Origin of the sequence: Gordonia aichiensis, from assembly GCF_039946255.1 — a bacterium.
In the GTDB taxonomy this organism is placed as follows: Bacteria; Actinomycetota; Actinomycetes; order Mycobacteriales; family Mycobacteriaceae; genus Gordonia; species Gordonia aichiensis_A.
Window position 1 is genome coordinate 1 of the sequence record NZ_JBCDWL010000022.1, and the last position, 57,671, is coordinate 57,671.

The window sequence follows — 57,671 nt, forward strand, 5'->3', positions numbered from 1 at the left end:
CCACTCCCGAGTCGCGTACTCGGAGATCCTCGACGACGAGAGGAAGGAGACCGCGGCCGCCTTCTGGATCCGGGCCAACGCGTTCTTCGCCAGCAAGGGCGTCACCGTGACCGCGGTGATGACCGACAACGGATCGTGCTACCGGTCGAAGGTCTTCGCCGAAGCACTCGGCCCGAACATCAAACACCGCCGCACTAAACCGTATCGGCCCCAGACCAACGGCAAAGTCGAGCGCTTCAACAGGACACTCGCCGAGGAATGGGCCTACGCCCGGCCCTACGTCAGCGAACACGAGAGGGAACAGGCCTACCAAACCTGGCTACACCACTACAATCATCACCGACCCCATACCGCGCTCGACGGCCTCACCCCGTCAACCCGCGTTCACAACGTATCGGGGAAGTACAGCTAGCCGAGGACGTATCGAGACCCCCGCACAAGGCCTCGATACGCACCCTCCGCTTCGCTCCGGCCGCTACTCGACCACCCTGCAGAGCAGCCCCCACAGGCTGGTCGAGTAGGCCGAGGCGCCAGCCGGGCCCACAGGCTGGTCGAGTAGACCGAGGCGCCAGCCGGGCCCATAGGCTGGTCGAGTAGACCGAGGCGCTAGCCGAGGACCTATCGAGACCCCGGGCGTCTCAGTCGATCTGCAGTTCGCCCATCGCGTCCCAGGCGTCGCCGTCGACCTGGCGCGAGATGATCTTGGGCGTGGCCGTCAAATGGGGACGCATTGCTGCCAGGCCCTTGGCGAAGTGCTCGCTCGAGACGTGCGGGCCGGCGCCCTCATCGGTGAACGCCTCGACGAGCACGTACTCATTGGGGTCGTCGACGCTGCGCGACCAGTCGAACCACAGGTTCCCCTCCTCGGCCCGGGTGGCCGCGGTGAACTCGGCGACGACCTCCGGGAACTGCTCGGCGCTGGCGGGCTCGACCTGGAACTTGACGACGATGAAGTACATTCGGTGACCTTTCGGAGACGACGATGAGCCGTCCCATTGTCGCCCACCGACAGGCCTTCGCGCCGATCAACCCACCGTCGATCAGCGGGCGTCGATCAGCCCGCGCCGGTCACCCCACGGCGGTACCGACGAGGGTGCCGATGCCGTACGTCACCGCCATCGCGATGCCGCCGCCGATCACCATCCGAACGGTCGGCCGCCAGGGCGACGACTTGCCCAGGTAGGCGCCGAGCCAACCGGTCAGGGCGAGCGCCACCAGAACGGCGACCACGGCGACCGGGATCCGCAGATCCGGCGGCGGCAGCAGGATGGCCAGCAGCGGCAGGATGGCGCCCGCGGTGAAGGCGACGGCCGACGAGAACGCGGCCTGCCACGGACTGCTCAGATCGTCCGGGTCGATGCCGAGCTCGGCCTCGGCGTGCGCCGCGAAGGCGTCTCGCTCGGTCATCTCCTGCGCGGCGCGCTCGGCGGTCTGCGGCGACATGCCCTTGGCCTCGTAGATCCCCGCCAACTCGGCCAGCTCGTCGTCGGGCTGATTCGCCAGCTCCCACTTCTCGCGGGCGAGCAGCGCGGCCTCGGTGTCGCGCTGGGTGCTGACCGACACGTACTCCCCGAGCGCCATCGACACCGCGCCCGCAGCAAGGCCCGCGATGCCCGCGGTGAAGATCGGTCCGCGGTCGACGGTCGCGGCGGCCACACCGACGACGATGCCCGCCGTCGAGACGATCCCGTCGTTGGCGCCGAGGACACCGGCCCGAAGCCAGTTGAGGCGTCCGGTGAGCCCGCTCGCGTGGGGTTCGTCTGGGTGCTGGCTGTCCGGCGCCGGCGCGCTGTCAGTCGTCATAGTTCTATCATCACTGCAGGTCGAGACCTCGGCAAGCGAGGATTGGCGACCCTGACGAAGGCCAGCGCAACCTTCCCGAAGCAGGACACAGCGGACGCGGGCGAGTTTCGGGAGTTCCTTGGAATCGGCTTAAGTCATGGTGCCCGGCAGCCGCGTCACCCGTAATCTCGGCGCTTATGAACACCATCAACGGGCTGCCCGCGCACCCGCTTCTCGTGCACCTGGTCGTCGTCGCGGTCCCGGTGACGGCCGTCGTCGCGATCGTGATCGCGCTCTGGCCGCGGGCGCGTACCGCGTTGAACGCCTTCCCCGCCGTCCTCGGTCTCCTCACCCTGATCGCGGTCCCGATCACCACCTCGGCAGGCGAGTCGCTCGAGAAGTCGCAGCCACCGACTCCGGATCTGACCCGGCACGCCCAGCTCGGCGACCAGCTGATCCTGGCCGTCGGACCGCTGTTCGGCCTGCTGGCGCTGCTCTATCTCCTGCAACTGCCCGCGGTCACCGGTCGTCTCCCGCTGTCGGATGCGGTGATCGCCCGGATCGACGTCGCGGCACGCGCGTTGACGGTGGTCGCAGCCATCGCCTCGATCGTCATGGTGGTCCTGGTCGGCGACAGCGGCGCCCGCTCCGTCTGGGGCGGCTGACCCCGAGACAGCGATATCGCACCCCTTTCGTTTTGCGCACTCGGTCGCGACCGGGTGCGCAAAACGGAAGGGGTGCGATATCGGTTTGCGAGAGCCTAGATCGGCATCAGGTAATGCTTACGCGGGTTGCGCAGCACCTGCTTGTCGCGCAGCTGCGCGAGTGCCTTTCGCAGCTGCAGGCGGGTCTGCGACGGCTCGATGACCGCGTCGACGTACCCCTTCTCCGCGGCCAGGTACGGCGTCGCCATCATCGCGTTGTAGAAGGAGATGAAGTCCTGGCGCACCTTGTCCGCGTCGTTGGCCGAGAGTCCCTCGGTCTGCCTGCGGGTCAGGATCGCAGCCGCCGACTCCGCGCCCATCACCGCGATCTTGGCGGTCGGCCACGCGAAGTTGATGTCGGCACCCAACTGCTTGGAACCCATGACCGCGTACGCGCCGCCGTAAGCCTTGCGCAGCACGACCGTGACCTTGGGCACGTCGGCCTCGACGTACGCGAACAGGAACTTGCCCGACCGCCGGATGGTGCCCTTCTGCTCCTCGGCCAGCCCCGGCAGGATGCCGGGCGTGTCGACGAGGAAGACCAGCGGGATGTTGTAGGCGTTGCAGATCCGGACGAAGCGGGTGGCCTTCTCCGCCGAATCGGTATCGATGGTTCCGGCCATCACGCTCGGCTGATTGGCGACGACGCCGACGCTGCGGCCGTCCACCCGCGCGAAACCGGTCAGGATGTTGGGCGCGAACAGTTCGCCGACCTCGTGGAAGGCACCGTCGTCGAACAGGCGGATGATGATGTCGCGCATGTCGTAGCCGGCGTTGTCGTTGTCCGGCATGAAGGTGTTCAGGCTCAGATCCGACTCGGTGATCTCCGGCTCCAGACCCGGATTGACGATCGGCGGCAGCTCGTGCGTGCTCGACGGCATGTACTGCAGATACTCGCGCACCCACTCGAAGGCCGCGGCCTCGTCGGGGGCGACGTGGTGGATGTTGCCCCACCGCGCCTGATTGTGCGCGCTGCCGAGCTCTTCGGCGGTGATCTCCTCGCCGGTGGTCTGCTTGATGACGTCCGGGCCGGTGACGAACATGTAGCTCTTGTCCTCGACCGCCACCAGGATGTCGGTGTTGGCCGGGGTGTAGACGGCGCCGCCGGCGCACTTGCCGAGGATCACCGACACCTGCGGCGACAGTCCCGACAGCAGGTCGTTGCGACGCCCCATCTCGGCGTACCAGGCCAGGGAGGTGACCGCGTCCTGGATGCGGGCGCCGGCCGAGTCGTTGATGCCGACCATCGGGCAGCCGAGCTTGCCCGCCCACTCCATCAGCGCCGACACCTTGCGACCGAACATCTCGCCGACGGTGCCGCCCATGACCGTCTGGTCGTGGCTGAACGCGGCCACCGGGCGCCCGTGCACCAGTCCGTGACCGGTGACGACGCCGTCGCCGTAGCCGGTGTGCCCGGCTCCGGGCATGCGCGCCAAGGCGCCGACCTCGACGAAGGTCCCCGGGTCGAACAGCAGCTCCAGCCGCGCCCGCGGCGAGAGAATGCCCTTCTTGGCCCGCTTGGCGATCGCGTTCTCGCCACCCGGCTCCTTCGCCAGTTCGAGCTTCTCGCGCAGGTCGGCGAGCTTGGCGGCAGTCGTGTCAGTCACTCCAGTGCAGCCTTTCCGTCACTTATCGGTTCTGATGTCGGCCATCCGACGCGTCAGGTCGGCCCCGACCTTCGCGACGTACGGCTCGTCGACGATGGCCAGGTGGTCGCCGCCGATGTGGATGATCTCCAGGTCATCGACCACCTCGCCCCATCGGCCGTCGGGGTCGATGTGCGCCCACTGCGGCTCGAGTTCGATCGCACCGTCGTGCATCTTGTCGGCGCGGTAGAGGATCACCTTGCCCTCGTAGCGTGTCGGGTTGATCTCGGTGAGCGCCCGGTTGTCCAGGAACGAGGTCCGCTGATGCTCGATGATGCCGCCGGGGATCTTGGTGCCCGACATCGACATCATCTCGGTGATGATCGCGAACTGCTCGTTGTCGTCGGCCGCGACCAGGCGGTCCATCGGGATCGGCACGTCCTCGTCCAGACCGTAGGTCTTGATCGCGAACGCCTTCCACCGCTCCAGCCGGGCCCGCTTGTTCTCCGGCGTGTCCGGCACGTCCTCGGTGGGTCGGACGACGTCGATGAGGCCGACGAAGGCGATCTCCTCGCCCTCCTCGCGCAGCACCTGCGCCGCGCCGTAGGCGAGCGCACCGCCGAGCGACCAGCCCACCAGCACGTACGGCCCGTGCGGCTGCACTTCGCGCAGTCGCGGCAGGTAGGCGCGGACCCGCTCCTCGATGGTGCCTTCGACGCGGTCGAAGCCGATCACCGGCTGATCGTCGGGCAGTCGCTTGAGCAGCGCCTCGTACGCCGAGGTGTTGCCGCCCGCCGGGTGGAACACCAGCATCGGCACAGGGTCGCCCGCGGTGGTGTCGAAGGTGTGCTGCGGCTTGCCGTCGGTGCCCTTCGGCACCTGCAGGAATCGCAGGAAGCCGTCGATGTCGGCCGAGGCCTCCATGTGCTGGCGGACGTAGTTCGACAGTTCCTCGATCGTCTCCGAATCGAGGACGTCCTCCATGTCGATGTCGCCGCCGGTGCGCTCGTTCAGCCGCTCGGTCAGCTTCTCGGCCGTGTCCTCGTCGAGGACCGGCAGCTTGTTGAAGACGCCGCCCGCCGACTTCCCGGTCACCACCGCGTACACGCCGTAGGTGAGACGCTCGGCGGCATCGCGCGGCGGGACGTCGGTGCCCGCGGCTTCGGCGACGGAGGCCTGGTCGGTGATGGTGGGTGCGGGGGCGGCCGGCGGCTGGGGGGATCTCGATGCGCTCGGTCGCTCCGCTCCCTCGCTTACTCGATCAGCCTGGTTAGCGGTCGCATCAGCGGGGTTGGCGGCCTGGTCAGCCGGGTTGGCGGCCTGGTCAGCGGGGTTGGCGGCCTGGTCAGCCGGGTTGGCGGTCGCGTCAGCGGGGTTGGCGGCCTGATCAGCCGGGTTGGCGGTCGCGTCGGCCGGGTTAGCCGCCGCGTCGGCCGGGTTGGCGGCCTGGTCAGCCGGGTTGACGGTCGCGTCAGCCTGGTTGGCAGCCACCTCAGTCCGAGAGGCGGCGTCTGCCTGGGCGGCGGATTCGACGGCCAGGGACTCGGCGTCCTTCGCCAGCTGCTCGTCGATGTAGGCGTTGAGCGCGGCGGTGTCGAGCTCGCCGCCGTCGGCGGCCTGCGCGTTCAGCGTCTCGAGCTGATCGCGATGGGTGACCGCGAAGTCGACGAACTTCTCCACGTCGGCCAGGTTGGCCTGCCGCATCGCCTGCAACTGCAACTGCGGGATGTCGAACTCGTACTCCACGCGGTTCTTGATGCGGACGGCCATGAGCGAGTCCAGGCCAAGTTCGATCAGCGGGATCTCGCGCGGGAGGTCCTCGGGGTCGTAGCCCATCGACTCGCCGACGATCACCGCCAGGCGGTCGCCGACGGCCTCGCCGGAGGACGCGCTCCACTTGCTGCCGAGGTCGTCGACGATCTCGTCTTCGACCACCATCTTCTCGTCGACGAAGCCGGAGGCCTTGGCCGCCTCGGCCGGCGTGCTCGGCGCGGCGACGGCCGACGGCGCGACCGCCGCGCCGGTGACGGCGGCCTGATAGAGCAGGGCGAAGCCCCCGGTCGCGTCGGCGTGCACGGTGATCGCAGCGCCGCCGGGATGGCGGGTCAGTGTGGTGGTCACCGTTCCCGACGTCGGGAAGGCGGCCGTCTGCTCCACCGCGGCGACGGCGGCGTCGGCGCCGAGGACCTGCTTGGCCGCGGCCAGGACCAGCTCCCGCGGCTCGGTGACGGCGGCGACGTTCACCTCCCAGGCGTGCCTGCCGTCGGGCAGCCCGACGTGGGCGCCGGGGACGGTGCCCGCACCGGACCCGCCGGCGACGACGGCGTCGATCCAGTACGGCTTGCGCTCGAAACGGGTGCGCGGGATGTTGGCGAACCGCTGGTCGGGGCCGGTGCCGAAGAGCGCCGCGACGTTCACCGGGTGCCCGTGCACGTACAGCTTCATCAGCGCATTGACCAGGCCGTAGCTCTCGTCCTCCTTGCGGCGGAGGGTCTCGATCAGCTCGGCGTCGTGCACGCCGGCGCCGAAGGTCGTCGCCGCGACCGAGATCAGCACCGCCGGGTTCGGCGCGAGCTCGATGAAGGTCCGGTGACCGGCCTCGACCGACTTGGCGATCGCCTGAGCGAACCACACGCTGTGGCGAAGGCCCTTGAGGTAGTAGTCGATGGTGAAGACGTCGGGGGTGCCGGGTCGGTAGAAGGTCTCCCGGTCGACCGAGCTGTACACGCCGTACTTCAGTCGCTGCGGCTCGATGCCGGTGATCTCGTACGACAGTTCGCCGAGCAGCGGGTCCATCTGGGAGGTGTGGCTGGCGCCCTTGGTCTGCAGCCTGCGTCCCAGCTTGCCCTCGGCCTCGGCTCGGGAGACGATCGCGTCGACCTGGTCGACGGGACCGCCGATCACCGTGTGCGTCGGTGCGGCGTAGACGCAGATCTCCAGGTCGGGGAAGTCGGCGAGGACGTCGTGGATGTCTTCGGCGCTGTACTCCACCAGCGCCATGTAACGGACGTCGTCGCCGGTCAACATGGACTCGCCCTCGCCCATCAGACGCGAACGCTGGCAGATGACCCGCGTGGCGTCGGCCAGCGACAGTCCCCCGCTGATGTAGGCCGCCGACGCCTCACCCATCGAGTGCGGCACCAGCACGCCGGGCTCGGCGCCGTAGTGAACGAGGGTGTCGGCCAAGGCCACCTGGATCGTGTAGATGCCGATCTGGGCGGTCTCGATCTCGTAGGTCTTCGAATCGTCGAGGAAGATCTCGACCATCGAGTAGCCGAGCTCGCGCTGGATGTACTCGTCGACCCGGTCGGCGTACTTCGCGAACACCGGGTTCTCGGTGTACAGCTGCTTGGCCATCTTGCGGTGCTGCGAGCCGAAGCCCGACAGCAGCCACACGGCCGACGCGGCGTCGGGCGAGTCGCACGTGTAGACGAAGGGCAGCGACTTGCCTTCGGCGACGGCGCGCACGCCCTTGACGGCGTCCTCCATGCTCCGGGCCATGACGACCGAGCGGGTGCGACCGTGGTTGCGGTGGGCCAGCGCCCGACCGATCTCGACCAGCGGCGTCCGCTGTCCCTCTTCGGATTCGAGCCATTCGAGCAGATCGGCGGCGGCCTTGCGGCGCCGGGACGCCAGGAATCCGGTGATGGCCAGGGGCACCACCGCACCCGGCACGGCGGCCGGCGCGAAGCCCTCGGTCGGGTCGGCTTCGGCAGCGGCTTCGACGGCCGGGGCCGCCTTCGCCTCGGCGGCGAGCACGGCTCGTTCGGCCTCGGTGAGGAAGTCCTCGTCCTCGTCGTAGAAGTCGTCGACCGCGGGTGTCGCCGGAGCCGCGGCGACCGGCGCCGTTTCGGCGGCGTCGTAGTCGGACGGCAGGACCTCGCGCAGCACGATGTGCGCGTTGGTGCCGCCGAACCCGAAGCCGGACACACCGGTGATCGCGTGACCGGAGTACCGCGGCCATTCGGTCGGTTCGGTGATGACCCGCAGGTTGGTGGCCTCGAACTGAATGTACGGGTTGGGTCCGACATAGTTGAGCGAGGCGGGCAGGCGATCGTTCTGCAACGACAGCACCACCTTGGCGAGCGCGCCCGCGCCGGCCGCCGACTCCATGTGACCGAAGTTGGTCTTGGCCGAGCCGAGCAGCATGGGGGCGTCGGGGGTGCGTCCGCGACCGACCACGCGGCCGAGCGCATCGGCTTCGATCGGATCGCCGAGAACGGTGCCGGTGCCGTGCGCCTCGACGTAGTCGACGGTCCGCGGATCGATCGCGGCATCGGCGTACGCCGCCCGCAGCACCTGGACCTGAGCCTCCGGGTTGGGCGCGAAGATGCCGTTGGAGCGGCCGTCGGAGTTGACGGCGCTGCCCGCGACCACGGCGAGCACGGTGTCACCGTCGCGGCGCGCATCGGCCATCCGCTTGAGCACGAAGACGCCGCCGCCCTCAGCACGGATCATGCCGTTGGCGTCGGAGGAGAAGGCCTTGATCCGGCCGTCCGCCGCCTGCGCGCCGATCTGGTCGAAGCCGAGCGTCGCGGCGGGCGTGATGATCATGTTGACGCCGCCGGCGATGACGACGTCGGAGTCCCCGTTGCGCAGGCTGCGCACACCCTCGTGGACGGCGACCAGCGACGACGAGCACGCCGTGTCGATGGCCAGCGACGGTCCGTGGAAGTCGAAGAAGTACGAGACGCGGTTGGCGATGATGGAGGTCGCCGTGCCGGTCAGGGCGTAGGCGGCGGTCTCCGAGGCGCCCTCGCCCAAGCCGAGTGTCGCAAGCAACTGGTAGTCATTCGTGGAGGTGCCCATGAACACGCCCACCTGTCCGCCGCGCAGATCGCTCGGCGGGATGTGTGCGTGCTCGAGCGCCTCCCAGGTCAGCTCCAGCGCCAGTCGCTGCTGCGGGTCGACGTTCTCGACCTCGCGCGGGCTCATCTGGAAGAAGTCGGCGTCGAAGCCCTCGACGTCGTCGAGGTAGCCGCCGTGGACGTTGCCGTTCTCGATGGCCGCGGCGAGCCGCGGGTCGGCCCGGAACTCGCGCCACCGGTCGGCGGGCAGATCGGTGATGCCGTCGACGCCGTCGATCAGCGCCTCCCACGTCGACTCGGGCGTGTGCCCGGCCTTCGGGAACCGAGTCGCCAGGCCGACGATCGCGATGTCGTCGTCGGACGACCGCTCCCGCTCCCAGAACCGGTCGGTGTCGGTGTCGAGCCCCTCGTCGGGGTCGCCCTCGATGATGCGCTTGGCGAGCGAGGCGATCGTCGGATGGTTGTACGCGGCGGTGGCCGTGAGGATCACGCCGCTGAAGTCCTCGACGTCGGCGGCCAGGGCCACGGCGTCGCGGGACGAGAGCCCGAACTCCTCCATGGGTCGGTCGTCGGAGATCTGGTCGGCGGGCACCCCGGTGGCCTTCGAAACCCAGTTTCGGAGCCAATCTCGCAGGTCGTCCACGGTCAGATCGCCGACGGTTTCACCGTTCGACACAGTGTTCTCAGTTTCAGACATCGCTGCCCAGCCTACCGATCGCGTTAATCGTTATACAGGTGTGTCCCGAATACCCTTGCGGGAACGGGCCGGACCGTGGTCCACTCTCTGGCCCCAGCAAACGGGCCCGGCACATCACCTCGTGACATGCCGGGCCCGTCGCGGTCTCAGGCGTCGGCGTCCGGGAACGCCGTCTGCTGGTATCCCCCGCGGAGGGTGCCGTCGATGTACGCCGCCTTGGTGGCGCGGCGGGCGATCTTGCCGCTGGAGGTGCGGGGAATCGACCCCGCGGGCACCAGGAGCAGGTCTCGCACCATCACACCGTGGCGGCCGGCCACCGCCGCGCGCACGGTGTCGGCGACCTCCTGCGGATCGGACTTGCGCCCGGTCCCGCGCTCGGCGACGATCACCAGCTGCTCGGAGGCGTCGTCGGCGTCGTAGGCCAGGCCGCTGTGCCCCGCGGTGAAGACCTCGCGCGGCAACTGGTTCGCGGGCACCGCGAAGGCGGCGACGAATCCCGGGCGCAGGGCCGAGGAGGCCTCCTGTGCGCTGAACTCGAGGTCCTGCGGGTAGTGGTTGCGGCCGTCGACGATCACCAGGTCCTTGACCCGCCCGGTGATGTACAGCTCACCGTTGTGCCAGACGCCGAAGTCGCCGGTCCGCATCCAGCGGTGGTCTTCGGGCGCACCGTCGGCGTGGCTGCCGGACTCCAGTCGCTTGGCGATGGTGTTGTGGAACGTCGCGACGGTCTCCTCGTCCTTGTTCCAGTAGCCCTGGCCGATATTGAGGCCGTTGAGCCAGATCTCGCCGACGCGCCCGTCCGGGAGCTCCTCGGCGGTCTCCGGATCGACGATCGCCGCCCACTCGCTCAGCGCGACCTGACCGCACGAGACCTGCGCCAGCGAACCCTCGGCGTCGGCCTCGACGGGGAAGAACTCGCCGGCGTTCAGCTTGTCGCGGTCGACGTAGGTGACCAGCGCCTCGTTGTCGCGCTGGGTGGCCGACACGAAGAGGGTGGCCTCGGCCATGCCGTAGCACGGCTTGATGGCCTTCGGCGACAGTCCGTACGGCGCGAAGGCCTCGTTGAACTTGCGCATCGAGCTGACCGTGACCGGCTCGGAGCCGTTGATCAGGCCGATCACGTTCGACAGGTCGAGCTTCTCGCCCTCGGCGGGCAGTCCGCGCAGCGCGGCGTGCTCGTAGGCGAAGTTGGGTGCGGCCGCGTAGGTGGGGGCGCGATCGTCGTCGGCGGCCAGTTCCCGGATCCAGCGTCCCGGGCGACGCACGAACGCGGCCGGACTCATGATCGTGACGTAGCGGCCGCCGAGCGCCGGCAGGATCACCGTCAGCAGGCCCATGTCGTGGAACATCGGGAGCCAGGTGACGCCGCGCGCATTGCGGTCGATCTCGATGCAGTCGTAGATCTGCAGGCAGTTCGCGGCGACGGCTTCGTACGTGATCTCCACGCCGGCGGGCACTCGCGTCGAACCCGAGGTGTACTGCAGGTACGCCACCGACTTCAGGCCGTTGTGCTCGGGTGAGGGCGGTGTCCAGCTGGAGCCGACCGAGTCGGGCACGGCGTCCACCGCGATCACCCGCGGGCGCTCCTTGGCCGGACGGTCGGAGAAGAAGTCGCGGACGGCCTCGGCCGACTTGGTCGAGGTCAGGATGGCCGACGGCCGGCAGTCGGCCAGGACCGCGATCAGCCGGTCGGTGTGACCGGGCTCGTCGGGGCTGAACAGCGGCACCGCGATGTTGCCCGCGTACAGCGAGGCGAAGAAACCGATGACGTACTCCAGCGACTGGGGCGCGAGGATCGCGACCCGGTCACCGGGCTCGGTGACCTGCTGCAGGCGCGCCGCCACGGCACGCAGTCGCTTGCCGAACTGGGCCCAGGTCAGGTCGATGCGCTCGCCGTCGCGCTCCCTGCTGAAGTCGAGGAACCGGTAGGCCAGGGTGTCGGCCTGTTCCCGCACGTTCTGCTCGACGTGGTCGACCAGCGTCAGGTCCTCCTGGAAACGGAGGTTGCCGGTCTCGTCGAGGAACTGCTCGAATTCGGTGTTCAGCATCCAATAACTCCTGTATCCGCACTGTGTTGCACGGTCTTGCGTCGCTTACCCGTACGCCGTCCACCCCCGGCACCAGGTGCCGCGCCCCCCAAACGTACGAAAATCTCGGTTAGTTTACTCTCCCCGCAGAAGCGGGATGACAGGCGCGAAGGCATCCATCTGTGTCGGGAAGATTCCGACGTAGCTCATCGTGGTCTGACGACGGACTTCGCGGATCTGTTCGGCGATCTCCTCGAAGGTGCCGAACGCCAGGTACGGCGAGGCCAGAATGTCGTCGACGCTCAGTTCCACATCGCGGGCGATGTTGGGCGGGTATCCGCTGTCGAGCGCCTTGAGCGCCATCTCGGCGGTCGCGACACGGTCGTCGGTGACGACGATCGTCGCGATGGTCCAGTTGAGTTCGATCTGGTCGAAGCGCTCACCCGCCGCCTGCCGGATCCGGTCGACCCGCTCGATCGTCTTCTCCATCGTCATGTCCGACAGCCGGAGCCGACCGTCGACGGTGGTGCCGGTCGCGACGGAGATGATGTCGGCGTGCTTGGCGGCCAGCGCCAGCATCTTCGGTCCGCCGCCGCCCACGGCGATCGGCGGACGCGGCCCCTGCCGCGGCCTCGGCGATCCCTCGAGGCCCTTGATCTGGTAGAACTCGCCGTCGAAGTCGACGGTCTCGCCGCGCATCAGCTTGTCGAGAATGGTCAGCGCCTCGTCGAGCTTGCGGATCCGCTCACCCGGGGTGCCGAACTCGATGCCCGCCTTGTCGAACTCGTCCTTCATCCAGCCCGAGCCGATGCCCAGCTCCAGGCGGCCCTTCGACAGGACGTCGATGGTGGTCGCCTCTTTGGCCAGCAGCGCCGGGTGGCGGAAGCCGTTCGCCAGCACCGAGGTCGCCAATCGAATCGTGCTCGTCGCCTGCGACAGCGCCCCGAGCGCCGCCAGCGGCCCCACCTGATTGCCGAGGTGGTCCGGGATCGCGAAGGTGTCGTAGCCGTACTCTTCGGCGGTCTGGGCGAGCTTGACGAACTTGCGGGCGCCGCCCTCGTCCTTGTTGCCCTCGCCGCCCGCACCGAAGCGGAACTTCCGAAGTCCGCCGGCGCCCGGCGCCGACGAGTCCAGGGCAGTCGTCACGATCGTCTCCTAGTCGGTCTGCGGTCCGCCGCACGGACCCCAACCCGAGAAGGCTATCGCAGGGCGACAGGTTACCCAAGCTGACCGGCGGCGATACGGCGCAAAACCTGTGGTGTCGATCTCGACCGCACCGCTTCGCGTCTCATCTCACCGGTGAGCGGGGTGCGGCGCGTCGTTGATGAGCTGCGTGGCCCATCCGAGCATCCACTGCGTGGCGCTCCTCCCGTTCTGCGACTTCCAGTAGCGCGTGGTCGCGTACATGGCGTGCACCGGGTTGCCCGCGGCGTTCGCCAGCTGTCCGATCGCCTTCAGCGGTTCGACGACGGTCGGCGAGTCACAGATCAGATCGCCCGGCGCACAGATCGAGTAGACGCGGTCGGCGAGGTCGCCGAAGCCGGTGCGCGGGCCCGACATGGCGATGCCGGGAACCAGCGAGCCGAAACCGCCGAGAGCGATCTCGGCGCCCACACCGGGCGGGCTCGGCATCACGTCGTGCTGCCCACCGGGCTGGCGACGCCCGTCGGCGATGAGTCCGACGCCCAGGATCAGGTCCTGATCGGCCGCCGGAATCGGCCCGCGGTCGCCCGCGATGTTCGCAGCCAGGTCGCCGACGATCACCGCGCCCTGCGAGAAGCCCATCAGGACGTACCGCGTCAGCGGGCAGTGCTCATAGGTCTTCGCCAGCTTGTCGGTCGCGCGCCGGGTGCCCTGCGCCCGCGAATCGTTGTAGTCGGCCTGCCGGTCGGCGAGATTCGTCGGGTTCCGGAACTGCGCCTTGTACGGCACGGTGTACACCTCGGTGCGCGACTCGGGGAACCGGTTCTGCAGCTGCGACGAGATGCGCAGCATCAGCGACTGCGGGTTCGCCTTCGGCCGGTACGGGTCGTCCGTGGCCTTCGACTCCCAGGTTCCCGGGACGACCAGGGTGAGGACGTCGGGGCAGTCCGCGGGCTGCGCCTGCGGGCGTCCCGGCGGCGCCGAGGTGGTCGGCGAGGACGGACCGGGTCCGGGAAGGGGCGGTGGCGGCTTGAGCCACTGGTACACCAGGAAACCGATCAGGATGGCCGCGATGACCGCCAGGACCAGCACGATCAGCAGCAGCCGTCCCCATCGACGGCGCTTCAGCACAGGTTCTTTTCAGCCGCCGCGATGACCTTGCCCGACTTGGTGGTCGCCTCGGCCTCGGTCTTCGTCATCGGTCCGATCGCCGCCCGCACGTAGGCCTTGACCAGCATCGGGTCGGCCTTCTGCGCCTTCGCGTCGCACACGTAGTGCCCCATGGTGAGTGCGACGTTGTTGTCGTCGTCGCCCATGAACGAGACGTTCTGCCGCTTCAGGTCGGCGAGGTACGCCTTGTCCTTGTCGGACAGCGTGACGCCGCTGGGCGGCGCAGCCCCGTCCGGGAAGTTGGGCGGCACCTTGGTCGACGGATTCGGCTTCGTCTCCGGCGGGGAGACGGAGGCCTTGGAGGCACCGGCCGCCGCTTCGGCGGACGCCTCCGCCGAAGCCGACGCCGACGAGGACGACGACGCCGTGCTGGTGTCCGAGCCCGGCATGGTGGTGGTGGTGACTGGCTCGGTGCCGATCGGAGCGCTGGCGGTCGACGAATCGTTGCACGCGGTCAACACCCCGACCGCGACGGCCAACGCGCCCGCCGCGGCGGCGACCCGAATGTACTTGACAGTCATGACGCCCAGCCTACCGGCGAGCGCGGCACGCTCCGGACCCGCAAAGGGGTTTACCTGCGAAGACATGGCATTTCCTCAGACGAAACTCAGACAGGGCCCCGACGATCGACCCGGTGCTGTCGTGCGGATCACTCGACCCGCGCGCCGCCCTGCGGCGTCCAGGTGATCTTGCCCCGCTCGAAGGTGTTGAACTTGACCCCGTCGCGGCCGGTCTCCTCGTCGCTGGTGGGCAGACCGAGCCGGTCGGCCGCCGGGACGTAGGCCCCGCCGATCGCCCCGCCTACCACCTTCGGGCCCTTCGGTCCGGTGAAGATCCGACCGTTGCGGAAGTCCTGCGCCACCCCGCCCGGCACCGGGTACTGCGGCGTCAGGCAGCCGCCCAGGTCCTTGATCTGCGGCGCCTTCTTGAACGCGTCGCCGACCTCGCAGGCCACCCTGTCCGAGCCGAGCCCCAGCGCGCCGGCCGCCTGCGGCCACGCCTGCTGCATCTCGAACTGCCAGTACGGCCAGGTGTGCGTGCCCGAGGGCCGGTAGACGGCCTGACCGGGGATGCCCAGCTTGTTGAGCCGGGCGGCGAACTGCTGGCTGGTCACCCGGGAGAGGACTTCCAGTCCGACACCCGAGTAGTTGGTGGCCAGCAGCGGGATGTCCGAGGGCTTGTCGTGCGGACCGACGATGCCGTTGCCGGAGGACACGTAGAGGCTGGTCCCGCGCAGCTTCTCGGCGAGCACGTACGGATCGTGCTCCTTCCAGGCCGGATCGGTGGGCGGACCGAACATCTTCATCGAGTCGTACCCGCCGCCGTCACGGACGGCGAACTGGACGGCCTGGGGCATGCCGTACGAGGACATCTGCAGGATGCCCGAGAACGACGCGGCGAACTTGTAGAAGCCGGGGTTGCGCGCGGCGAGCATCATGGCCGCCGAACCGCCCATCGAGAGCCCCTCGATGCCGCGCACGTCGGTGGAGCGCCAGTGCTTCTCCAGGATCGGCGGCAGCTCGTGGATGAGGAAGGTCTCCCACTTGTAGTTCTTGCCGCGGTCGGGTTCCTTCCAGTCCGTGTAGAAGCTCGACTCGCCGCCGATCGGCAACACCACGTTGACGTTCTTGTCCTGGTAGAACTGCTCGATGTCGGTGTTCAGGATCCAGCCGCTCTGATCGTCCTGGGCGCGCAGGCCGTCGAGCATCGTCAGCTGCGGGAACTTGGCGGCCGGGTTCGCGAACCAGTCGCGGGCCAGCAGGAGTTGCACCTGGATGTCGGTGTTCATCGCCGGCGAGTGGACCCACAGTGCCACTCGACGGGCGCTGTACCAGTAGGTCTTGGTGACCGTCGCCGGGGGCGCGGGTTTGGCCGCGGGCGGTGCGGGCTTGTTGTCGGCGGGCTTGGCCGGCGCCGGCTTGTCGGCCTTCGGCTTGGGCGCGGGCTTGGCGGGCGCCTCCTTCGGGGGCGCGGGGGCCGGTTCGGCCAGCGCGGGGGCGCCTCCGGTCGCCACCAGCGACACGGCCACGGCGAGGCAGGCCGCGCCACGACGCGCTGCCGCCGTCTTGGTCCAGATCTTCACTGTCTGCTCCTCCACAAGTCCCCCGACCGTGCCAGTCGCGCCCGGTGTGCTGAACACAGAGCGCCTCCCGTGTTTTGTACACGGAAGGCGGATGGATTTGTGGGCGCCACGCTGTGACACGTGTGAATTGTGTGACTAAAGTTTCTCGCCCAGCCCCTGCGACGGCGCGAGCCGCGACACCGTGCGGTGTCGCGGCTCGTCTGCGTCGAGAATCGCCGTCAGGCTCTGGCTCAGTTGAAGAACCCGCGAGCCTTCGCGTTCCACAGCATGTCCTGCCAGTAGCCCCAGGCGTGCGTGCCGTTGGCCGAGTAGGACATGACCGGAACGCCCTGCACGAACGCGGCGGCTTCGAAGGCCTTGGCCTGCGCGAAGGCGAGCAGTTCCAGCGGGGTGCCCTTGAACAGGTCGTCGAAGGCGTTCTGCGGGTAGTTGTAGCGCCCGAAGAAGCCGTTGCCCGAACCGATGTACAGCTTGAGGCCGTGCATCCGGTTGATCAGCATGAACGGATCGTTCTGGGTCCAGCGCGGGCTCCACGGCGCGCCCCACATGGCGTCGATGTTCCACGGAGCGGGCTCGACGTCGAGCATCGCCAGGCGCAACGCGGTGCGCATGCCCGGGGCCGAGAGCGTCAGGTAGCCCGACAGCGAACCGGCCGCGTAGTAGAGGTCACGACGCTGAGCCGCGTGCGTGACTGCCGCACCGCCACCCATCGACAGGCCCATGATGGCGTACTTGCCGCCCTTGCTGGCGAAGCCCTTGCTGCGCAGCGCGGGGACCAGGCGGTTGTCGATCACGCAGCCCCACTTGTAGGCCTTGCGCTGACCGTTGAAGTTGGAGGGAGCGTCCCAGTCGGTGTAGAAGCTGTTGGGTCCGCCGACCGGCATGACGACGTTGACGCCGCGATCGGCGAGTGTCCGCGCATTGGTCTCGATGTCCCAGCCGCTGCGGTCGTAGCGCGCACGCATGCCGTCGAGCAGAATCACCGTGCGCGTGTTGCCCGCCTTGCGCCAGGCCTGCACCTTGACCTGCCCGGGTGCCATCGACTTGTTGCCGAAGGCGCCGTTGGTCGGCATCCCGCAGGCGTCAATCCAGAAGTCCGCCTTGGTGGCGGCGCTCGACTGGCCGGCACCGAGAGCGGTTCCCATCAGGCCCATGGCAGTGAGCACTGCGACGAGGACCGCGGTGAACCGACGATGGCCGGCCTGCGGTTTGCTCTTAGCTACGCGCATTGACTGCTTTCTCCCTAAATCTGCGTTATGTCCACAGCCTCAACTCTCAGGTTGCGCTGTCGACTTTCTGCGTCTGTACGGCTGGCGGCAGTGATGTCACTCTCGTCACTTCCGCAACCAGATAGAGCGAGCCTATTCGACTCGCCAACCCTCACCAAACCCTGTGACGGCAATCACAAGGCAGGTTCCGGGTGCAACACACCTGGTCCGAGACGGCTGCCGGAGGCAGCTGGCTCGGCCCACGTGGTGTCTATCGCGTGTCCGCCATTGGACGTTACCGTTTCGATATCTAGTGCGGCAAGGGCGAGCAGCGAGACCCATGACACAGGATTGCCTCAGGTTCTCCTGAGCAAGTCCTCAGTTGTCGGCCAGACCGGCGGGCATCTGCAGTCCACAACGTGCGATCTCGTACTTCGGCTCCCGCGCGATGCGATAGCTGTTGAACTCGACGGCCTCGCGCAAATTGTGCCGGAACCGAGCGAAGCTCCAGGTGCCCTTGTACGAGGCGAATCGGGCCTGCGTCATCGGACAGGTCAGCGCCACCTTCGCCATCTTGACCTCGTCGCGGTTGATGAACGCCGGATATCCCGCGACACTTCCGCTCTCGGCGACCACCCACTCGCTCGGCAACCGCTTGTCGTGCCCGATCCGGCCGTCGGTCAGCCGCGGCGTGTGCGCCGCGAGCGGGTACGCCAGCCCCATCTGATCGACCACCCGGACGTCGAGCGGAGCGTTCATGCTCGTCATGCCGAGATTGAGGAAGTACACGGTGGTCTGACGAGGAATGCCGGGCGGCATCTTCTTCGGCAGCGGCGCCACGTACCACTCGTCGAAATTCGCCGACGGCAGGATCACCCCGCCGCCGCGGGCCTCGGTGCGCTCGATCGTCTCGACCATGGCTCGCATGCGCGGGTAGTCGAGGTAGTCCTGCGCGGTGATCGGGTTCTCGTTGCCCATGTTGGTCACGTAGAAGCGGCGCTCGTCGACGATTCCGTCGCGCCCGATGTCCATGCCCGCGTTCGGCAGCACCGTCTGGTTCACCGCCACTCCCCACCACACGGTGGTGACGACCCCGCCGAGCAGGATCAGGCCGGCCCCCAGCTGGTAGCGGGACCGCGCCGACGCGAGGGACTCCGGGATCGTCACCGGGATCACCATCACCGGCAGCAACAGGATGAACAGCGGCGCCAGCAGGACGCGGCCGTGCATGAAGTCGCCGCCCTGCCGCAGCCAGTACAGGCCCAGGATCAAACCGGCGACCAGCACGGTCGCCACCACCGCGTTCTGCGTCTGCAGATGATCGACGAGCAGCGACCACCGACGACGCAGCCCGCCGACGGATCCGGCCGACGACTCGGCTGCGTCCGCCTCGGCGGCGCCGTCGCTCTCCGCCCCGGCGCGGCGCGTGAGGTAGGAGCCGACGGCGAGCAGCACGCCGACGACGATCGCCACGATCACCGGCAGCAGCAGGGTGTACGGGCTGAAGAGGTTGTTGAGGTAGGCGAAGCCCTGGTGCCATTTGGAACCGCTGGCATCCTTCGCGATCGCCGGATTCGGCACCAGGACGGCGTAGTAGCCCATTCGGAAGATCTGGTAGCCGATCGGCAAGGTGCCTGCGACGACGACCATCGCCACTCGCATCCGCCACCCGATGCGCGAGCAGAACAGCACCAGCAGCACCAGCCCGCCGAGAACGGTGATCTCCGGGCGCACCAGCGGGGCGATGCCCGCCGTGAACGCCAAGGCGAGGAAGGCCGCCCGCGAGCGTCGACTCGGGTCGGCGGGATCTCGCCGACCCCAGGCCAGGAACTGGCACCACAGGGCCGCGACCCAGAAGATCGTCAGACCGCTCTCGAGCCCCGACGTGGCGAAGTCGCGCGCCGGCGGGATGACGATGTACACGATCGCACCGAGCGGCAGGATCAGCGTCAGCCCCGGACCCAGCGCGCGGCGCCCGTACAGGCGGGCGGTGCCGTACATCGCCAGCGGCAGCGCCGCGACCGACAGCACCAGCGCCACCCACAGTGCCACGTACTCGGTGTGTTCGGCGCCGGTCACCCAGCTCCAGAACCAGATCAGATAGGTCCAGGCCGTCGAGGTGTTGGCCTCGACCCGCTCGCCCGCGTTGAACACCGGGCCGTTGCCCGCCAGGAGGTTGCGGACCGTGCGCAGCACGATCAGTCCGTCGTCGGCGATCCAGCGACGCTGCCAGGCGCCGATGGCGAACAGCACGGTGATCGCGACGGCACCGATCGAGAAGCTCGTGATCGGGGCGATGAGTCGGCGGCGCGAGGGCCTGGACCGACCGTCGGCGTCGGACGCCGGGGCGGGGCCGTCGACGACGACCGGGATCAGCGACGTCGGCTCATCCGAGCCGTGAGGCTGATTGTCAGAGCGGGACATAGACCGCAACACCGACCAGCACGACCCACGAGAGCGCGAGGAACTGCAGGACGCGATCGCCCAGCGCCACCTCTTCGGGTTCGCCGGCTTCGCCGCCGTCCACGTCCACCGCGTAACGCAGGATGGCGATGGTGAACGGCACCATCGAGATCGCGTAGAAGACGTTGTCGCCGCGGTCGGCGTCGAACGCCCACAGCCCGTAGCAGAGGACCACGGCGGTCGCCGACAGCGTCCAGACGAAGCGCAGGTAGGTGGTGGTGTAGTACTCGAGCGACTTGCGGATCTTGGCACCGGTGCGTTCGGCCAGCTGCAGTTCGGCGTAGCGCTTGCCCGCCGCCATGAACAGCGAACCGAAGGCCATCACCAGCAGGAACCACTTCGACAGGCCCTCGGGGAGCTCAGCCGCCACACCACCGGCGATGGCGCGCAGCAGGAAGCCCGACGACACGATGCAGATGTCGACGACCGCCTGGTGCTTGAGACCGAAGCAGTAGCCGAGCTGAATCACCAGGTAGACGGCGATGGTGACGGCCGTCTGCCAGTTCGCCACGAAGGCGATGCCGATCGACGCGGCGGCGAGCACCACGGCGAGCGCGAAGGCGAAGTTGCGGGGCACCACGCCGGCCGCGATCGGCCGGAACCGCTTGGTCGGGTGCTGACGGTCGGCTTCGACGTCGAGCGCGTCGTTGATCAAGTAGATCGACGACGCGACCAGGCAGAAGGCGACGAAGGCGATCCCGACGTTCGCCATCCGGTGTCCGTCGGTCAGCGTGTCGGTGCCCGCCGCCATCGGGGCAGCGAGAACCAGGACGTTCTTCACCCACTGACGCGGGCGCAGTGCCTTGATCAGCCCCGTCGCCAGGTTCTTCGGCGGACCGGCGACGCCGTGCTCGATCGGCTCCTCGCTCATCGGTGGTACCTCACTTGCTCGTGTCTCGGGGGCGGGCCTTGGCATCGGCGGCGATCACCGCGCCCGCGGTCAATGCACCGACGAGCGCGCCGGCTGCCACATCGGAAGGGTAATGGACACCCAGGACCAACCGCGAAAGCAGCATCGGCGGAACGACGGCCGCGGGCACCAGAACCTGCGCCGCGCCGCTGCCGGTCGCCCGGCCGAGCAGGATCGCCGCGGCGGTCGTCGACGTGGCGTGGCTCGAGGGGAAGCTCAGCTTGCTCGGGGTGCCGACCCCGATCCGGATGTCCGGGTGGTTCGGGCGTCGACGCCGGACGACCCGCTTGATCACCACCGAAGCCGCGTGGGCGACGAAGGCTCCGGCGCCCGCCTCCAGGTAGCGTCGGCGCGCCGTCTCGTCGCCGCGACGGTGCGCGGCGTAGGCCCCGGCGCCCGCCAGCGCGAGCCAGCCGAGCGAGTGCTCGCCGAAGTGCGACAGTCCGCGTGCTCCCGACACGACGCCGGGCCGCTCGGCGATCGCGTTCTGGACGGCCACCAGGATCGCAGCCTCCCCCGTCGCCGGATCGGCCTGCTGCTCAATCGATTCCGAAGACACGGGCCCAACTCTCCTTGCTCACCAGGTCGTCATGCGCGGCGCGGTACTCCGCACGCTTGGCGTCGAACTCGCTGCGGAGCTGTTTGACCAGCGCCGCCGATTCGGCGCCGAGCGCCAGCATCTTGTCTCGATCCCGCTGGCGGTACACCACACCGCGCCCGTCGGCGGTGGTGACGGTGACCCCGTCGACCCGGCCGAGCGAGAACCAGCGGGCCTCGATCGGCGGGTAGTTGGCCTGCGGCACGCTGTGGTGACGCGGGTCGGCGGGGCGGGCGTTGTTGACGACGGCCGCCGCCAGGGCCTTGATCTTCGCGACCGGCCCCTTCGGCTCGTTGACGCCGAGCGCGGTGGCCTCACCGGTCGTCGTCGGCAGGTCGGTGGCCGAGGGCAGCACCACGGCGTCGGGGTAGCCCTTGCGGATCCCGGCGACCTTCCCGAGCGCGGTCGGCAGGATGGACCGAATGTGGTCGGGGCCGGCGAGAAAGTCGCGGATGGCCTCGTTCTGGATGGCGACCGTCGAGTACTCCAGGCACAGCAGGTGCTTGGCGGTGGCCTTGGCCATCGAGGTCAGGATGCCGTCGATGGAGCCGTCGGTGTAGATCGAGGCGACCACCAGACGGTTGCGCAAGTGGAAGTACGCCTGCCAGTCGATGGCGTCGTCCTTGTCGCTCCAGGCCATGTGCCAGATCGCGATGCCGGGGATGGTCGCGGTCGGATAGCCTGCGCGCTCGGCGCGCAGCGCGAACTCCCAGTCGTCCCACTTGATGAACAGGGGCATCGGCAGCCCGATGGTCTGCGCGACCTCGCGCGGGATCATGCACATCCACCAGCCGTTGCCCTCGACGTCGATCCGGCGGTGCAGGTTCTTGGAGTTGTCGCGGTCGCTGAGCGGGTACTTCGAGAAGTCGTGGTCGTACTCGACGAAGGGCGCGGCGGTCCACATGAACTTGTGGCGGTCGATGACCTCGCCCATGCAGTGCAGGTGGCTGCGGTCCTGCAGGTTGAGCATCTGCCCGCCGACCAGCATCGGCGACTTCGCGAACCGCGACAGCGCCAGCGCGCGCAGGATCGAGTCGGGCTCGATCATGATGTCGTCGTCCATGTACAGGATGTACGGGCTGTCGGTGAGGCGCAGCGCCTCGTACATGATGCGGGCGTAGCCGCCCGAGCCGCCGAGATTGCCCTGGTCGAACAGGTGCAGGCGGTCGCCTAGCCGGTCGGCGGCCTCGGCGTAGCCGGCCTCGTCGACGACCTTGCGGGTGCCCTGGTCGGGCATCAGCACGGCGTCGATGACGGCGTCTACGGCGGGATCGGAGGTCAGTGCGGCCAGCGCCGCGACCGCGTCGCCTGGACGGTTGAACGTCGGAATGCCGACGGTCACGTTGCCGGCCCCCCGGTGTCCATCAGACCCGCTCGCGCTGCTCCCGGCATCCGGCGGCTCGATCGGCGCGTACCAGCCCGCCGAGACGATCTGCGCCTGCGTGTCGGTGGTGACGTCGAACCAGATCCAGCCGCCGTCCTCGAATGGACCGAGGTCGGTCTCGAACTCGAAGACGCCGGTCCCGTCCGAGCCGAGCTCGACGAGGTCGCCGCCGATCGCGATGCGCGAACCGTCGATCTTGGAGCGGTACAGGTCAACGCGTGCGGTGCCGCGCACCTGCACCCGCAGGACCACCGACTCGAGCACGCTCCAGCGCCGCCAGTACGACGCGGCGAAGGCGTTGAAGTAGGTGGCGAAGCTGATCTGCGAGTCCGCGCTCAGCTCGACGCTGGTGCGGTCGTCGGAGGCGTGGGCGCGCGCGGAGTTGCTCGCCGACTCCACCAGGTACAGGGACCGCACGTCCAGTGGTTCGCCGGGACGCGGGAAGATGACCCGCTGCAGGAGGCTGACCGCCTTGGACGAGGTGGCGGGATCGGGCATTCAGCTCTCCTTCTCGGCCAGCGGCGCACCGTCGCGCAGGTGCGGGGCCAGCGTGTTGTCGAACATGGTCAGCGCGCTCGCGATCGCCATGTGCATGTCGAGGTACTGGTAGGTGCCCAGCCGGCCGCCGAACAGGACCTTCGACGACGACGCCTCCGCCTTGGCCAGTTCGCGGTAGGCGGCCAGCATGGTCCGGTCGTCGGGGGTGTTGATCGGGTAGTACGGCTCGTCCTCGTCGCGCGCGAACCGGCCGAACTCCCGCATGATGACGGTCTTGTCGGTCGGGTAGTCCTTGCGCTCGGGATGGAAGTGCCGGAACTCGTGGATGCGGGTGAACGGGACGTCGGCGTCGTTGTAGTTCATCACCGGGGTGCCCTGGAAGTCGCCCGTCGGGAGCACTTCGAGTTCGAAGTCGAGGGTGCGCCAGCCGAGACGGCCCGCGGAGTAGTCGAAGTAGCGGTCGAGGGGGCCGGTGTAGACCACGGGCGCGTCGGGGCTGGCGGCGCGCAGTTCGTCGCGCACGTCGAACCAGTCCGTCGACAGGCGCACCTCGATGCGGTCGTCGGCGGCCATGTTCTCCAGCCATGCGGTGTAACCCGCCACCGGCAGACCCTCGTGGGTGTCGTTGAAGTAGCGGTTGTCGAAGTTGTAGCGGACCGGCAGCCGGGTGATGTTGCCCGCGGGCAGGTTCTTCGGGTCCGTCTCCCACTGCTTGGCGGTGTAGTGCTTGATGAACGCCTCGTACAGCGGGCGCCCCACCAGGCTGATGGCCTTCTCTTCGAAGTTCGCGGCGGCCGCGGTGTCGACCTCGGCGGCCTGCTCGGCGATCAGGGCGCGCGCCTCGTCCGGGGTGAAGTAGCGGCCGAAGAACTGCGACACCAGCCCCAGGCCCATCGGGAACTGGTAGGCCTGGCCGTCGTGCATCGCGAACACCCGGTGCTGGTAGCCGGTGAACTCGGTGAACTGATTGACGTACTCCCACACCCGCTCGTTGGAGGTGTGGAACAGGTGAGCGCCGTACTTGTGGACTTCGATCCCGGTCTCGGGCTCTGCCTCCGAATACGCGTTGCCACCGATGTGGTCACGGCGTTCGACGACGAGCACTCGCTTTCCGAGCTGGGTTGCCGCACGCTCGGCGACGGTCAGGCCGTAGAAACCCGAACCGACCACGATCAAGTCGAAGGTGCTGTTGTTCGTCACGGCTGTTCAGCCTATCGGACCGTACCTGAGTATTTCTGCAGCGCGCGGCACGCGAACGGCCACATCAGGTGTGAGATCGGTCCCCCGCGGAGCTAGCGGAGGGCGTCGGCGGTCGGGAAGCCCAGCTTCGCCAGGCCACCGGCGTTGAGGAAGTCGGTGAGCGCCTGCCCGACCAGCGCGTGGGCGCCGGTGGCGGGACTGAAGTAGAGGACTCCGTTCTGGAGCACCTGCACCAGACCCGGCATTCCCTTGCCGTCGGTCAGCAGCTGCGGCGCAGCGACGGTGCCGGTCGACCCCTGCGAGTTGTCGCTGCGATCGAGGGCCACCTGCTTGGCCGCGAGCGCCTTGATCCCCTCGGTCAGCAACTGTTCGACCATCGGCGTCACCTGACCGATCAAGCCTGCGACGTCGGGCAGCCCGACGATCGGCAAGCCGGGCACCAACTGTCCCAGCAGGGAGTTCAGCGGGCTCAGGTCGAGCAGAGAGCCACCGGGCGAGTCCGGTCCCACCTGCGGTTTGACGATCTTCGGCATCGACTTCTGGCCCTTGACCGCGAACCAGTCCGACTTGAGCTGCAGCTTGGTGCGAGCTTGGTCGCCGGTCGCCTCGACCGTCCCACCGGTGCCGACGACCCGCACCTTCAGTGCGCGGCCGCTGCCCTCGCCGAGGCCGTTGGCCTCGATCACCTCGAAGCTCTTGAGTGCGCCGACGCCGAACGCCGAGCCGATGCTCGACGCGCTGACCGTCGCCGTCCACGAATGCGCCGGGGCGATCGAGTCGCCGGCGTCGCGCACGGCCGGGAAGATGCCGCCCGCGGTGTATCCGCCGGTCGACGCGGAGAACTCGGTGAGCGCGGGCCTGCCGTTCAGCAGTCGGACCTGTCCGGCGGTCGCATCGGCGGCGCGGTTGGTGCGCGGGTCCTCGCCCGAGGCCCCGTGGTACATCTGCGACTGCTGGGTGTTGTCCATCTTTCGGCCCGACGCGAGACCCGCGACCACGTACGAGCGCGCCGCGACCGCCTGCGCCTTCAGCGCCTCGAAACCGCCGGAGTCGGCCCACGACGGCATCGACTCCTTCGGGATGACGCCCTTGACGTAGTCGTCGACGTGCAGCTTGTTGACCACACCGCCCGGTCCCAGCCCGATCGAGCCCCGGTACTTGTCGCCACCGGCGCAGAAGGTCAGCAGTTCGTTGTCGGGGCGGTTGGTTCCCGGATCGATCGGATCGACCTGGGTCGCCTGCACCGTCTTGACCAGCGCACCGCCGCAGCCCTGCGTGATGGTGGCCGTGGTCCCGGACAGGCTGACCGCCTGTCCGGGAGCGACCTGCTCCGCACCTACGCGCATTCCGGCGGCCGCATGAACACTCGCCGACGACTTCTCGCTGAGCGAGACCGTGACGTCGGGGGTGCCCACCTTCCCCGCGACCGTGTTGCCGTAGTAATGCCGCAGGATCTGGTCTGCCGACCAGCCCTGCTTCGCGTATCCGTACGCCCCCCACTGCCCCAGACCTCGGCCGTGCCCGTGTCCGTGCCCGTCGAGGACGATCGGCGAATCCGCCGCCAGCACGACGCCGCCGGCGGAGTCGCCCGTCGACGAGAAGAGGCCGGTGCCGCCCGCGACCAACCCGCCTGCGAGCAGGACGGGCGCCAGGCCCAGCGCTGCAAAAGTGACAGTCCGCTTCTTGGCTCGGCTCGGTCGAACGTTTGGCACTGCGAAACCCCTTCGGGCAGAACCACCGCACGTCTGTGGTTCATGTGACTAGTGGGACGTCTGTGACAGTAGTGACTTGAAGGCGGGCGCGACAAGTTCCCACGGTCACAACCGAGTCACAACCGGGTCACGCTTGGTGCCGGCGACCGCCGGCGCAGAGCCTTAGAACCAGCGCTCGAGCACCTTGGCGACACCGTCGTCGACGTTCGACGCGGTCACCTCGTCGGCGGCTTCGATCGCCACCGGATCGCCGTGGCCCATCGCCACCCCGCGCGCCGCCCAGCGCAGCATCTGCGCGTCGTTGGGCATGTCGCCGAAGGCCACCGGGGCGAGGCCGTCGACGTCGGTGTTGTCCACCAGCCACGACAGACCCGCCGCCTTGTGCGTGCCGGGCAGCGAGAACTCGACCAGCCCGGTGTCGATCGAGAAGGTGACCTCGGCCAGGTCGCCGACCAGCGGGGTCACCGCCTCGGCCATCGCCCGCGACGACATGCCCGGCATCCGCGCCAGCAGCTTCACCGCCGGAACCGCCGCCACCTCGTCGAGTCCGACGTAGACGTGGTCGGGGTTGAGCCAGGCGTGCTGGTAGCCCGGGGTCGCCACGAAGGGCTCCGTCGCGGCGTCGTGCGCGGTCGCGCCGGCGCGTTCGGCGGCCAGCCCGCAGCCGGGCAGCGCCTCGGCGCAGATCTCGACGATCCGGCTCAGCGACTCGGGGGCCAGGGCCGAGACGTGCAGGACTCGGTCGGCCTGCACGTCGTAGACGATCGCGCCGTTGGCGCACACGGCGTACCGGATCGCGGCGCGGGTGTCGGCCAATTGGTCGGTGATCTCCGGGATCCACCGCGGCGGCCGACCGGTGGCGAGCACCAGTTCCACGCCCTGCAGACGGGCCTGCTGCAGCACCTCCGAGGTGCGCGCGGTGATCTGATTCCGATCGTCGATCAGCGTGCCGTCCACGTCGGAGGCGATCATCGACGGCGGGCCGAAGTCACCCGCGCTCGTCACGACACCGGTCGTCGCCGATTCTTCTGTCATCTGGGTTGTTCTCCATGTCTACGTGCACGGAGCCGGGCCTTCTCGGCGGCCTCCGCGTCTTCGATCACCAATGCCTGTTCGGGCGTCGGCGCGCTGCCGCCCAGTCGAGAGGGCAGCCAGTCCGCCCGCCGCGGGGCGTCCGGATACCTGTCCTGCACTCGGTGCAGGAGCGTCGTCATCGTCTCCCGCAGCACCGCGGTACCCGCCACCGCATCGGTGTCGGGACCGAAGTGGATCGGCGCCCCGAACTCGACGTCGATCGGGATGCGTGAGCGCCCGATTCGACGGCGAGCGCCCTTGGTCCACTGCCGTTGCGCGCCCCAGACGATCGTCGGAATCACCGGCACCCCGGCCTCGGCCGCCATCCGCACCGCTCCGTGCTTGAACTCCTTGAGCTCGAAACTGCGGCTGATCGTCGACTCCGGGTAGACGACGATCAACTCGCCCTCGCGGAGGTCTTGAACGGCGGCACGGTACGCGTCGGTGCCCGCCGACCGATCCACCGGCACCGCCCGGGCATGCCTGACCAGGTAACGCATGACGGCGACGTCCATCAGCTCGGACTTGACCAGGAACCGGCCGCGCCGACTGCGCCGGTGCAGACCGAGGCCGAGCGGCAGGAAGTCGACGTAGGCGGTGTGGTTCACGGCCACGACGGCACCGCCCGTTCGCGGGATGTTCTCCAGGCCGAAGTAGCGGCGCCGGACACCCTGACCCGCCGCAATCGAACCCGCGACCGCTTCCAGCGTCCGATACACCGATTCCATCGTCAGTCCGTCGGCTCCCCGGCCTCGCGCTGGGCCCGCCTGGCGGCCTTGGCCTCGGCGTCTGCCGCATCCATCGCATCGGCCTCCTCGAGCGTCGGCGCACCGCCGCCGCGCGCGGCGGGCACCCAGAACTCGCCGGCCGGATAGTCGCCGTAGGCGTCTTGCAGCTCGGTCAGCTTGGCCCGCATCGAGGCGAACAGTCGCGCGGTCAGCTCCTCGGGCGTCCCTTCGGGCGCCAGCGGCTCCCCGACGCCGACCATGATCTTGAAACCCGTGCGGCCGAGGTTCTTGGGGTGCCCCTTGGTCCAGATCCGCTGGGCCCCCCAGATCACCGTGGGAATGATCGGCGCATCGGCCTCGAGCGCCATCCGCGCCGCTCCCGACTTGAACGCCTTGAGCTCGAAGCTGCGGCTGATGGTGGCCTCCGGGTAGACGCCGACCAGCTCACCGCGCTTGAGATAGTCCACGGCGTCCCGGTAGCTCTGCGCACCGTTGCCCCGATCCACGGGGATGTGCTTGAGCGAACGCATGATCGGGCCGCCGACGGCGTTGTCGAAGACCTCCTTCTTGGCCATGAACCGCACGTACCGCTTGGGCTTGCCGAGGAAGGCGGGGATGCCGGCGAAGGTGAAGTCGAGGTAGCCGGTGTGGTTGATCGCCACCACTCCGGGTCCGGAGGCGGGCATGTTCTCCACACCTGAGATCTCGAACTTCAGCCCCTGGGCCAGCCACAGCAGACGGGCGGTTGAGACGACTCCGGCGTACACGGGTTCCATATCAGGCAGCTTAGTCACCGGGTGCGACATCGGCCGGGCGGCGCAGCGGGGACATCGGCCGGGCGGCGCAGCGACCTACGCCAGCGATCGACTGATCACCAGTCGCTGGATCTGATTGGTGCCCTCGAAGATCTGGGTGATCTTGGCTTCCCGCATGAACCGCTCCACGCGGAAGTCGCGGGTGTACCCGTTGCCGCCGAAGACCTGCACCGCATCGGTGGTGACCTTCATCGCCGCATCCGTGGCGACCAGCTTGGCGACCGAGGCGTTGCGCGAGTACGGCAGCCCCGCGTCGCGGCGGCGGGCCGCATCCAGGTAGGTGGCGCGCGCCGAATCCACAGCCGCCGCCATGTCGGCCAGCAGGAAGCCGAGCCCCTGGTGGTCGATGATCTTGCGCCCGAAGGTCTCGCGCTCCTTGGCGTAGGCGACGGCCTCGTCGAGGGCGGCCTGCGCGATGCCGGTGGCGACGGCGGCGATCCCGAGTCGTCCCGAGTCGAGCGCGCTGAACGCGATCTGCAGCCCCTGCCCCTCGTCGCCGATCCGGCGGTCTGCGGACAGGAAGGCGTCGTCGTACCGGGCCGAGGTCGTGGGCACCGCAGCCAGCCCCATCTTCTCCTCGGGACGGCCGAAGGTGAGCCCATCGGTGCCGTCGGGCACCAGGAAGCACGAGATGCCCTTCGACCCCTCGCCGGTACGGGCGAAGAGGTTGTAGAAGTCGGCCAGCCCGCCGTGGGTGATCCACGCCTTCTCGCCGGTGACTCGGTAGCCGCCGTCGACGGCGGTCGCGCGGCAGGCCAGCGCGGCGGCGTCCGACCCGGCCTGCGGTTCGGACAGGCTGTATGCGCCGATCGTGCGGCCGCCGAGCATCTCGGGCAGCCACCGCTCCTGCTGCTCGCGGGTGCCGAAGGCGAACAGCGGGTGGCAGGCCAGGCTGTGCACGCTCACCGCGACGCCGATCGCCGCCCACCGCGCGGCGATCTCCTCGAGCACCTGCAGGTACACCTCGTAGGGCTGACCCCCGCCGCCCCACTCCTCCGGGTACGGCAGGCTCAGCAGCCCCGCCTCGCCGAGCTGCGCGAAGACGCCGTCGGGGTACTTCTCGGCCTTCTCGTGCTCGTCGACGATGGGCGCGAGGACCTTGTCGGCGATGTCGCGGGTCAGGTCGATGAGATCGCGAGCCTCTTCGGTGGGCAGCAAACGGTTGACGGGCACGGCGGTCTCCTCGATCGACGGTCGGACAGTACTGAACTGTCCACAACAGTACTGTTTCCCCACCCAGTACTACAAGATCAGATTCAGTATCGTCCGTGAGGCGTGTCTCGGCTGCCGCCTCCGCCGCCCATCGACCACCCGGTCGGGCGATACCCTGGAACGACAGCTCTTGCGCTACCCGAAAGGCAGCACCCGTGCAGATCACCAGCATCGGCCACGCCGGATTCCACATCCAGACCGCAGCGGGATCGATCCTCTGCGATCCGTGGGTCAACCCCGCGTACTTCGCCTCGTGGATCCCGTTCCCGGACAACACCGAGCTGGACTGGAAGGCCCTGGGCGACTGCGACTACCTGTACGTCTCGCACCTGCACCGCGACCACTACGACGAGCAGAACCTGCTGGAGAACGTGAACAAGGACGCGACCGTCCTGTTGCCGGACTACCCGGTGCCGGATCTGCGCCGCGAACTCGAACGCCTCGGCTTCCACACCTTCGTCGAGACCACCGATTCCACCAAGCACACCGTGTCCGGCCCCAAGGGCGACCTGGACATCATGATCATCGCGCTGCGTGCGCCGGCCGACGGCCCCATCGGCGACTCCGGGCTGATCGTCGACGACGGCGAGACCGTCTGCTTCAACATGAACGACGCCCGTCCCGTCGACCTCGACGTGGTCGACGAGCAGTTCGGGCGCGTCGACGTGCACCTGCTCCAGTACTCGGGCGCCATCTGGTACCCGATGGTCTACGACATCCCCCGCAAGTCGAAGGCCAACTTCGCCATGCAGAAGCGCCAGCGCGGCATGGATCGAGCGCGCTCGTACATCGAGCAGGTCGGCGCGACGTGGGTGGTCCCGTCGGCCGGGCCGCCGATGTTCCTCGATGAGGAGCTGTTCGGGCTGAACGACTTCAACACCGGCAGCGACGCCGACAAGGCCAGCATCTTCCCCGACCAGGCCGAGTTCCTGCAGCAGATGCTCGACCACGGCACCGATGACGGCGTCAAGCATCGCGGCCTGATGATGGTCTCGGGCTCGACGGCCGACTTCGCCGGCGCCGAACTGCGCGAGATCGAGCACCCGTACCCGCCCGAGAACGTCTTCGGCGAGAACAAGAAGGCCTATCTGGAGTCGATGAAGGCCAAGTTCGCGCCGATCATCGCCGCCGAGAAGGCCACCTGGGCAGACGCCGACGGCCCGTCGCTGCTGGAGCCGCTGCGCGAGAAGTTCGAGCCGATCATGAAGCAGTCGGACCTGATCTGCGACGGCATCGGCTATCCGGTCGGCCTGGTCGTCGGCGATGACACCTACGTGCTCGACTTCCCCAAGCGCGCGGTCCGGATGCGCGAGGACGGCGACGGAAAGTACCGCTACGGTTTCCGGATCGCGCCGGAGATCGTCCGGACCGTCCTGCGCGACGACGAGCCGGACTGGGTCAACACCGTCTTCCTGTCGACGCGATTCACCACCTGGCGCATCGGCGGCTACAACGAGTACCTGTACACCTTCTTCAAGTGCCTGACCGACGAACGCATCGCGTACGCCGACGGCTGGTTCTCCGAGGCCCACGACGACTCCGCGTCGATCGAGCTGGGCGGCTGGGAGATCCAGCGTCGCTGCCCGCACCTGAAGGCCGACCTGAGCAAGTTCGGCGTCATCGAGGGCGACAAGCTGACCTGCAATCTGCACGGCTGGCAGTGGGATCTGACCAGCGGACGTTGCCTCACTTCGAAGGGGCATGAGCTTCGGTCACAGCGTGTCGAGTCCTGACTCGGCGTTCGGCCCCAATTCCGACGACGCCGGTCGTCGGGTCTACGCGGGTCGCTCGCTGAGCGACCGCAAGGCCGAGCGGCGCGAACGCTTCCGCGCCGCCGGCCTGGAGTTGTTCGGCACCCTCGGCTTCGCCGACGTCACCATCTCCAATCTGTGCACCGAGGCCGGCCTGTCGCGCAGACAGTTCTACGAGGAGTACAGCGGCCGCGAAGAACTCCTCACCGAGATCTACGACGACATCCAGCAGCGAGCGCGCGTCGCGGTGCTGGCGGCCGTCGGCGCCCTCGACGACGCCGACCTCTATCAGATCGCACACGCCGCCGTGGACGCCTACGTCGACACGGTGGCCGCCGACCAACGATTCATCCGCTGTTCGTTCGTCGAAGTCGGCGGGGTGTCGGAGGCCGTCGAGAAGCACCGGGTGGCCTCTCGTGGGACATGGGCGCGCTTCATCGCTGACACGATTTCCACCCTCCCCGGAACCGCCGACGGCCCACTCGATTACACCGCCACGGCCTTCATCGGCGCCCTGACCTCGGTCGTTCATCGGTGGAGCACCGCCGACCCCCGTCCCGATCAGAGCGAGATCGTCGATCTGCTCGCCAAGATGCTCCGAGACCTAGCCACGCAGTGAGATTCAGAGCCCACAATTCTGATCGCTCATGCTAAGTTGGCGTTGGGTCTGAGACGCGCGAGTCTCACACCGCGATCTCGATCCGGGTGGAATCGGGGCTCTTGGGAGGGAGCCGCTCGGATCGCCGGCGCGGCGCAGATTTGAGTACACATCCCCCCTCAAACCTGCGCCGCGCTTTCTCGTCTCCCGAGCTCGCTTCGATCGCTGCCGGCGTCGGTAACAGGCTGGTCCTGTGCTTCCCTTCGGCCACTACCGGCGTGGATGACAGGCTGGTCGAGTAGCCACCGAGCGCAGCGAGGCGGCGTATCGAGACCCGGCGCGGAAGTCTCGATACGCGGCCTACGCTTCGCTCCGGCCACTACTCGACCAACCTAAGGGCGCGTCCTGCACTTCGCTCCGGTCACTACCGCGTGGATAACAGGCTGATCCTGTGCTTCCCTGCGATCACTACCAGGCTGGTCCCGCGCTTCGCTCCGATCGCTACCGGCGTGCATAACAGGCTGGTCGAGTAGCCACCGAGCGCAGCGAGGCGGCGTATCGAGACCCGGCGCGGAGGTCTCGATACGCGGCCTACGCTTCGCTCCGGCCACTACTCGACCAGCCTAAGGGCTGGGCCCCGCGCTTCGCGTCAGTCGCTACGGATCCAGCACTTCCCTCCGATCGCTACCGGCGTGGACAACAGGCTGGTCGAGTAGCCACCGAGCGCAGCGAGGCGGCGTATCGAGACCCCGTGCGGAAGTCTCGATACGCGGCCTACGCTTCGCTCCGGTCACTACTCGACCAGCCTAAGGGCGGACCCCATGCTTCGCTTCGATCACTACCGGCGTGCATAACAGGCTGGTCGAGTAGCCACCGAGCGCAGCGAGGCGGCGTATCGAGACCCCGTGCGGAGGTCTCGATACTCGACCAACCTGGGGGCGGATCCTGCGCTTCGCTCCGGTCAGCTGAGGGGAAGTCCCCCAAGCCGACCGAACCCGTCACCACACACCGGTCCGCACCAGGACGGCGTAGCCGATGAAGGCGATCGTGTCGATCAGGGCGTGGGCCAGCACCAGCGGCCAGAGTCGGCCCGTCGCCTGGTACCAGCGGCCGTACACCAGACCCATCAGGATGTTTCCCACGCCGGCGCCGACTCCCTGATACAGGTGATAGCCGCCGCGAAGGAGGGCCGACGACGCGAGCGCACCGCCGGCGCCCACGCCCAACTGCCGCAGCCTGGTCATGAAGTACCCGACCACGACCACCTCTTCGGCGAAACCGTTGCCGAAAGACTTCAGCGCGAGCACCGGCAGGCGCCACCACAGGTCGTCGGCGGGTGCGGCGACGAGCCCGGAGTTCCAGCCCATCGCCTGCGACACCGCCACCAGCGCCAGCCCGGGCAGTCCGATCACCGCGGCCAGCACCACCGCGGGCGGCAGGTCGGCGCGACGGAGGCGACCCAGTCCGATCCTGCCGAGCCCCAGACCGCTGCGCCACAGCAGGTACAGGCCCAGCCCGCCGATCGCGAGCAGCCTGATCACACTCATCGCCTGACGGATCGCATCGATGACCGCGACCGACGACTCCACCGGATTGAGCGCCACCGTGGTCCCCGAGATGCCGGTGGTCAGCGCGTGCTCGAGCAGCGACAGCAGTGCGTATACCGCCGAGAAGCCGAAGGTCAGGACGCCGACCAGGACGAACTCGACGATGAGCGCGCGGCGTTCGACCGGATCGTCGACGCGCGAGACCGGCGCCGCCGGCGGGTGCCGAAAGGCCCGCCACAGGGCCGCCGGTCGCATCGGCGTCGGCGCGGAATCGTCGGTCACCGCCCCAACCGTAGCCGGTGGCCGGCCGCGCCTGCGCCGGCACGCGAGGTCAGAGGTGCCCGAACCCCGGATGCAGCGCCAGCGAGTGGATCGCCGCCGACAGCTCCGGGATGCGCGACACCGGCCGCGCGAAGGGCATCCGGACGTCTTCGTCGCGATTGCCGATCTCCACGCGGAAGGTGAGGCCGAAGCGATCCAGGCGCAGCGGCCGGGCCCGGCCGCCACGGACGTGGTCGGGCAGTTGCTGGGCCAGCTGGTGGACCAGATCCTGATGGTCGGACTCGAGGTGGACCAACCAGTCCTTCTCGAACTCCCAGAACAGATCCGGCTGCGCCGCCGAGATCGCCTCGACGTCCACGCTCCCCGCGCCCGCGGAGGTCGCGATCACCGCCGACCGCAGGGCCATTCTGATCAGCCGCGATCCGTACCCCAGGTCGAGCAGTTGCTCGTCCGGGTGATCGCCGGCGATCTCGACGGCCAGCTCGCGCTGGAGGCGTCCGGGAATCTCGTGAAGGCTGCCCGAGAGCCAGACCAGTGACCGCACCCGTTCGCGCATCTGGACCGGCGCGACGTCGATCACCTCGACCATCCCGGTCAGCTCGTCGCGATCGACGGCGGCCACCGTCGCACTCTCCGGAACCAGCAGGAAGGCGTCGCCCTCGAAGAGGTGCACGGTCGCGACGTCATGGCAGTCGGCCGCTCCCCCGCCGGCGGCACCGACCGACAACGTGCCCGAGCAGGCTCGGCGGCAAGCGGTCTGGATGAGTTCGGCGTCGCACGGCGCAGTCGTCGTGGTCATGCACACCTCCACAGCTCGAATTAGTACACCCTAACTTATGCTCCCCTAACTTAATTCCTGGACCGGGTCGCGTCAACGCCTGAATTCCCCACCGCCGGGTCCGCCGCCGATCATCTAGGGTGAGAAGGTGCCCGTCTACGCATACTTCGGTCCCGCCGGCACGTTCACCGAGATGGCGCTCGACGCCCTCCTGCTCCGCCGCGGCGAAGCGGCGTCGGCGACCAAGGTCGCGGTGAGCAACCCGCCGACCGTCATCGACATGATCCGCAGCGGCGACGTGGATTTCGGCTGCGTCCCGATCGAGAGCTCCCTGGAGGGGGCCGTCCCCGCCACCATGGACGCGCTGGCTCCGCGGCCCGGTCAGGACCGCGTGCAGGCCTACGCCGAGGTCGCCCTCGACATCGCGTTCACCGTCGCCGCTGCCGCACCCGCCGACCCCGCCGACGTCACCACGATCGCCGCCTACCCGGTCGCCGCCGGCCAGGTCCGGCGCCGCATCGAAGAGCTGTTCCCCAACGCCGAGTTCGTCATCGCGACCTCCAACTCCGGCGCGGCGAAAGACGTCGCCGAAGGTCGCGCCGATGCGGCGGTCACCACGGCCGTCGCCGCCCGGATGCACTCGCTGGTCTCGCTGGCCGACGGCGTCGCCGACTCCGATGACGCGGTGACCCGCTTCCTGCTGCTGGGGCGTCCCGGGGTCCCGACCGCGCCGACCGGCACCGATCGCACCTCGGTGATCCTTGACCTGCCGAACACTCCCGGCAGTCTGGTGTCGGCGATGAACGAGTTCGCCATGCGCGGCATCGATCTGACCCGGATCGAGTCGCGCCCGCGCAAGCACAGCGCCGGCTGCGGGGCGGGTCAGTACCGCTTCTACCTGGACGCGCGCGGCCACGTCCGCGACGCCGCCGTCGGCGAGGCGCTGCGCGCACTTCACCGCTCGGCCGAGCGCGTGGTCTTCCTCGGCTCCTGGCCGATCGATCCCCAACTCGCTGCGGCGCCCGCCGCGGCACCACCCGACCACACGCAGTCGCGCTCTTGGTACGACGAACTGCTGCTTGGAGAAGTCTGACATGGCACGCCTTCATCTCGTCCGCCACGGCGAGACCACTTCCAACGTCCTGCGCCGCCTCGACACCGCGCTCCCCGGCGCCTCGCTGACCGACTTCGGCGCGCGCCAGGGCGTTCGCTTCGGTCTGGAGCACCCGCTGCACGACTCCGCGGTCCTCATCAACTCGGTCGCCAACCGCGCACGCCAGACCGCCGACCTCATCGGTTCGGTATGGGATTCGTCCACCGACACCGTCGAAGGCGTCCACGAGATCCAGGTGGGCGAACTGGAGGGCCGGACCGACCGCGAAGCCCACGAACAGTTCCACGAGGTGGTGGTGCGCTGGCACCGCGGCGACCTCGATGCGCGGCTCCCCGGCGGCGAGTCCCTCGAGATGCTGCATGCGCGGTACCTGCCGGTCATCGACGACCTCGCGAACCGCTACCTCGTCGGCCCCGACGCGCAGGACGTCTACCTGGTCTCGCACGGCGCCGCGATCCGGCTGGTGGCCGCCCACCTGACCCGCATCGACCCCGAGTTCGCCATGAAGAACTACCTGCCGAACACCGGCGCGGTGGAGTTGGAACTGCACGACGGGATCTGGGTCTGTCGGCGCTGGGGCGACAGCCCGCTGCCCGAACCCGACGACGCGGGCGCCGCCGACGAGGTGAGCGGTTCGGACCGCACCGAAGCGACCGACCCGATGGGCTGATCGCTCACCGCGCGCCGGCCGGAGCCGAACCGGCCGCGATCAGCCCCAGCCGTTGGCGTGGAGCCAGTCGTCACTGATCCCGAAATGATGTCCCACCTCGTGCAGGACGGTGATCGCGACTTCGCGTCGCACCTGCTCGTCGGTGTGACACATCGACAGCAGCGGCTCCCGGTAGATCTCGATCGTGTCGGGCAGGAACCCGCTGTACTCGGTGGTCCGCTCGGTCAGTGCCACCCCGGTGTACAGGCCGAGGATGGTGGGGTCCTCGTCGTTGTGCGGTCGCACCAGGATCACCACGTTCGACATCGCCCGCATCAGCTCCTCGGGCAGGAGGTCGAGCGCCTCGCCGACGAGGTTCTCGAAGTCCCGCTCCGACATCTCGATCGCCATGTCAACCGCCCGTCGGCGCAGGCAGCTGCGCATCGTTCGGGGTGTACCCGGGCGGCAGCGGCACCGGTTCACCGACCGATCGGCCGGGCGGACCGGTGTCGGGCACGACCGGCACCTTGCCGTTGATCAGCAGCGTGTCGCCGCGGGCGTCACCGACGAGGGTCGCGAACCCGCCGCGGTCGGGAAGCGCCGCGTAACACGCGATGCGCCGGCTGCCGGTGAGCCAGCTGACCTCGGAGATCACCGACCACTGCACGTTCAGGGTGGTCTGCTTGAACTTCTCGGGGCCGCCGAAGAACGCGTTCGTCCGCGTCGGACAGATGCCGCGCAGGTACTCGTTCTGGTCGGCCGCGCTCGGCCACGGCTTGCCCGAGTCCCGTCCGCCGAACCGCTGCGACAGATCGACCGTACCGGTCACCTGGAAGGCATGCGGCTCAGCACAGTTGACGGCGCTGCCGGTGGGATTGCGCGAGGCCTTGTCGATGCCGACGCAGGTGCCGTCCGCCCACGCGAACGACTGGTCGACGTCGGCGACGCGGCCGACGAACTCCTCTTGGACGCCGCCGGGGCCGGGTTGCTCGATGCCGCAGCGCAGACTCCGGACGCCGCGCTCCCACTCGGTCCTGGACGGGAACATCAGGCCCGGCGCGAACCGGCCCTGCGGGTCCAGACCGCCGCCCAGGTACCGGTCGACGAGCACCGGGCAGTTCTCGTCGCGGATCTGCGCGAACCGCTCCGGTCCCGGCCACGGGGCGGTGGTGTCGAACTCGGTCGTCGGGATCTGCGAGGTGTCGAGCACCCCGGCGACCTCGAATCGGTGGGGTGCCTCGCAGCCGACCTTGGTCGGATCGCCGGGTGCCTGCGGATCCCAGGTGAGGCAGTCGCCGGCCTCCGACCGGGTGAAATCGCTCTGCACCGCGGAGTTGTCGCCGATCACCGACGTGCTCATGTCGCCGCGATCGCGGTAGCTGCCCTGCGCGAACAGGACTCCGCCCGCGGCGACGGCGCCGACCAGGATCGCGCCGAGCACCAACCGGATGGAACCGCGGCGGGCGTCGCCGGGGCGAGCCGCCTCCTGCGGCTGCGCGGGGTGCTCGTCGGCGTCGTCCCAGTACGCCCGGTCCGGTTCGACGCCCCACTCCTCGACATCGTCCTCGACGTCGGAATCCCAGAGCGAGCCCGCCTCATCAGCCTCGCGGTCGACGGCGGGACGGACGGGCCCGCCTCCCGGTTCGTCGTGCATCGGTTGATCGCTCTTGGAAGTCATCGCATTCCATCATGCCTGGTCGCTACGTCCGGTGTGCTCCGAGTAGGGTTCAACGTGTGATCGACCTGAAGATCGTGCGTGAGAACCCCGACCTCGTCCGCGCCTCGCAGCGCGCCCGCGGCGAAGATCCCGGGCTGGTCGACCAGCTCCTGGACGCCGACGCCACGCGCCGCGCGGCCATCGTCGAAGCCGATGCCCTGCGCGCCGAGCAGAAGCAACTCGGCAAGCTCGTCGGCAAGGCGTCCGGTGACGAGAAGACCCAGCTGCTGGCCAAGGGCAAGGAGCTGGCCGAGCAGGTGAAGGCGGCCGTCGCCAAGCAGAACGAGGCCGATGCCGCTTCGCAGTCCGCACACCGGGCCATCTCGAACATCGTCACCGGCGCGCCCGCAGGCGGCGAGGACGACTACATCGTCCTCGAGCACGTCGGCGAGCCGCGCGCGATCGACGACCCGAAGGACCACCTGGAACTGGGTGAGAGCCTCGGTCTGATCGACATGGCCCGCGGCGTCAAGGTCTCCGGCTCGCGCTTCTACTTCCTGACCGGGTTGGGCGCCATGCTGCAGCTCGGACTGCTCAACATGGCCGCGGCCAAGGCCACCGCCAACGGCTTCACGCTGATGATTCCGCCGGTGCTGGTGAAGCCGGAGATCATGGGCGGCACCGGCTTCCTGGGCTCGCACAGCGACGAGATCTATCACCTCGACGAGGACGACCTGTACCTGGTCGGAACCTCCGAGGTCCCCCTCGCCGGATACCACAAGGACGAGATCCTCGACCTGTCCGACGGCCCGAAGCGGTACGCCGGTTGGTCGACCTGTTTCCGCCGCGAGGCGGGCTCGTACGGCAAGGACACCCGCGGCATCATCCGCGTCCACCAGTTCGACAAGGTCGAGGGCTTCATCTACTGCAAGCCCGAGGACGCCGAGACCGAGCACCAGCGCATCCTCGGCTGGGAGAAGGACATGCTCGCCGCGATCGACGTGCCCTACCGCGTCATCGACGTCGCCGGCGGCGATCTCGGCAGCTCGGCCGCCCGCAAGTTCGACTGCGAGGCGTGGGTCCCGACGCAGGGCACCTACCGAGAGCTGACGTCGACGTCGAACTGCACCACCTTCCAGGCCCGCCGCCTGCAGGTGCGCTACCGCGACGAGAACGGCAAGTCGCAGATCGCCGCGACCCTGAACGGCACGCTGGCCACCACCCGCTGGCTGGTGGCGATCCTGGAGAACCACCAGCAGCCCGACGGCTCGGTGAAGCTGCCCGAGGAACTGGCCCGCTTCGTCGGCGTCGACCACATCAAGGCGCCGTAGCCGCCGCGCGCGGCCGCTTCCATGGCGATCGGGCTCCTCGCGGCGGTGCTGGCCGCCCTGGCCTTCGGCACCGCCTCGGTGATGCAGGCGCACGCGGCGGCCGCGCACCCGGTCGGCGACGAGCCGGTCGCGGTCGGCTCGACCCTGGCCGCGATGATCCACCCGGTGTTCCTGGCCGGGATGGCGCTCGACGCCCTGGGCTTCGTCGCGACCGCGGTCGCGGCCCGGACCATGCCGCTGTTCCTGTCGCAGCCGATCATCAGCTCCAACCTCGTGGTGACGGCCGTGCTGGCCGCGGTGGTGCTGAAGGTGGGATTGTCGCGCCGCGACATCGGCGGCATCGCGGTCACGGTGCTCGCACTGGTGGTCCTGGGATTGACGGCCGGCGCCGAGGGACACGTGGATCCGGGCCTGGCCTGGCGGTGGGGGCTGCTGGCGGCCGGCGTGATCCTGACCGTCGGCGGCGCGCTCGCCGTGCGACTGGGCGGGCGTCGGGTCGCGGTCGCCGCGGCCTCGAGTTCGGGCGTCCTGTTCGGGCTGATGGCCGTCGGCGTGCGCGTGGCCGACGGCGTGTCCCCCTTCGACGCAACCGTCCTGCTCACCGACCCGGCCGCCTACGCGGTGCTGGTGTGCGGGCCGGGCGGCTTCTACCTGTTCACCGTCGCGCTGCAGACCGGGAGCGTGGCGGCGGCCGCGGCGGCCGTCGCCGTCGGTGAGACGGTGGTCCCGGGCGCGGTCGGCGCCCTGCTGCTCGGCGACACCACGGCCCCGGGCTGGGGGCCGGTCACGGTGATCGCCTTCGTGGCGGCGGTCGCCGGCGCCGTCACCGTGGCCCGCTCGGAAGGGGTGCGGGCCGCCGCCTGAGTCCCCGCGCTCCTCAGCCTCGCGCCAGCATCCGCCGGTACCCTGTTCGGAATGAACTCCCAGCGACCCGAGCCGCCGACCAGACGAGTCGGCGCTCGCCCCGACCAGACGGCCTATCAGCCGCCGCTGGCGTGGTCGCAGGATCCCGACCCGCGCCGTCGCCGGCCGACGCCCCAGCCCGGGCCCGTCCCCCCGCCGCGGCAGGCCCCACCGCGCCACGCCGCTCCGGGCCCCGCCGCGCACCGGGCCCCCGGGTACGCGCCGCGGCAGGAGCCCCAGGCGATTCCGCAGCCCCGGCCGACCCCGCGCGAGCCTCGCCGACCGGGCCGGACGCCGCCACCGCCGCCTCGTCGCGGCGACAATCGGTCGACGCCGCCGCCCCTACCGCGTCGCCGGAGCCGTGCGGCGGCCCCCGCGCCGAAGCCACGCCGTCGGCGCCGCCTCCGGCTCGGCCGCCTCCTGCTCGTGGTGCTGCTCCTGCTGATCATCACCCCGATCGGGATGCTGTTCTATTTCGACGGCAAGCTGCACCGCGTCGACGCGCTGTCGTCGTACGCGGGCCGCATCGGCGACACGCAGGGAACCAACTGGCTGATCGTCGGCACCGATTCGCGCGCCGGCCTCACCGATCAGCAGAAGAAGAACCTGGCCACCGGCGACGCCGACGGCGCGCGCACGGACACGATCATGATGGCGCACCTGTCGCCGTCCGGGAAGCCGATGCTGATCAGTATCCCCCGCGACCTGTACGTGCCGATCCCCGGGATGGGCAGCCACAAGATCAACGCGGCGTTCAACAACGGCGGCGCCAAGCTTCTGGTCGAGACGGTCGAGGAGTTCACCGGCGTCCACATCGACCACTACGTCGAGATCGGCTTCGGCGGCTTCGACAACCTCGTTGACGCGGTGGGCGGCGTCCAGATGTGTCTGGACCGGCCCCTGCGCGATCCGAAGGCCGGATTGAATCTGAAGGCCGGCTGCCAGACCCTCGACGGCGCGCAGGCGCTCGGCCTGGTCCGCACCCGAGCCTTCCCCAACGCCGACCTGGAACGGGTCGTGAACCAGCGCAAGTTCCTGGCCGCGCTGATGAGCCGGGCGACCAGTCCCTCGGTGCTGCTGAATCCGTTCCGACTGTTCCCCTTCGTCAGCGGCGCTGTCGACGCCGTCACCGTCGACACCGGCGACCACCTGTGGGACCTGGCCTGGCTGGCGTACAAGATCAGCGGCAACCCGATCACCACCACCGCACCGACCGACGGCGACGCCTACACCGACGACGGCGACTCCCTGGTCGCCGGTGAGACGACGAAGAGGTTCTTCGGCTACCTCGCTCGCGGACAACAGGTTCCGGCCGATCTGCTGAGCGCGGGCGGCGGCGCGGTGTCGTGACGGTCGGGTCGCAGGACACGAGCTGGGGCGCCTCGCCGGACACGCCATACACTCGTCGCATGACCGAAACGCCGCGCACACAGTTCCAGCAGTTGTTGCACGACCAGATCAGCAATGAGTTCTCCGCCTCGCAGCAGTACATCGCCCTGGCCGTCTTCTACGACAACCACGACATGCCGCAGCTGGCCAAGCACTTCTACGCCCAGTCGGTGGAGGAACGCAACCACGCGATGATGATCGTCCAGTACTTCCTGGACCGCGACATCGAGGTGAAGATCCCCGCCGCCGCCGCGCCGATCACCGAGTTCGACGACTTCCGCGCGCCCATCGAGCTGGCGCTGGCCCAGGAGAAGGAAGTCACCCAGCAGATCATCGACCTCGCGAAGACCGCCCGCGACAGCGGCGACTACCTCGGCGAGCAGTTCATGCAGTGGTTCCTCAAGGAGCAGGTGGAGGAGGTCGCGACCATCACCACCCTGCAGACCATCGCCGACCGCGCCCAGGGCAACATCTTCGACCTGGAGACCTTCGTCGAACGCGAGGTCAACGGCAACGGCGACACCGTCGACCCGGCCGAACCGCCCGCCGCCGGCGGCAATCTGTAGCCGCCCCCGTCTTCGACACCGCGGGCCCTCGACACCGCAGCCCCCGCCCGACGTCATCGTCCGGGCGGGGGCTGCGGTGCTGTGCGGGGTCGCGTCAGACGCGGTCAGCGCAGCGTCACCTGGCGGCCGATGATGCCCGCGCGCGAACTGCGCTGCGCCGCGGTCAGCTCGGCCGGATCGGCGAGCGCCTCGGTCAGCCGGGCGTCGAACTCCTCGACGCCGCTGTTCCACTCCTCGTGGTGCGCTTCGACGTCGAGGTCGAACACCGGCACCACCAGACCGTGCGTGCGGAACGAGCCGGCGAACCGCGAGCCCTCGCCCAGCGTCAGGTGTCCGGCCGCGTGCATCTTGGCGAGCGCGTTCATCAGGTCCGCCTCGGCCTCGGGCCGCACCCAGCGCAGATGGGCGCGGTCGCCGGCGTCCACCCACCACGGGGCGCCGACGCCGCTCGACGGATGCAGACGCGCCGTCGGGAGGATGGTCTCGTTGGCGCGCTCGAGCATCATCGACAGCTCCTGCGGCACGTCGGCGTCCTCGGCGAACCACCAGCCGAAGTCGGTGTGCACCACGACCTGCAGGTCGGCGTCGGGGTCGATGATCTCGGTCAGCGGTCGGTCGCTGCCGTCGCCGTCGTACTGATCACCGTCGGCGGCCGACGCGGCCCAGGTCAGCGCTCCGGCCAACGATGCGGCGAGGTCAGCGGGCTCCGGGTTGGTCTGCAGTGCGACCAGTCCCTGCGTCACCCGGCCTGCGGTGTCGGCGGGCGCGGCGCCCTTCTCGCCGAAGACGGCGGCGTCGATCGACCGGACGTCGGCCGGCACCGCTCCGGGCAGGATGGTCGCGAAGTCGGCCCCGTGCGCGGCACCGAAACCCGCCGCGAAAGGCACCTGCGCGGTGGCCGAGGCGATGAACGACCGCATCGCCACCAGATCGCATTCGGACTTCAGACCCGCGAAGGGCCTGGCCGGCTCGGACAGGGCGGCCGCCTGCCGGGCCTTGCGTGCGGCGACCCGCTCGGCGCGGTTGCTTCCCGGGCGCGGACCACTGCCGCGCTTGCTCTTCTTTGCCATGCCTACAGTCTTCCATCCGGCGCCCGCACACTCCGCCTCCATCCGGCGCCGCGCGTCCGGGAGCCGAGCCGGGTCAGTCGACGGTGACGAGCCAGTCGCGCACGCGCGCCGGATAGTTGGTCGCGAGCCATCGCACCCCGAGGTCGGCGCACAGCTGGACGTCGGCCTGGTCGTCGCAGGTCCAGGCGTAGGTGACCCGGCCCGCCGCGGCGGCGCGATCGACGAGTTCCGGGTGCAGTCGCAGGGTGTCGATCGAGGGGCCGACGCCGGTGGCGCCGACGGCAGTGGCCGCGGTCCCGCCGATGATCCGGGCGGTGTCGCCGAGCAGGATCGTCGGCAGCATCGGCGCGGTGCGCCGCACCCGCCACACCCCGGCCGCGGAGAACGAGATGACGACCGCGCGACTGTGGTCGGCCGAGGGCGGGGTGCCGACGCCGAACTCGTGCAGCATCTCCAGCAGCTTGAGCTCCACCAGGCTGCCGTACCGCACCGGGTGTTTGGTCTCGATGAACAGCCGGACCGGCCGCCGCCAGTCCAGGGTCAGGGTGAGCAGCTCCCGCAGGGTGAGGACCGACGCGGGCGCGCCCCCGTCGTGCCAGGAGCCGAAGTCGTGCTCGCGGAGCTGCGGCAGCACCATCTCGCTGACCACGCCGGTCCCGTCGGAGGTCCGATCGATGGTCCGATCGTGAATGCAGACCAGTTCTTCATCGGCGGTCAGGCGGACGTCGCACTCGAGCCCGTCGGCGCCCTGGGCGAGCGCCAGCTCGTAGGCCGCGACGGTGTGCTCGGCCAACTCCCCCGAGGCGCCCCGGTGCGCGACCACCGCGGGCTTCCCCGACCGCGAGATGCCGCTCACGCCATCACCAGCCGGCGCGAGGCGGAGGTCCGGTCGTCGTCGAGGATCGACACCAGCCGCGGCGCCGCCCAGTGGCAGAACCACGCCGAGACCGCGAACGAGATCGTCACGATCGCCAGGGCGTCCGCGCTCACCTGCACCGAGTCCCCCGCCGCGGCGCCGATCCGATAGCCCACCGCGACGAGTGCGACGAGGTTGACGATCGCCCAGCCGACCGCGAGACGCTTGATGCGCTCGACGGCACGTCCGGCGCCGTCGGCCCGGCACAGCGCCGCTTCCGCCAACAGCAGCGGGGCTCCGACCACGTTCACCACCGGCAGGGCCGCGAGCAGGACCTGTCCGACGACCGACCGCGGGTCGCGCCGGTGCGCCTCGGCGTACGCGGCGGTCCGCTGCGCCAGCGCCCAGCGGACGAACGCGACCAGACCGAACACCATCGACACGACGGCGCAGACACCGAAGACCAGGACCGCGGCGCTCGAGAGCAGGTCGAGCCACACGGGTATCGGGGTGCTGCGGTTGACGACGACGAGGAGGTAGCGGAGCAGGTGCACCGCCGCGGCCCCGCCCAGCGCGTAGACGGCGGCGTGCAGCGTGCGGGTCAGGACCTGCCCGCGGTCGTCGCCCTCGGCTCGCTCGGCCTCATCGCTGCCGGAGCCGTGGTCGGAGCCGTGGTCGGCCAGGCCCCACCGCGGCAGGTAGGCGTAGCGCGGCGTCGGCGTCGGCGCCGACGGACGAGAAGCGCGCGGCGCGGGGCGCGCCTCCGCCGGCCGGTCGGCCGTCCATCGCAGCGGCGCCTGATGCGCAGCGGGCGCCGCCGGGGCCGCGGATGCCGGGGCGGCGGCGCGGATGACGCGTCCGAACTGATCAAGGATCATCAGTCGCCCACCGCATCGGGGACAGACGTCCCGGTCGGGGCGGTGCGGCGCTTGGATGCGACAGGCGGGACAGACGTCGAGCATCAGGAGTCGGCGCTCCCGTACATGCCTTCGGGGCCGGTCTCGACCGGCTTGCCCGCCGCTTCCCAGGCCACCATGCCGCCCCGGACGCAGGCCCCGTCGATGCCTCGCATCGTCAAGTACTGCAGGAGGCGGAACGACCGCCCGCTGGTTCGGCAGACGACGAGCAGGTCGGCATCCAGGTCGAGTTCGTCGATCCGCGCGGGGACGTCGTCGAGCGGGATGTGCAGGGCACCGCGAACGTGGGCCTGCATCCACTCGTCGTTCTCCCGGACATCCAGGAGCACCCGATCTGCGACCTCACTGAAGTCGTCGGGGAGGTCGGTGACCGCCACCGTTTCGATCTCGTCCATGCTCACCGCCCCATGGTCCCACAAGCGCGGCCGCCGTACCGGCGCGCCGGGCATCCGCAGACCGCCGCGGAAGGGTTTCCGCGCTAGCACAGCACCGGGTCCGGTTACACCATCGCCCCGTTATGCATATGTACATATTTCTATCCACAAGGAGGTGTGAATCCGTTCATCCACACTCACCCACAGGCGCAGCCCACCTTGTGGACGAAGCTGTGGATTTGTGGATAGCGGGAGGCCGCGATGCAACTTTCTGTGGCTTGCGTCTCAAAAAAACCCCCCGATCGACCGAATTGTCATAGCTCGGCCACGAGTTCTTCACAGAAAAGCCGCCGAATCGATCCCCAGCCCACTGTGGACAACATGGGGACAACTCGGTGGATCAAACCCTCAAGTACTACTTGCGAGTTGCTCTTCGCCGGGCCTGCGACCGCCTACACTCGACCGCGTGCACGTGCGTTGGCTCACCGCCTACTTCGACTTCCCCGCCTCCGAATTCGGATCCGAGGTGACCTTCTGGCGCGCCATCTCCGGCAGCACCGTCTCCCCGCCGCGCGGCGCCTTCAACGAGTTCGCCACGCTGGAGCCCTTTCACGGCGACCCGTACCTCCGCGTGCAGCGGGTGGCCGACGGTCCCGGCGGAATGCACCTGGATCTGCACGTCGACGATCCGGCGCAGGCCGCGCACGAGGCCGAACTCCTCGGCGCGGTCCGCCGACCGGACACGCCCGCCGGATTGGTGACGATGCACTCGCCGGCGGGCGGCGTGTTCTGCCTGGTGCCGTGGACCGGCGAGGAGGTGCGCGCCCGCCCCATCCGATGGCCGGGCGGTGGCATCAGCGTCATCGACCAGCTCCGTTTTCAGGTACCCGCGCCCGAGTTCGACCGCGAGGTGACCTTCTGGGCGACCCTGATCGAGAAGGACCCGGTCGACACCGCGGAACTGTCCGAGGTGGCGCTGAACCACAGTCCCCGACTCTCGCTGCAGGTGGTGATCCTGCGGACCGACGACGAACTGGCCAGCGCCCACATCGCGATCGCAGCGACCGATCTGGTCGACGAGGTCACCCGCCACGAGGACTGGGGCGCAGTCGTGGTGGAGCGCACTCCGCAGTCGGTCCAGATGGCCGATCCCTGCGGACGGGTCTACTACATCACCGCGCGCAATCCGCGCACCGGCGTCTGAGCGGCCCGGCGTCTGAGCAGCCCGCGCCGCCCGGCCGCGGTCAGACGGCCGAGGTCAGACGGCCGGGGTCAGACGGCCGGGAACTTCAGCCCGGTGGGCGCGTGGCAGCGGTAACCGTTCGGGTTCGTGAACAGGTACTGCTGGTGGTAGTCCTCGGCGTAGTAGAAGACTCCGTCGCCCGCCTGCGACATGAGCGAGATCTGGCTCGTCACCGGACCGTAGCCCGCCTCGGCCAGAACCGGTTCGAAGGCTCGCGCCGCGTCAGCCGCGCGATCGGCCTCGGCCTCGTCGAAGGTGAAAACCGCCGATCGGTACTGGGTGCCGATGTCGTTGCCCTGCCGCATCTCCTGGGTGGGATCATGCGAGGTGTAGAAGATCTCCAGCAGCTCGGCGAAGCTCACCGTAGCCGGGTCGTAGACCACCAGGACCGCCTCGGCGTGACCGGTCCGCGCGGTGCACACCTCCTCGTAGGTCGGGTTGGGCGTGTAGCCGCCCGCATATCCGACCGCGGTGGTGTACACGCCCGGCACCTGCCAGAAGATCTCTTCGAAACCCCAGAAGCAGCCGCCGGCGAAGATCACCGCGCGCAGCCCGTCGTCCCACGCGCCGATCCCGGCGGGCGGGTACTCCCCCGCCGCATCCGAGTCCCCGCGCAGCCGATACCCCAGCACCCGGTGCTCGTCGCGGACGGGCATCGGAGTCGGCCTGCCGGCGAGGGCGTCGTCGGGAGAGACCATGACCCGCTTGACGTCGGCGGCGGCCAGGATCCGATCGAAGAGGCTCATGTGTCCACACTACGTCGCCGCACCGGGTTGTCGCCGACGGAGAAAGGACGTAGGCTCAGCCACCAGGATCTCGACTGTGAGGCAGCTCACGGGAGAGCGGGGGCGACCGGGGAGGCGACGATGATCGGGCGGTCCGAAACGTCGATCAACGACATGTCCGCCGGGCGCGCGGGGTTCAACACGCACACCCAGACCACGCGCACCCAGACCTCAGGCACCCAGACCTCACGCACCGAGACTTCACGCATCGGAACGCAGTGCCTGATCACCTCGCTGACGATCGGCGTCATCCTTGCCGCGATCGTCCTGATCGCCCTGCTGTGACCGCCGGGCGCGCGCTCGGCGGGCCGACTTGTTGCAAAGCGTGCCGGTCTACGGAAATGTAGAAACTGGACCCGGTACGGATCTTTCACCCTTTTCCCTAGAGAGGACCATCGTGGCTGAATACACCTTGCCTGAGCTGGACTACGACTACGGCGCCCTGGAGCCCCACATCTCCGGCAAGATCATGGAGCTCCACCACAGCAAGCACCACGCGGCATACGTGAACGGCGCGAACACCGCGCTCGAGAAGCTCGCCGAGGCTCGCGAAGACGGCACCATCGCCGGAAAGGTCTTCGGACTGTCGGCCAACCTGTCGTTCCACCTCGGTGGACACACCAACCACTCCATCTTCTGGAAGAACCTGTCGCCCAACGGCGGCGACAAGCCGGTGGGCGATCTGGCCGACGCCATCGCCAACGACTTCGGCAGCTTCGACAAGTTCCAGGCGCACTTCACCGCGGCCGCCACCACCCTGCAGGGCAGCGGCTGGGCCATCCTCGGCTGGGACACCATCGGCCAGCGTCTGGTCATCGAGCAGCTGACCGATCAGAGCGGCAACACCTCCGCCGCCCTGATCCCGGTCGTCATGCTCGACATGTGGGAGCACGCCTTCTACCTCGACTACCAGAACGTCAAGCCGGAGTACGTCAAGGCCTGGTGGAACATCGTCAACTGGGCCGACGCGGGCGAGCGCTTCGACCGTGCCCGCACCCAGGGCGCGGGCCTGATCGTCCCCGCCTGACAGGCATCGACGAGAGCCTGCACGACGGCGGCTCCACAGCACAGGGCCCGGCACCGGAAGGTGCCGGGCCCTGTGTTCTTCTGCGGGTCACCCTGTGTTCTTCTGCGGGTCACCGCTGCGACGGAGCCGCCTTCCGCGCACCCGCGACGCGGTACCGGGCGATCGCGAAGGCCCGGTTGCGGGCGGTGTCGAGCAGTTCGAAGTCGAACGGTTCGGTGAACAGCGGGCGGCCCGAGCCGAGGGTCACCGGAGCGTACGAGACGATCATCTCGTCGAGCATCCCCGCCGCCGCGAACTGCGCGGCGAGCCCGCCGCCGCCGACCACCCACACCCCGCGGTCGCCGGCCGCATCCTCCAAGCGTGCTCGGTGCTCGGCCGGCGGTCCGGCGAGCCGGGTGACGGTCGGGTGCACCGGCGCCAGATCCCGGTGGGTGAAGACGAAGGTCTGCTGCTCGGGGTAGCTCCACGGTTCGCCCGCGGTGTGCTCGACGAGCCATTCGTAGGTGGTCGCGCCCATCGCGATCGTCCCGGTTCCGGCCATCAGCTCGGCGATGGAGAACGGGCCGTCGTCGTCGATCGGCTGACTCAGCAGCCAGTCGAGGGAGTCGTTCGGGTCGGCCAGGAAGCCGTCGATCGTCGACGCGGTGTAATAGGTGTAGGCGGTCATGATGTCGGTCCTCCGGTGTGACGGCGATGTCGGGTGATCGGACCCGGGAGCCCGGCGCGGCGGATCCGGTTCGGCGCCGCCCATGCACCCCGAGTATCCACCGCGACCGTGGCGGTGACCGGCCGTTCGCGCCCTTGTCTCAGAGGTAGATCACGCTGACGGTGATCGCGCCGGCGCACGCCACCGCGAAGACCGACAGGACGAGCGCATCCACCCGGCCCGGACGTGACGGGTAGGCGGTGAGCCGGCCCGTGCCGCCCCGCGCAGTGATCGCCTCGGCCATCTCCGAGCTGCGCCGCATGGCCGACGACATCGCCGCGACGATGATGTCGAGCACTGACAGTTCCGCCGACGGATGCCCGGAGTCGGCGCTCGACCGCGGGCGCAGTCGATGGGCGGCCCAGAGCAACCGGATCTCGTCGACCAGCAGCGGCAGACCGCGCAGCGCCAGCGCGACCGTCACCGCCCACTCGTCGACCGGCAGGCGCAGGATCCGCAGCGGCGCCATCAGCCGGGCCAGCGCCGGGGCCAGTTCGGCCATCGGCGTCGTCCAGATCACCAGCACCGACATCGCCACCACCAGCAGCCCCAGCAGCACGCCACGCAGGGCGGTGATGCCGCCGTCGCTGCCGCGCGCGATCCACGACCAGACCACCGTCGCCGCCATCAGCGCCCAGAACCACCACGGCGGACGCGGCAGCGCGCCCATCGGAATGCGGGCGATCAGGACGAAGGCGATCAGGCACAGGGCGACGAACCCCAGGCCCGGCCACGACGGCAGCACCCAGGTCATCAGGCCGAGCACGAAGATGATGATGAGCTTGCTGCCCGCCCACAGTCGGTGGACGGGCGAGTCGCCGGGTATCTCGCGCAGCATCGGAATCTGCATCACAGACCGCCTTCCAGCACACCGTCGACCAGTTCGATCCGGCGGTTGCAGACGCGGTCGAGCGCTTCCAGGTCGTGGGAGATGATGATGATCGTCGCGCCCTTCTCTCGCAGTCCCGCCAGCACCGCGAGGACCTCTTCGCGCGCCTGCGGATCGAGTCCGGCCAGCGGCTCGTCGAGCACCAGCAGTTCCGGCCCCGAGGCGATGAGCGAGGCCAGGACCACGCGGCGCATCTGCCCACCCGACAACGCGTCGACCCGGCGCGCGGCGATCTCCCGCGGCAGGGTGACCAGGTCGAGGACGCGACCCACCTCGGCCGTGCCCACCTCGATCCCGCCGACCGCCATGATCTCGTCGGCGACGGTCGTCTTCTGGAGTTGGAGCCGCGCGTGCTGGAAGCCGAGGCCGACGTCGCCGATGTGCTCGGAGACGGGTTCCCCGTGCAGCAGCACACTGCCGCCGGTCGGCTTGATCAGGCCGGCGAGAATCCACGCCAGGGTCGACTTCCCCGAGCCGTTGCCGCCGACGATCAAGACGCCGTCACCGGCGTTGACCCGCAGGTTCACCGACTTCAGGCCGCTGACCTCCCACGGCGATCCCGGCAGGTAGGTGTGTGCGAGGTCGCGCACCACCAGCAGCGGCTCGCCGGCGTCGTCGGCCTGTTGCGGCAGCAGCGGCGCCACCGACTCCGGCCGCATCCACTCGGGGTGGTGTTCGACGATCCGCCCCGATTCGAGATGGATCACGCGGTCGGCGGCGCGGGCCTCCGAGTCGCGGTGCGTGATGAGCACGACGGTGATGGCCCGCCTGCGCGGCAGTTCGGCGAGGATCGCGATGAGTTCGGCCCGGCCGGCCGGGTCGACCATCGAGGTCACCTCGTCGGCGATGAGCAGTTGCGGGTCGCGCGCGAGGGCGGCGGCCACCGCCAGCCGCTGCTGCTGTCCGCCCGACAGGTCGGTGGTCTCGCGGTCGCCGAGACCGGCGAGCCCGACCTCGGCGAGCAGCCCGTCGACGTCGACCTCGCTGCCGACCGGCAGGCCCCAGACCAGATCGTCGGCCACGCGCGCGCCGAGCATCTGGGCCTCGGGTCGTTGCAGCACCAGCGCCGTGCCGCCCTGCCTGCCCAATCCCGGCGCCCCCGGTCGGTCGACGATGCCGATGGTCGGATCGACGCCCGACAGCAGCTTCGACAGGGTCGACTTGCCCGAGCCGTTCGCGCCGACGATCGCGACGAACTCGCCGCTGATCAACGTCAGGTCGATGCCGTGGAGCACTTCGCGTTCGGTGCCCGGGTAGGTGTAACCGACTCCGGCCATCCGCAGCGGCAGCGGCCCGACCGGGCGCTCGCCGTCGGCGATCCCGGCGAGTTCGAGGGTGTCCTCCAGCGGGACTTCGTCGAGGCGGTCGAGCACCTTGCCCAGCAGCCAGCCCGCGAGCAGCAGGGTGATGAGGGTGCCGACGATCCCGGGGATCCACATCCACAGCCACCAGTTGTCGACGACATTGCGCGACAGCGACTCCATCGCGCCGGCGACGGCGTCGAGTCTGACCGCGCGCGCCGTCTTGGCGATTCCGGTGAGCACGTTGTCGAGGACTTCCAGGGCCAGCTTCCGCAGCGGCACCAGCACCCACATCAGCGCCACCGAGGCGCCGGCCAGGACCGGCGCCGCCAGCACCGACGCCACGACCATCGCGACGGCTCGCCCGCCGCGGCGGTGCACCTCGCCGACCAGCCCGCCCATGACCGCCGAGACCAGTACCGCGAACGCCGGGCCCAGGCCGGCGACCACGAAGGTGACGGCGACGGTCGTGACGACCGCCGCGGCCACCGCCCGCAGCCTGGTGCGTGCGGCGAGCAGCGCGATCGGCACCGGCGTCATGAAGCCGAGTGCCGCCGCGAGCGGAACCACCGAGACGATGACGGCCGGGACCACCGTCAGACCGCTGAAGATCGCGATCGCCGCGATCTCGCGCGACCGCAGGCGTCCCGTCGGCGTCGGCGCGACGTCGATTGCTTTGCTGACCACCCGACCATTGTGCCCGGTCGCCCGTCCGCACTCCGATCCGCCGGGTCCCGGACGCCGCCGGATTCGGCTGTCCGAAGTACTCGGTTTGGCCCTCCGACCAGGTATTTTCCGAGCCTTGGAGCTGTTGCATGCGGGAAGAAGGCCGCCCTAACCTGACGATATGTTCACCGCTTTGATGCTGAGTGCGGGCATCATCTTCGTCGCCGAGCTGGGCGATAAGTCGCAGCTCATGGCCATGACCTACGCACTTCGCTACCGCTGGTGGGTGGTGTTGAGTGCGATCCTCGCCGCCACCACGCTGGTTCACGCCGCCTCGGTCTTCTTCGGCCACTTCCTCGGCCTGTCGATTCCGACCGACCTGATGGCGATCCTCGCCGGGCTCTCCATGCTGGTCTTCGGCCTGTGGACGCTGCGCGGCGACGAACTCGACGACGACGAGTCGGCCCGGGCCGGCCGCGTGGGACGGTCGGTGTTCTTCGCGGTCATGAGTTCGTTCATGCTCGCCGAGCTCGGCGACAAGACGATGCTCGCCACCATCACCCTGTCGACCAACCACAACTGGGTGGGCGTCTGGATCGGTTCGACGATCGGCATGGTCGCCGCCGACGCGCTGGCCATCGCCGTCGGCCGCGTGCTGGGCAGGCATCTGCCTGAGCGCAGCATCGCGGTGGGTGCCGCGGTGCTGTTCTTCGGATTTGCGGCGTGGCTGCTGGTGGAGGGCTTGTCGAGCGCCTCGCCCAGCACGTCGGTGATCACCGTTGCGGCGGCGGTGGTGATCACCGCGGGCGGAACCGCCTGGATTCGGGCGACCCACCGGCGCAGGCAGCGGCAGCAGGCCGCGGCATCGGGCGACGCCGACCGGGAACGACTTCGCGAACTGTACTGAGAGAGCGCTGCGGGTACTATTACGGAAGCGTTGCCGAGCGAACGCTCGGGATCCATCCGATCGATCCGCATCGTGGTGCGCCCGCGGGCCGCACCTGCTTGAAAGGAATTCGCATATGGACGTCACCGGTTCCGCCGTCATTGTCACCGGCGCAGCCTCCGGCCTGGGCGCCGCCACCGCCAAGCGTTTCGCAGCCGAGGGCGCGACCGTCTTCGGCATCGATCTGCCGCAGTCGATCGAGAAGGCCGAAGCCGTCGCGAACGTGCAGCTGATCGCCGCCGACGTCACCAGCGAAGACGAGGTCCAGGCCGTCGTCGACACCGTCGTGGAGTCGGGCCTGCCGCTGCGCGTGGCGGTCAACTGCGCGGGCGTCGGCTGGGCCTCACGCATCCTCGGCAAGGAGGGCCCGCACGATCTCGACCTGTTCCGCAAGGTCATCGACATCAACCTCGTCGGCACCTTCAACGTGATGCGCCTGGCCGCGAACCGGATGCAGCACGAGTCGGCCGCCACCGACGACGGCGCCCGCGGCGTCATCATCAACACCGCGTCGGTCGCCGCCTTCGAAGGCCAGATCGGACAGATCGCCTACACCGCCTCCAAGGGCGCCGTCCACGCGATGACGATCTCGGCGGCCCGCGACCTCGCTCGCGCAGGCGTCCGCGTCTGCACCATCGCGCCCGGCACCATCAACACGCCGATGCTCGCCGGCGTCACCGACGAGTTCAAGAAGACCCTCGAGGCGGGCATCCCCTTCCCGCAGCGCCTGGGCGAACCGACCGAGTACGCCGATCTCGCGGCGTTCATCGTCTCGCACGACTACCTCAACGGCGAGACCATCCGCATGGATGGCGCGCTCCGCATGGCGCCGCGGTAGCCGATCACGAGAGACGGCCACGCCCCGGAGCGTGCCGCCGAAACCGAGGAGGGCCGGCCCGCGGCGGTCAGCCCTCCTCGGCCCGATCGGGCTCATTCCATCGACGACGACGCCGCATCGGCGATGATCCCGGCCAGGGCGTCGGGGCGGCTCCACATCGGCCAATGCCCGGTCGGAAGGTCGATGAGCTCGACATCTGACAGATTCGCCACCTCGGCGAACAACGGGTGGCCCCCGTCGGCCAGTTCCCTGATCTGCGCGCTCGAGATGGACGTGCACACCAGTGTCGTCGGAACCGCCCACCGCGCCTCGTCGGTGAGTTCCACGCGCTGACGCACCACCGGGCCGGGTTCCGGGACGGCTCGCTCCCGGAAGCGCTCGAGCATCTCTGCGGTCAAGCCGTCGATCGAGGCATGCTCAGCGAGCTCGTCGAACGGCGGCAGCGGCAGCTCGACCAGCTCGGCGGGCGCGTCCGGAGCGAAGGCGGTGCCGGACGTGACCGGTCCGCTGTCGACCCACACGATGCGGCTCACGCGACCGGGATCTCGATCGAGCACGAGACTCACCGGCGCATTGGCTCCGCTGTGGGCAACGATCACCACCGAGTCCGCGCCGGCCGCGGAGACCTCGGCGATCGCCTGTTCGACGGCGGCGACCTGATCGTCGAGAGTCCGGGAGGCGCGCCGCGGATCGCTCGCGTCGAGGCCCGGCAACGTCAGCGGCAGGGTTCGCCCGCCGGCGGCTGTCAGGTGCCCGCACACCTCGTCCCACGCCCACGCCCCCAGCCAGTAGCCCGCGATCAGGATGATGGTCGGATTCTTCGTATTCGTCGTCACGGCCTGATCCTCCCAAGCCGCCCGGACAACGGTGTGTCACTATTTCTGACATGAATTTCCCAGGGCGCGCGCTATGAGGCGAGCCGAACGGCTCCTCGCCCTGTCCGAGATGCTCCGACGCAGTGGGCCGCGCGGATCCACCGCCGAACGACTCGCCGCAGAGTTCGGCGTGTCCGTCCGGACGATCAAGAGAGATCTCACCGCGCTCGAGCACAGCGGCGCCCCGATCTGGTCGCGCCCGGGGCCCGGAGGCGGTTACGGGATGGTCGCCCGAGGCGCCCTCCCGCCGGTCAGCCTGTCTCCGGTTCAGGCGGTGGCGCTGCTCGCGGCGGTCTCGGCGGCCGCGGATGCGCCCTACGCCGACCTCGCCCTGGCAGGTGTCCGGAAGATCATGGACGTCCTCGATCCGCAGACCCGAGCCCGAGCCGACGCACTGGCCGGGCGCATCTGGGTCGACGCGCCCGTTCCGCTCGCGCACACGATCAGGTCGGCGCTGGAGGAAGCGATGGCCGAGCAACGCGTCGTACGAATCCGGTACACCGCGGGCTCCGGGGAACGGACGACGCGCGACGTCGAACCGGTGATGTTCGCGTCCGCGAGCGGCCGGTGGTATCTGGTCGGATGGTGCCGACTGCGCGACGCGATGCGGTGGTTTCGCATCTCCGGCATCGACCGCGCGAGCGCAACCAAGATCGCGTGCAGCGGCCATGCCGTCAGCGAGGTCGGCAGCCCGCCGGCGACGGCACGACCGGTGAACGGCTAGCGGGCGACGATCCCGGTCGAGTCAGTCTCCGAGACTCCGACCGCGTTCTCGGCCAGCAGGTCGTCGGCCAGCGGCAGCGACAGCACCTCGTCCGACGAGATCCACTCGCGCAGCACCTTGGTGGCGCGGACGTCGTCCTCGTTGTACTGGAGCAGACGCTCGCGTTGGCTCTCGTCGCGCGGGGCGCCGTCGAGTCCGACAGCGGCCGCATACCATTCCATCGACGCCTCGCCGCCCGCCTCGTCGTCGCGCCAATTGAACCCGGCGACCGGTGCGATTCGCTTGAGTCCCTTGCCTTTCGGGCACACGAAGTTGTCGCCGACGGCCTCGAAGACGTCGACCCACTCCGCCGATGCGATGAACGTGTCGACCACGCGCCGGGACGGAATGCCCGGCAGATCGGCGAACCGGTCGGCACTGCCGCGCAGCCAGCGGTTCTCGGCGTGCTGCGAATAGCAATACGCCGCGAACGACTTTCCGGCGCCGTGCGCAGCGTTCCGTTCGGTCATGAGCCAGGCCCAGAACGCGGCGAACGAACGACCCTCGTCGCGGGAGGGCAGCGGCTGCCAGGTCACGAAGGGCCGGTAGACCACGGGCCGCGTCGCGTCGGTGTTGTCGGTCAGCAGCGTCCCCCACATGTATGCGCCGCGTTCGGAGAAGCTCTCCATGTCGACGTCGACCTCGACGTCGGCCCGCTGCACCCGCGGCCGATCGCGACGCCGGACCAGCGGGATGTCGCGCACCCAGGACTTCGCCGAGACCACCGTGTCGGTGAAACGAACCGCACCGGACCAGTCCGCGGGCGGTGCTCCCCGGTATTCGGCGAGTTGATCGATGCTGGTGACGCCGATCTCGCGCAGCACCTGCCCCTGATTTCCCCCGACCACCAGACTCACATCGCGCTTGGCGATCAGCTCGGCCTCGCAGCGCGGCCACCAGTGGCAGCTGCGACATTCGCTGACCCGCCGGGGTTCGGTGACGACCTCGCCTGCGGCGATCGCCCGCCGCCGGACCAGCGTCTCGTCGTACTCGTCGGCCACCTCACCGAGGGGCACCGCGACGATGCAGTCCGCATCGAGTCCGATGAGCCCGCCGACCGACTCCGCGCGCGGTGCATGCAGGCGCCCGAGTGCATCGAGCATGGCGGCCAGCTGCGACAGGCGCATCACGTCTCGGCGCTGGCTGCGACACGCCCGGGTCCGGTCCGGCTCGGGATGCCACCCGAACAGCGGGCTCGTCTGGACCTGCGGCTGCCCCTCGCGGGGTTCGGCGACCGCCGTGGTGACCCGGTGATTGACGACGATGATCGGCAGGTAGCCGTTCCCGACCCGAACCAGCGCCTCGGCGTGCCCGCGGCGGCCGTGCTCGACGTCGGTCGGCAGCGTGGCCTGCAGGATCCACTCCGCGCCCGCATCCATCGCAGCGGTCGTCGCGGCGACGCGGCTGCGGTGGTCGGCCTCGTCCACCATCGTCACGGTGCCCGCCGGTCGGCCGCTCTGCAGGCGGCCGATCAGCTCGAGGACCTCCCGGCGATGCGCCTGAGCCGCTTCGATCCGGCGGTTGGCCTCGGCCGTCTCCGGTCCCCCGGCCACTTGGTCGCGCGGTGCGAAGTCGAGCGCCAGACGGTGCTCGCACCCGGTGAGGTTCCGCGCTCCCAGAATCGCAGATCCCACGATGACCGGCCTCGACTTTCCTTCTCCGACGGCAACACGGCCACGGGGCCGCGTTGTTCATTACCCACTGAGACTATGCAAAGCTTGAGACATCTGATCGAAGGAGTCGGGTATCCGACGGGAAGGTCGTCATGGGACTGCTCTCATCCCTGGGGTCGAATCGGACCCAGCGCAAGGTCGACGCCAAGATCCGCAAAGCCGAGGAGAAGGCGATCCGCACTCGGGCGAAAGTGCAGGCCGAGGCCGAATCTCGAGCCAGCCGCAAGGCGGCCAAGAAGCAGCTCAAGGATGAGCACAAGTTCCACAAGCGCGCACAGAAGCAGGACCGCAAGACCGTCAAGGCCACCGGGAAGGCGCAGCAGAAGGTCGCCGCCGCCGAAGCCAAGACGATCGCCGAGCAGGCCAAGGCCGACG

The 57,671-nt window shown here is 69.2% G+C and carries 51 protein-coding genes (1 of these 51 running past the window's edge); 17 read left to right on the forward strand and 34 right to left on the reverse strand.

Going from position 1 to position 57,671, the window contains the following annotated elements:
- Nucleotides 1-412, forward strand: a 412-nt coding sequence (locus AAFO60_RS18635) for an integrase core domain-containing protein (RefSeq protein ID WP_347957737.1), incomplete at its 5' end; no start/stop codon positions are given.
- A gap of 226 nt (nt 413-638) precedes the next feature.
- Here AAFO60_RS18635 and AAFO60_RS18640 read toward each other — a convergent pair.
- Nucleotides 639-959, reverse strand: a complete 321-nt coding sequence (locus AAFO60_RS18640) for a putative quinol monooxygenase (RefSeq protein WP_347957738.1) — start codon at nt 957-959, stop codon at nt 639-641.
- A 109-nt stretch (nt 960-1,068) separates the two neighbouring features.
- Nucleotides 1,069-1,803, reverse strand: coding sequence for a VIT1/CCC1 transporter family protein (locus AAFO60_RS18645; protein WP_347957739.1), 735 nt, complete (start codon nt 1,801-1,803; stop codon nt 1,069-1,071).
- Nucleotides 1,804-1,979: 176 nt separating this feature from the next.
- On the opposite strand from AAFO60_RS18645, the gene AAFO60_RS18650 reads away from it, so the two are divergent.
- A complete protein-coding gene (locus AAFO60_RS18650; RefSeq protein ID WP_347957740.1) occupies nt 1,980-2,447 on the forward strand; it encodes a DUF2231 domain-containing protein in 468 nt (155 codons plus the stop codon).
- Between the two features lie 95 nt (nt 2,448-2,542).
- On the opposite strand, the gene AAFO60_RS18655 is transcribed toward AAFO60_RS18650, so the two are convergent.
- The 18 genes from AAFO60_RS18655 to AAFO60_RS18740 form a co-directional block, all read right to left on the reverse strand.
- Nucleotides 2,543-4,093 carry an acyl-CoA carboxylase subunit beta gene (locus AAFO60_RS18655; RefSeq protein WP_347957741.1) on the reverse strand — a complete coding sequence of 517 codons (1,551 nt, stop codon included), beginning with the start codon at nt 4,091-4,093 and terminating at the stop codon, nt 2,543-2,545.
- An 18-nt stretch (nt 4,094-4,111) separates the two neighbouring features.
- Entirely contained in the window at nt 4,112-9,577 is a 5,466-nt protein-coding gene (pks13, locus tag AAFO60_RS18660; RefSeq protein WP_347957742.1) for a polyketide synthase Pks13, read from the reverse strand.
- Nucleotides 9,578-9,723: 146 nt separating this feature from the next.
- Entirely contained in the window at nt 9,724-11,625 is a 1,902-nt protein-coding gene (gene fadD32 / locus AAFO60_RS18665; RefSeq protein ID WP_347957743.1) for a long-chain-fatty-acid--AMP ligase FadD32, read from the reverse strand.
- A gap of 114 nt (nt 11,626-11,739) precedes the next feature.
- On the reverse strand, nt 11,740-12,750 hold the full coding sequence (locus AAFO60_RS18670) for an LLM class F420-dependent oxidoreductase (RefSeq protein ID WP_347957744.1): 1,011 nt from the start codon (nt 12,748-12,750) through the stop codon (nt 11,740-11,742).
- A gap of 147 nt (nt 12,751-12,897) precedes the next feature.
- Entirely contained in the window at nt 12,898-13,878 is a 981-nt protein-coding gene (locus AAFO60_RS18675; RefSeq protein WP_347957745.1) for a cutinase family protein, read from the reverse strand.
- A complete protein-coding gene (locus AAFO60_RS18680; protein WP_347957746.1) occupies nt 13,872-14,438 on the reverse strand; it encodes a DUF732 domain-containing protein in 567 nt (188 codons plus the stop codon). The genes AAFO60_RS18675 and AAFO60_RS18680 overlap by 7 nt, the downstream gene beginning before the upstream one ends.
- Before the next feature lie 128 nt (nt 14,439-14,566).
- A complete protein-coding gene (locus AAFO60_RS18685; RefSeq protein WP_347957747.1) occupies nt 14,567-16,000 on the reverse strand; it encodes an alpha/beta hydrolase-fold protein in 1,434 nt (477 codons plus the stop codon).
- A 230-nt stretch (nt 16,001-16,230) separates the two neighbouring features.
- On the reverse strand, nt 16,231-17,229 hold the full coding sequence (locus AAFO60_RS18690) for an alpha/beta hydrolase (protein ID WP_347957748.1): 999 nt from the start codon (nt 17,227-17,229) through the stop codon (nt 16,231-16,233).
- A 357-nt stretch (nt 17,230-17,586) separates the two neighbouring features.
- Nucleotides 17,587-19,632: a flagellar motor control protein ZomB gene (gene zomB, locus AAFO60_RS18695; RefSeq protein ID WP_347957749.1), complete on the reverse strand. Its 2,046-nt coding sequence runs from the start codon at nt 19,630-19,632 to the stop codon at nt 17,587-17,589.
- The gene (locus AAFO60_RS18700) at nt 19,619-20,542 is read right to left on the reverse strand and encodes a decaprenyl-phosphate phosphoribosyltransferase (protein ID WP_347957750.1); all 924 of its coding nucleotides are present in this window, start codon (nt 20,540-20,542) and stop codon (nt 19,619-19,621) included. The genes zomB and AAFO60_RS18700 overlap by 14 nt, the downstream gene beginning before the upstream one ends.
- A gap of 10 nt (nt 20,543-20,552) precedes the next feature.
- Nucleotides 20,553-21,140, reverse strand: coding sequence for a phosphatase PAP2 family protein (locus tag AAFO60_RS18705; protein ID WP_347957751.1), 588 nt, complete (start codon nt 21,138-21,140; stop codon nt 20,553-20,555).
- Complete coding sequence (locus AAFO60_RS18710) at nt 21,121-23,061, reverse strand: glycosyltransferase (RefSeq protein WP_347957752.1); 1,941 nt, start codon at nt 23,059-23,061, stop codon at nt 21,121-21,123. The genes AAFO60_RS18705 and AAFO60_RS18710 overlap by 20 nt, the downstream gene beginning before the upstream one ends.
- Nucleotides 23,062-24,261 (reverse strand): UDP-galactopyranose mutase, encoded by a 1,200-nt coding sequence (gene glf / locus AAFO60_RS18715; RefSeq protein WP_347957753.1) that lies wholly within the window; start codon nt 24,259-24,261, stop codon nt 23,062-23,064.
- A 92-nt stretch (nt 24,262-24,353) separates the two neighbouring features.
- Nucleotides 24,354-25,973: a SpoIID/LytB domain-containing protein gene (locus AAFO60_RS18720; RefSeq protein ID WP_347957754.1), complete on the reverse strand. Its 1,620-nt coding sequence runs from the start codon at nt 25,971-25,973 to the stop codon at nt 24,354-24,356.
- 162 nt (nt 25,974-26,135) lie between these two features.
- A complete protein-coding gene (locus tag AAFO60_RS18725; protein ID WP_347957755.1) occupies nt 26,136-27,008 on the reverse strand; it encodes an HAD family hydrolase in 873 nt (290 codons plus the stop codon).
- Nucleotides 27,005-27,775, reverse strand: a complete 771-nt coding sequence (locus tag AAFO60_RS18730) for a lysophospholipid acyltransferase family protein (RefSeq protein ID WP_347957756.1) — start codon at nt 27,773-27,775, stop codon at nt 27,005-27,007. Before AAFO60_RS18730 ends, AAFO60_RS18725 begins: the two co-directional genes overlap by 4 nt.
- A 2-nt stretch (nt 27,776-27,777) precedes the next feature.
- Entirely contained in the window at nt 27,778-28,551 is a 774-nt protein-coding gene (locus AAFO60_RS18735) for a lysophospholipid acyltransferase family protein (RefSeq protein ID WP_347957757.1), read from the reverse strand.
- A gap of 75 nt (nt 28,552-28,626) precedes the next feature.
- Entirely contained in the window at nt 28,627-29,763 is a 1,137-nt protein-coding gene (locus tag AAFO60_RS18740) for an acyl-CoA dehydrogenase family protein (RefSeq protein ID WP_347957758.1), read from the reverse strand.
- A 194-nt stretch (nt 29,764-29,957) separates the two neighbouring features.
- Here AAFO60_RS18740 and AAFO60_RS18745 point away from each other — a divergent pair, with 194 nt between their 5' ends.
- A complete protein-coding gene (locus tag AAFO60_RS18745) occupies nt 29,958-31,535 on the forward strand; it encodes a Rieske 2Fe-2S domain-containing protein (protein WP_347957759.1) in 1,578 nt (525 codons plus the stop codon).
- On the forward strand, nt 31,522-32,172 hold the full coding sequence (locus AAFO60_RS18750) for a TetR/AcrR family transcriptional regulator (RefSeq protein WP_347957760.1): 651 nt from the start codon (nt 31,522-31,524) through the stop codon (nt 32,170-32,172). Before AAFO60_RS18745 ends, AAFO60_RS18750 begins: the two co-directional genes overlap by 14 nt.
- 977 nt (nt 32,173-33,149) lie before the next feature.
- Here the strand turns inward: AAFO60_RS18750 and AAFO60_RS18755 are convergent.
- Both AAFO60_RS18755 and AAFO60_RS18760 read right to left on the reverse strand, forming a co-directional pair.
- On the reverse strand, nt 33,150-33,953 hold the full coding sequence (locus AAFO60_RS18755) for a CPBP family intramembrane glutamic endopeptidase (protein ID WP_347957803.1): 804 nt from the start codon (nt 33,951-33,953) through the stop codon (nt 33,150-33,152).
- 76 nt (nt 33,954-34,029) lie between these two features.
- Entirely contained in the window at nt 34,030-34,779 is a 750-nt protein-coding gene (locus AAFO60_RS18760; protein WP_347957761.1) for a DUF2470 domain-containing protein, read from the reverse strand.
- A gap of 127 nt (nt 34,780-34,906) precedes the next feature.
- Between AAFO60_RS18760 and pheA the strand changes: the two genes are divergently transcribed.
- Nucleotides 34,907-35,851 (forward strand): prephenate dehydratase, encoded by a 945-nt coding sequence (gene pheA, locus AAFO60_RS18765; RefSeq protein WP_347957762.1) that lies wholly within the window; start codon nt 34,907-34,909, stop codon nt 35,849-35,851.
- Between the two features lies 1 nt (nt 35,852).
- The gene (locus AAFO60_RS18770) at nt 35,853-36,542 is read left to right on the forward strand and encodes a histidine phosphatase family protein (RefSeq protein WP_347957763.1); all 690 of its coding nucleotides are present in this window, start codon (nt 35,853-35,855) and stop codon (nt 36,540-36,542) included.
- Between the two features lie 39 nt (nt 36,543-36,581).
- On the opposite strand, the gene AAFO60_RS18775 is transcribed toward AAFO60_RS18770, so the two are convergent.
- Nucleotides 36,582-36,932 (reverse strand): metallopeptidase family protein, encoded by a 351-nt coding sequence (locus AAFO60_RS18775; RefSeq protein ID WP_347957764.1) that lies wholly within the window; start codon nt 36,930-36,932, stop codon nt 36,582-36,584.
- 1 nt (nt 36,933) lies between these two features.
- Entirely contained in the window at nt 36,934-38,199 is a 1,266-nt protein-coding gene (locus AAFO60_RS18780; RefSeq protein ID WP_347957765.1) for a septum formation family protein, read from the reverse strand.
- Between the two features lie 56 nt (nt 38,200-38,255).
- Between AAFO60_RS18780 and serS the strand changes: the two genes are divergently transcribed.
- From serS to AAFO60_RS18800, 4 genes are read left to right on the forward strand one after another with little or no spacing between them, the layout of a single operon-like run.
- On the forward strand, nt 38,256-39,509 hold the full coding sequence (gene serS / locus AAFO60_RS18785) for a serine--tRNA ligase (RefSeq protein ID WP_347957766.1): 1,254 nt from the start codon (nt 38,256-38,258) through the stop codon (nt 39,507-39,509).
- Between the two features lie 21 nt (nt 39,510-39,530).
- The gene (locus AAFO60_RS18790) at nt 39,531-40,373 is read left to right on the forward strand and encodes a hypothetical protein (protein ID WP_347957767.1); all 843 of its coding nucleotides are present in this window, start codon (nt 39,531-39,533) and stop codon (nt 40,371-40,373) included.
- A 51-nt stretch (nt 40,374-40,424) separates the two neighbouring features.
- Nucleotides 40,425-41,762 (forward strand): LCP family protein, encoded by a 1,338-nt coding sequence (locus tag AAFO60_RS18795; protein ID WP_347957768.1) that lies wholly within the window; start codon nt 40,425-40,427, stop codon nt 41,760-41,762.
- 59 nt (nt 41,763-41,821) lie between these two features.
- A complete protein-coding gene (locus AAFO60_RS18800; RefSeq protein ID WP_347957769.1) occupies nt 41,822-42,367 on the forward strand; it encodes a ferritin in 546 nt (181 codons plus the stop codon).
- Between the two features lie 104 nt (nt 42,368-42,471).
- Here the strand turns inward: AAFO60_RS18800 and AAFO60_RS18805 are convergent, their stop codons facing one another.
- The 4 genes from AAFO60_RS18805 to AAFO60_RS18820 form a co-directional block, all read right to left on the reverse strand.
- Nucleotides 42,472-43,437 (reverse strand): DUF5926 family protein, encoded by a 966-nt coding sequence (locus AAFO60_RS18805; RefSeq protein WP_347957770.1) that lies wholly within the window; start codon nt 43,435-43,437, stop codon nt 42,472-42,474.
- 73 nt (nt 43,438-43,510) lie between these two features.
- Nucleotides 43,511-44,293, reverse strand: coding sequence for a glycerophosphodiester phosphodiesterase family protein (locus tag AAFO60_RS18810; protein ID WP_347957771.1), 783 nt, complete (start codon nt 44,291-44,293; stop codon nt 43,511-43,513).
- Nucleotides 44,290-45,171 (reverse strand): DUF4328 domain-containing protein, encoded by an 882-nt coding sequence (locus AAFO60_RS18815; protein WP_347957772.1) that lies wholly within the window; start codon nt 45,169-45,171, stop codon nt 44,290-44,292. Before AAFO60_RS18815 ends, AAFO60_RS18810 begins: the two co-directional genes overlap by 4 nt.
- Before the next feature lie 83 nt (nt 45,172-45,254).
- Entirely contained in the window at nt 45,255-45,605 is a 351-nt protein-coding gene (locus AAFO60_RS18820; RefSeq protein WP_347957773.1) for a rhodanese-like domain-containing protein, read from the reverse strand.
- A 445-nt stretch (nt 45,606-46,050) separates the two neighbouring features.
- Between AAFO60_RS18820 and AAFO60_RS18825 the strand changes: the two genes are divergently transcribed.
- Nucleotides 46,051-46,788: a VOC family protein gene (locus AAFO60_RS18825; RefSeq protein WP_347957774.1), complete on the forward strand. Its 738-nt coding sequence runs from the start codon at nt 46,051-46,053 to the stop codon at nt 46,786-46,788.
- A 68-nt stretch (nt 46,789-46,856) separates the two neighbouring features.
- Here AAFO60_RS18825 and msrA read toward each other — a convergent pair whose 3' ends face one another.
- Complete coding sequence (msrA, locus tag AAFO60_RS18830; protein ID WP_347957775.1) at nt 46,857-47,573, reverse strand: peptide-methionine (S)-S-oxide reductase MsrA; 717 nt, start codon at nt 47,571-47,573, stop codon at nt 46,857-46,859.
- 120 nt (nt 47,574-47,693) lie between these two features.
- Between msrA and AAFO60_RS18835 the strand changes: the two genes are divergently transcribed.
- Both AAFO60_RS18835 and AAFO60_RS18840 read left to right on the forward strand, forming a co-directional pair.
- Nucleotides 47,694-47,897 (forward strand): hypothetical protein, encoded by a 204-nt coding sequence (locus tag AAFO60_RS18835; RefSeq protein ID WP_347957776.1) that lies wholly within the window; start codon nt 47,694-47,696, stop codon nt 47,895-47,897.
- Between the two features lie 112 nt (nt 47,898-48,009).
- Nucleotides 48,010-48,639 (forward strand): superoxide dismutase, encoded by a 630-nt coding sequence (locus tag AAFO60_RS18840; RefSeq protein ID WP_347957777.1) that lies wholly within the window; start codon nt 48,010-48,012, stop codon nt 48,637-48,639.
- A 109-nt stretch (nt 48,640-48,748) separates the two neighbouring features.
- Here AAFO60_RS18840 and AAFO60_RS18845 read toward each other — a convergent pair whose 3' ends face one another.
- The 3 genes from AAFO60_RS18845 to AAFO60_RS18855 form a co-directional block, all read right to left on the reverse strand.
- Nucleotides 48,749-49,306, reverse strand: coding sequence for a dihydrofolate reductase family protein (locus AAFO60_RS18845; RefSeq protein ID WP_347957778.1), 558 nt, complete (start codon nt 49,304-49,306; stop codon nt 48,749-48,751).
- A gap of 139 nt (nt 49,307-49,445) precedes the next feature.
- Nucleotides 49,446-50,195 (reverse strand): energy-coupling factor transporter transmembrane component T family protein, encoded by a 750-nt coding sequence (locus AAFO60_RS18850; protein ID WP_347957779.1) that lies wholly within the window; start codon nt 50,193-50,195, stop codon nt 49,446-49,448.
- Nucleotides 50,195-52,222 carry an ABC transporter ATP-binding protein gene (locus AAFO60_RS18855; RefSeq protein WP_347957780.1) on the reverse strand — a complete coding sequence of 676 codons (2,028 nt, stop codon included), beginning with the start codon at nt 52,220-52,222 and terminating at the stop codon, nt 50,195-50,197. Before AAFO60_RS18855 ends, AAFO60_RS18850 begins: the two co-directional genes overlap by 1 nt.
- Before the next feature lie 160 nt (nt 52,223-52,382).
- Between AAFO60_RS18855 and AAFO60_RS18860 the strand changes: the two genes are divergently transcribed.
- A complete protein-coding gene (locus tag AAFO60_RS18860) occupies nt 52,383-53,108 on the forward strand; it encodes a TMEM165/GDT1 family protein (protein ID WP_347957781.1) in 726 nt (241 codons plus the stop codon).
- Between the two features lie 115 nt (nt 53,109-53,223).
- Nucleotides 53,224-53,985, forward strand: a complete 762-nt coding sequence (locus AAFO60_RS18865; protein ID WP_347957782.1) for an SDR family oxidoreductase — start codon at nt 53,224-53,226, stop codon at nt 53,983-53,985.
- Nucleotides 53,986-54,077: 92 nt separating this feature from the next.
- On the opposite strand, the gene AAFO60_RS18870 is transcribed toward AAFO60_RS18865, so the two are convergent.
- The gene (locus AAFO60_RS18870) at nt 54,078-54,821 is read right to left on the reverse strand and encodes an alpha/beta fold hydrolase (protein ID WP_347957783.1); all 744 of its coding nucleotides are present in this window, start codon (nt 54,819-54,821) and stop codon (nt 54,078-54,080) included.
- 73 nt (nt 54,822-54,894) lie between these two features.
- On the opposite strand from AAFO60_RS18870, the gene AAFO60_RS18875 reads away from it, so the two are divergent.
- Nucleotides 54,895-55,584: a helix-turn-helix transcriptional regulator gene (locus tag AAFO60_RS18875; RefSeq protein WP_347957784.1), complete on the forward strand. Its 690-nt coding sequence runs from the start codon at nt 54,895-54,897 to the stop codon at nt 55,582-55,584.
- On the opposite strand, the gene AAFO60_RS18880 is transcribed toward AAFO60_RS18875, so the two are convergent.
- A complete protein-coding gene (locus tag AAFO60_RS18880) occupies nt 55,581-57,257 on the reverse strand; it encodes a TM0106 family RecB-like putative nuclease (RefSeq protein ID WP_347957785.1) in 1,677 nt (558 codons plus the stop codon). The two genes, AAFO60_RS18875 and AAFO60_RS18880, sit on opposite strands and share 4 nt — an antisense overlap.
- A 131-nt stretch (nt 57,258-57,388) precedes the next feature.
- Between AAFO60_RS18880 and AAFO60_RS18885 the strand changes: the two genes are divergently transcribed.
- Nucleotides 57,389-57,671, forward strand: partial view of a DUF6474 family protein gene (locus AAFO60_RS18885; protein WP_347957786.1) — the start only. It continues 443 nt past the right edge of the window; 283 of the gene's 726 nt are visible here — the first part of the coding sequence; it begins with the start codon at nt 57,389-57,391; its stop codon lies beyond the right edge, outside the window.

What these genes read in the sequence shown, in the direction of transcription:
- AAFO60_RS18835 (WP_347957776.1), top strand. Translation starts at nt 47,694, where the DNA reads ATGATCGGGCGGTCCGAAACGTCGATCAACGACATGTCCGCCGGGCGC.
- AAFO60_RS18700 (WP_347957750.1), bottom strand. Translation starts at nt 20,542, where the DNA reads ATGAGCGAGGAGCCGATCGAGCACGGCGTCGCCGGTCCGCCGAAGAAC.
- AAFO60_RS18790 (WP_347957767.1), top strand. Translation starts at nt 39,531, where the DNA reads ATGGCGATCGGGCTCCTCGCGGCGGTGCTGGCCGCCCTGGCCTTCGGC.
- AAFO60_RS18815 (WP_347957772.1), bottom strand. Translation starts at nt 45,171, where the DNA reads ATGATCCTTGATCAGTTCGGACGCGTCATCCGCGCCGCCGCCCCGGCA.
- AAFO60_RS18710 (WP_347957752.1), bottom strand. Translation starts at nt 23,061, where the DNA reads ATGCCCGATCCCGCCACCTCGTCCAAGGCGGTCAGCCTCCTGCAGCGG.
- AAFO60_RS18645 (WP_347957739.1), bottom strand. Translation starts at nt 1,803, where the DNA reads ATGACGACTGACAGCGCGCCGGCGCCGGACAGCCAGCACCCAGACGAA.
- AAFO60_RS18875 (WP_347957784.1), top strand. Translation starts at nt 54,895, where the DNA reads ATGAGGCGAGCCGAACGGCTCCTCGCCCTGTCCGAGATGCTCCGACGC.
- pks13 (WP_347957742.1), bottom strand. Translation starts at nt 9,577, where the DNA reads ATGTCTGAAACTGAGAACACTGTGTCGAACGGTGAAACCGTCGGCGAT.
- AAFO60_RS18755 (WP_347957803.1), bottom strand. Translation starts at nt 33,953, where the DNA reads ATGCGACCGGCGGCCCTGTGGCGGGCCTTTCGGCACCCGCCGGCGGCG.
- AAFO60_RS18865 (WP_347957782.1), top strand. Translation starts at nt 53,224, where the DNA reads ATGGACGTCACCGGTTCCGCCGTCATTGTCACCGGCGCAGCCTCCGGC.
- AAFO60_RS18850 (WP_347957779.1), bottom strand. Translation starts at nt 50,195, where the DNA reads ATGCAGATTCCGATGCTGCGCGAGATACCCGGCGACTCGCCCGTCCAC.
- AAFO60_RS18640 (WP_347957738.1), bottom strand. Translation starts at nt 959, where the DNA reads ATGTACTTCATCGTCGTCAAGTTCCAGGTCGAGCCCGCCAGCGCCGAG.
- AAFO60_RS18800 (WP_347957769.1), top strand. Translation starts at nt 41,822, where the DNA reads ATGACCGAAACGCCGCGCACACAGTTCCAGCAGTTGTTGCACGACCAG.
- AAFO60_RS18780 (WP_347957765.1), bottom strand. Translation starts at nt 38,199, where the DNA reads ATGACTTCCAAGAGCGATCAACCGATGCACGACGAACCGGGAGGCGGG.
- zomB (WP_347957749.1), bottom strand. Translation starts at nt 19,632, where the DNA reads ATGTCCCGCTCTGACAATCAGCCTCACGGCTCGGATGAGCCGACGTCG.
- AAFO60_RS18730 (WP_347957756.1), bottom strand. Translation starts at nt 27,775, where the DNA reads ATGGAATCGGTGTATCGGACGCTGGAAGCGGTCGCGGGTTCGATTGCG.
- fadD32 (WP_347957743.1), bottom strand. Translation starts at nt 11,625, where the DNA reads ATGCTGAACACCGAATTCGAGCAGTTCCTCGACGAGACCGGCAACCTC.
- AAFO60_RS18725 (WP_347957755.1), bottom strand. Translation starts at nt 27,008, where the DNA reads ATGACAGAAGAATCGGCGACGACCGGTGTCGTGACGAGCGCGGGTGAC.
- msrA (WP_347957775.1), bottom strand. Translation starts at nt 47,573, where the DNA reads ATGAGCCTCTTCGATCGGATCCTGGCCGCCGCCGACGTCAAGCGGGTC.
- AAFO60_RS18775 (WP_347957764.1), bottom strand. Translation starts at nt 36,932, where the DNA reads ATGGCGATCGAGATGTCGGAGCGGGACTTCGAGAACCTCGTCGGCGAG.
- AAFO60_RS18805 (WP_347957770.1), bottom strand. Translation starts at nt 43,437, where the DNA reads ATGGCAAAGAAGAGCAAGCGCGGCAGTGGTCCGCGCCCGGGAAGCAAC.
- AAFO60_RS18770 (WP_347957763.1), top strand. Translation starts at nt 35,853, where the DNA reads ATGGCACGCCTTCATCTCGTCCGCCACGGCGAGACCACTTCCAACGTC.
- AAFO60_RS18650 (WP_347957740.1), top strand. Translation starts at nt 1,980, where the DNA reads ATGAACACCATCAACGGGCTGCCCGCGCACCCGCTTCTCGTGCACCTG.
- AAFO60_RS18845 (WP_347957778.1), bottom strand. Translation starts at nt 49,306, where the DNA reads ATGACCGCCTACACCTATTACACCGCGTCGACGATCGACGGCTTCCTG.
- AAFO60_RS18735 (WP_347957757.1), bottom strand. Translation starts at nt 28,551, where the DNA reads ATGGAACCCGTGTACGCCGGAGTCGTCTCAACCGCCCGTCTGCTGTGG.
- AAFO60_RS18860 (WP_347957781.1), top strand. Translation starts at nt 52,383, where the DNA reads ATGTTCACCGCTTTGATGCTGAGTGCGGGCATCATCTTCGTCGCCGAG.
- AAFO60_RS18690 (WP_347957748.1), bottom strand. Translation starts at nt 17,229, where the DNA reads ATGCGCGTAGCTAAGAGCAAACCGCAGGCCGGCCATCGTCGGTTCACC.
- AAFO60_RS18680 (WP_347957746.1), bottom strand. Translation starts at nt 14,438, where the DNA reads ATGACTGTCAAGTACATTCGGGTCGCCGCCGCGGCGGGCGCGTTGGCC.
- AAFO60_RS18760 (WP_347957761.1), bottom strand. Translation starts at nt 34,779, where the DNA reads ATGACCACGACGACTGCGCCGTGCGACGCCGAACTCATCCAGACCGCT.
- AAFO60_RS18795 (WP_347957768.1), top strand. Translation starts at nt 40,425, where the DNA reads ATGAACTCCCAGCGACCCGAGCCGCCGACCAGACGAGTCGGCGCTCGC.
- AAFO60_RS18820 (WP_347957773.1), bottom strand. Translation starts at nt 45,605, where the DNA reads ATGGACGAGATCGAAACGGTGGCGGTCACCGACCTCCCCGACGACTTC.